Raw genomic sequence first — 56,725 nt, 5'->3', positions numbered from 1 at the left:
ACGAACGACCAAGCACCAACAAAAGACGAGGACTGCCAAACTTCGAGAGCCCCGGCTTCGCCCGGGGCTCTTTTTTGCGTCTGGAAAACGTCAGGCTGACGGACCTTTGCGTGATTCAAATACCACTTTGTCCCGAATAGCGCACGGGAACCCGCGAGGCGGGCGGATTGGCCTCGCAACCCGACAGGCGCGATGTATAGAATCATGCTGGACACTTTCCATTTCTTGCAGCTTTTTCTGGAGCAACACCGATGAAAAAGGTTTTGGTTTTCGCAGGAGTGATGTCCCTTCTGGTCGGCGCGCCCGGCATCGCGACGGCAGCCGACATGGCGGTCAAGGCCGCGCCCGTCGCGGTGTATAACTGGACCGGCTTCTACATCGGCGGGTTTGGCGGATATGGCTGGGGCAATCACGATCGTCTCAACGACGCCGGTTTTGCCAATAGCTACAGCTCAAGCGGGCCCATCGCCGGCGGCCTCGCCGGCTACAACTGGCAGATCAGGAATTTCGTGCTCGGTGTCGAAGGCGATCTCGCCTGGGCGGACATCAAGGGCGACGACAATTTCGTGGGCGGCACCCGCGACGAGACCACGCTGCGCTGGGTCGGCACCATTCGCGGCCGCGCCGGCATTGCGTTCAATAAATGGTTGTTCTTTGCGACGGGCGGCTGGGCCTATGGCGAGCAACGCCACGTGAACACGAATCTCGGCGTCGGCATCGACGCCTTCTCGTCGAACACCAGCGGCTGGACCGCGGGTGCGGGCGTGGAATATGCATTTGCTCCGAACTGGCTCGGCAAGGCCGAGTATCGCTACTACGATTTCGAGCGCTTCTCCCGCGGCGGCGCGCCTCTGGCAACGCCCAACGGCAATGTTCCCTACAGCGTCGCCAGCCAGTACCAGACGGTCACGGTCGGCGTCAGCTACAAGTTCGGCGGCCCCGTGATGGCGAAGTACTGATCGCGCGTAGCAAGAGCGTGCGCGCATGAACGGAGCCCCGGCATCCTTGCCGGGGCTCTTGCTTGCTAAAGCGCGATGAGATTTGGATGAAGCGTCATCGCGCTCTAGGTTGTTGTTTGCGCATGATCCTTCCGGAAAACCGCTTCGCACTTTTCCGGATCATGCTTTAGGCCATCACCGAGAAGCCGCCGTCGACGGGGATCGCGGTGCCCGTGACGAAGTTCGACGCGGGTGATGCCAGGAATACGGCGATGCCGGCGAAGTCGTCGATGTCGCCCCAGCGCCCCGCGGGCGTGCGCGCCAGCACCCGCTCGTGCAATCCCGACACCTGCTGCCGCGCGCCGCGGGTGAGATCGGTGTCGATCCAGCCTGGCAGGATCGCGTTGACCTGGATGTTGTCGGGCGCCCAGGCGTTGGCGCAGGCGCGCGTGTACTGCACGATGCCGCCCTTGCTCGCCGCATAGGCTGTGGCGAAGCTCGCACCGAAGATCGACATCATCGAACCGATGTTGATCACCTTGCCGTTGCCGGACGCCTTCAGGTGAGGATAGGCGAGCTTCGAGCACAGGAAGGCGCTGGTGAGGTTGGTCTCGATCACCTTGTTCCACTCGTCGAGCTCGAGTTCGTGCGGCGGCTTGCGGATGCTCATGCCGGCATTGTTGACGAGGATGTCGATGCGGCCGAGATCCTTCACCACGCGGGCAATCATGGCTTCGATCGCGCTCTTGTCGGTGACGTCGGTCGCGACCGCGAGCGCCTTGACGCCGCGCTGCCTGAGATCTTCGACGGCCGCCTTGGACTTTGCCTCGTTGCGTCCGACCACGGCGATGTCGGCGCCTGCGTCGGCAAGGCCGCGCGCCATGCCGAGGCCGATACCGCCATTGCCTCCCGTGACGATCGCGACCTTGCCGCGGAGATCGAACCGGCTGGATGTCATGCTTGTATGTCCTGGTTTCTTCTATTGGTTGCTCTGCCAGATCAGCACCAGCCCGAAACCGGCCATGGCGGCGCCATAGCCGGCCCATTGCAGCTGGTTGACCATGAAGCTCGATCGCGGCCAGGGAACGGTGCCCGTGCCCTGGCCGATCCAGAGCAGGCCGAGGGCAGTTGCAAACAGGCCTGCGACAAGCAGAAATCTGCGCATGCGTTCCTCCCCATCGGTCCGCTTCCGTCACGGTGCGGCGATGAAGGATCACCGCCGCCGCGAAAGCTTGGGCCCACACTAGAGCGTTTTCGAGCGAAGTGGATACCGGTTCGCGTCAAGAAAACGCGTCAAAGCCAGAATCGAGAGCCCCGTTCCGATTCCATCGGAACGGGGGAGGGGCACATAACGAAAAAGCCCCGGCAATGCCGGGGCTTTGACGTTTGATCGTGAGATCAGATCAGTACTTCGCGACGACCGGACCGGTCCAGTTGAAGCGGTAGACCAGCGAGGTCGAGATCGTCTGGTTCCAGCTGTTGGCGCGGATGTCGCGACCGACCAGCGCGTTGGTGCCGTCGACCAGCTCGTTCTGGGTCTTGGCGTTGTAGAAGGACGAACGATACTCGGTCTTCATGAACCAGCCGGGCGAGGTGATGCCGAAGATGTTCAGGCTGTTCTCGACACCGCCACCGATGAACCAGCCGTTACGGTTGTAGCTGTTCAGGTGAATGCCGGCCGGCGTGCCAACAACGTTGGTGAAGTTGGTCTGGCCGAAGTGGGCGCCAGAGTAACCGCCGTTGACGTAGGAGAGAACGTTCGGAGCGACCAGCCAGCCGAGGCGAGCGCCCGCGGCCCAGGAGGTTTCCAGCTTCTGGTTGCCAGTGAGGCCGCCGATCGGATCCTGGATGGTGGCGCGGATGCTTCCGAACTGACCGTCAGCGAAAATACCGGCGACCCAGGTGCCGCTGAACTGCCAGTCGTAACCGGCGCCGACCGTACCGAACCAACCGGAGCCGCCCTGGCGCTGGTCGATCGTCAGCGCGGTGTTGGTTCCCGTGGTCTGGACATGCTGGTCAGCGTTCGAGAGGCCACCGCCGCCACCGCCGAAGACGTAGAAGCCGGTCCAGTTCGCGACGGGCGCCACGACCGGGGCCTTCACGTAGGGACGGGCAGCGAGATCGGCCGCCGAGGCCGAACCGGTCATCGCGGCAACCGCGGTCAGAGCGAGCAAAACCTTCTTCATGTCAAAATCCCCAACCTTGGTCTGTCGTAGCAGGCGCGAGCGCACTGAAGTTCGTTTCATCTGATGACCGGACTATAGACGTTTCCCGCCGAAATGCTGTTGCCGGGCAGGCACAGTCGCCGGAAAACGCCGGCGGGCGCCCATTTGATGTGCGGCTGCCGGAAACGAGAATAATCAAGTAAAATCAAATGGATGAATGATATTTGAGGGATCCTCTTTCGGGTAAGTTTTCATTAGGAAATACCGCTCTGTCCGGAATGGAGGCATTCCCCCGTCCGGCCGGACGCCGTGAGTCGTTGGCCGAGTCGCGGCAGCGGGCCGGAGAATCGCCGGTCTTGTGGGTGAGAGCAGGCCCCGACGGCCAAGGTAAAACACAAGGCGGCATCGTCAAACAAAAGAGCCTCGGCTCCCCGCCGAGGCTCTCTAACCCGATACGACGGCAGTGGAGACCTTACACGTCCAGCAATTCCTCGCTGGCGAACTCGGCCTTGTCCGAGATGAAAGCGAAGCGCGCCTCCGCCTTCGTACCCATCAGCCGCTCCACGGAATCGGCCGTGGTGTCGCGATCGTCGGGCAGCAGCACCACCTTGAGCAGCGTGCGCTTAGCTGGATCCATCGTGGTTTCCTTGAGCTGCGCCGGCATCATCTCGCCGAGGCCCTTGAAGCGGTTCACCTCGACCTTGGCGTTGGCGTTGAACTCGCTCTTGATCAGCGCCGCCTTGTGCGCGTCGTCGCGGGCGTACACCGACTTGGAGCCGTGGGTCAGCTTGTAGAGCGGCGGCACCGCCAGGAAGAGATGGCCCTGGTCGATCAGCGGCCGCATCTGCTGGTAGAAGAAGGTGATCAGCAGGGAAGCGATGTGGGCGCCGTCGACGTCGGCGTCGGTCATGATGATGATGCGCTGGTAGCGCAGATCCTCTTCGCGATATTGCGCGAGCATGCCGCAGCCGATCGCCTGCACGAGGTCGGAGAGCTGGGCGTTCGCCGCCAGCTTGTCCTTGCCGGCGGAGGCGACGTTGAGGATCTTGCCGCGCAGCGGCAGTACGGCCTGGGTCTTGCGGTCGCGCGCCTGCTTGGCGCTGCCGCCGGCCGAGTCGCCCTCGACGATGAAGAGCTCGGAGCCTTCGGTGCCGGCGTCGCTGCAATCGGCGAGCTTGCCGGGCAGGCGCAGCTTCTTGCCGGCGGTCTTGCGCGCCGTCTCCTTCTCCTGGCGGCGGCGCAGCCGCTCCTCGGCGCGGTCGATCACGAAGTCCAGCAGCCGGTTGGCCATGTTCGGATTGCCCGACAGCCAATGGTCGAACGGATCCTTCATCGCCTGCTCGACGATGCGCTGCGCTTCGGCCGTGGCGAGGCGGTCCTTGGTCTGGCCCTGGAATTCGGGCTCGCGCACGAACACCGAGAGCATCACGGCTGCACCCACCATCACGTCTTCCGAGGTGATGGACGAGGCGCGCTTGCCCTGGCCGACGCGCTCGGCGTGATCCTTCAGGCCGCGGAGCAGCGCGCTGCGCAGGCCGGATTCGTGCGTGCCGCCATCGGGAGTGGGGACGGTGTTGGTGTAGGAGGACAGGAAGCCGTCGGCATCCGCGGTCCAGGCCACCGCCCATTCGCAGGCGCCGTGCGCGCCGTTGCGGCCCGACTTGCCGGAGAAGATGTCGGGATGCACCAGCGTGTCGGCGTGGATTGCGGCGGCGAGATAATCCTTCAATCCGCCGGGGAAGTGGAACGTCGCCTCCGCCGGCACGTCCTCGATGCCCTTGAGCAGCTCCGGCGCGCAGTTCCAGCGGATCTCGACGCCGCCGAACAGATAGGCCTTGGAACGCGTCATCTTGAACAGGCGCTGCGGCTTGAACGCAGCCTTGGCGCCGAAGATGTCGGTATCGGGCTTGAAGCGCACGCGCGTGCCGCGGCGGTTGTTGATCTTGCCGAGATCCTCGAGCTTGCCCTTGGGGTGCCCGCGCTCGAACGTCATGCGGTAGAGCTTCTGGCTGCGCGCGACCTCGACCTCGAGCAGGGAGGAGAGGGCGTTCACCACGGAGATGCCGACGCCGTGCAGACCGCCCGAGGTCTCGTACACCTTGCTGTCGAACTTGCCGCCCGAGTGGAGCGTGCACATGATGACTTCGAGCGCCGACTTCTTCGGGAATTTCGGGTGCGGATCAATCGGAATGCCGCGGCCGTTGTCGGTGACGGTCAGGAACCCGTCCGCGCTCAGCTCGACACCGATGAAGGTCGCGTGGCCCGCCAGCGCCTCGTCCATCGAGTTGTCGATGACTTCGGCGAACAGATGATGCAGCGCCTTCTCGTCGGTGCCGCCGATATACATGCCCGGACGGCGCCGTACCGGTTCCAGGCCTTCGAGGACCTCGATGTCGGCCGCGGTGTAATCGGCTTCTCCGCCGCTGCCGCGCGGTGCCGCCTTGGCGGCGCGGGGCTTCGGCTCGTCGCCACCGAAAAAGTCGTCTTTTGCTTTGGGTTTCAACTGCTTGGACATGTATCTTGATGCGTTCCGAGGGCCGCAGGAGCGGCGAATCGATTGGGCCGACTATGCCACTTCTGACCAGGAAAGGTTATCGCAGGGCGGGCCGGGCGGTGTGGTTGGGAGCCAATCCCGGCGATTTTACGCCGCAGGCCCAGCCATTCCCGGCAATTTGACGTCCCCGCCCGGGTCGTGTCGGATTTTGTGACTTGATGTCACACAACCCCTTGGCTTACCAGTCCTTTTCATCGAGCAGCACCTTGAGACGGGGCGGGAAGGCTATTTTTGATGGAGCAGTTTGCGCACGCCCTGGCCGATTTCGTGCGTGCTCACCAGACTTGGGCGGCTCCGGTCGTGTTCCTGCTCGCTTTCGGGGAATCGCTCGCCTTCATCTCGCTGCTGGTCCCCGCCTGGGGGGCGCTGGTGGCGATCGGTGCGCTGATCGGGGTGAGCGGCATCAGCTTTTATCCGGTCTGGATCGCCGGCGGCCTCGGCGCGGCGCTGGGCGACTGGGTCTCCTACTGGTTCGGCTATCGCTACAAGGAGAAGGTCGCCGAGATGTGGCCGCTCTCGCGCTATCCAGGCCTCTTGCCCCGAGGCGAGGCTTTTGTGCGCAGCTGGGGCATCCCCAGCATCTTCATCGGCCGCTTCTTCGGTCCCTTGCGCGCCTCGGTGCCGCTCGCGGCCGGCATCTTCGAGATGCCCTATTGGAGCTTTCAGGCGGCTAATTTCATCTCCGCCCTGGTGTGGTCCGCCGTGCTCCTGCTGTTCGGCGATGTGCTTGCCAAGATCATGGAATGGATCTGGCGGGTGATCTGACGCTCCAAACCTTGACGAAGACCAGATCCGGCCTTATAGCCCCGCGCCATGATCAACGCCGCGACCATCCTGTTCGCCCGTCGCCGCCGCCGCAGTCTTGCGGTTTGGGCGGTCGATCGCGTTTGAGATCATCGTCTTTGCCGCTGGATCCGATCCGCGGCATTCTCTCTCCTGTCAGCGCGATCTGATCCGGCGGCCCCCTAGGAGGCCCAGCAGGAGACCACGATGTACACGCCACCCCATTTCAAGCAAGACCGCACCGCGAGCCTGAAATTCGCGGAAGAGCGCGGCTTCGGCACCATGTGTGCCTTTGACGGCAACAAACCGGTTGCCTCGCCGCTGCCGTTCTATCTGACCTTTGCCGCCGACGGGACGCCGCAGGCCGCCTTTCACGTCGCCCGTCACAATCCGCTGCTAAGGCTGGCGGGCGGCGATGCGTCCTGGCTGCTCGCGGTCAATGGCCCCGATGCCTACGTCTCGCCGGACTGGTACGTCTCGCCCGATCAGGTTCCGACCTGGCTGTATCAGGCGGTGCATCTGAGCGGACCGGTGCGGTTGTTGTCGGATGCTGAGCTGGCGGTGCAGATCGACACGCTCAGCGACAAGTTCGAGAGCTGGCTGCTGCCGAAGAAGCCGTGGACGTCGGGCAAGATGACCGCCGGCCGGCTCGAAGCCATGAAGAAGGGGATCGTGGGGCTGGTCATGACGGTTGAAGAGGTCGAAGGCAGCTTCAAGCTCAACCAGCACAAATCCGACGCCGATTATATTGCGATCGCCAATGCGCTCGGCGCGCAGCCCGCGGCCGATGCCAGAGCGATTGCGCAGCTGATGCAGGACGTGAGGCCGGAAGCCTTCGCGGCCGAAACCAACAAGCTCGAAAGGAGCGTTCCATGAGCCTCGCGGACACAACCAAAGCCCCGGCCACCAGCGCGGCCAAGAAGCCCGCCACCGTCTTCGTCGACGGCGGCTCCGGCACCACCGGGCTCGGCATCAACGAGCGGCTGAAGCACCAGAACGACGTCGTCGTGAAGACGATCCCTGACGACAAGCGCAAGGATCCCGCCGCAAAGAAGGCGCTCATGGAGGAGGTCGACCTCGTCATCCTCTGCCTGCCCGACGATGCAGCAAAGGAGACGGTCGCGCTCATCGACAGCATGGGCGCCTCGGGCCCCAAGGTGCTCGACGCCTCGACGGCCTACCGGGTCGCGCCCGACTGGGCCTACGGCTTTCCGGAACTGACGCCGGACCAGGCCGGCAAGATCAAGGCCGCGAGAAAGGTCTCCAATCCCGGCTGCTATCCGACCGGCGCGATCGCGCTGCTGCGGCCGATCGTCGATGCCGGCCTGCTGCCGTCCGACTATCCCGTCACCGTCAACGCGGTGAGCGGCTATTCCGGCGGCGGCAAGTCGATGATCGCAAGCTTTGAAGACGGCAGCGCGCCGTCCTTCGAGCTCTACGGTCTCGGCTTCGAGCACAAGCATCTGCCGGAGATGCAGCTCTACTCGAACCTGACGCGGCGGCCGATCTTCATTCCCTCGGTCGGCAACTACCGGCAGGGCATGCTGGTCTCGGTGCCGCTCCAGCTCGACACCCTGCCGGGCAAGCCTGGTGGTGCCGACCTTCAGGCCGCGCTCGCCAAGCGCTACGCCGGCTCGAAATACGTCAAGGTGATGCCGCTCCAGAACGAGGCGACCAAGGGCGGCCGGCTCGAGCCGGAGGCGCTCAACGAGACCAACATGCTCGAGCTCTACGTCTTCGCCAGCGACAAATATCACCAGGCGGTGCTGGTCGCCCGGCTGGACAATCTCGGCAAGGGAGCCTCGGGCGCGGCCGTGCAGAACATGCGGCTGATGCTCGGGCTGGCAGAGGCGTAACCGATCCAGCGCTGAGGGAACGTCTGATGAGCACGAAGAAAATCGGCATTCTCGGCGCCTCCGGCTACACCGGCGCCGACGCGGTGCGCCTGTTGGCGCGGCATCCGAATGCCGAGATCACCGCACTCACTGCCAATACCCATGCCGGCAAAGCCATGAGCGAGGTGTTTCCGCATTTCTTCATGCTGGAGCTGCCTAGGCTCGTGGAATGGGAAAAGGTCGACTGGAGCAAGCTCGATGCGGTGTTCTGCGGACTGCCCCACGGGACCACGCAGGACATCATCGCCGCGGTCCTGAAGGCAAATCCTGATATCAAGGTCCTCGACATGTCCGCCGATTTCAGGCTTCGGGACAAGAACACCTATGCGCAATGGTACGGCCATGAGCATCGGGCGCTCGAATTGCAGGGCGAGGCGGTCTACGGTCTCACCGAATTCTATCGCGAAAAAATCGCGTCGGCGCGGCTCGTCGCCTGTCCCGGCTGCTACCCCACGGCGGCGCTGCTCGCGCTGGTACCGCTTGCGAAGGCCAGACTGATCGACGTCGACGACATCGTCATCGACGCGAAATCGGGCGTCACCGGCGCCGGACGCGGGCTAAAACAGAACACGTTGTTCAGCGAGGCGGGCGAGGGGCTTTCGCCCTATTCGGTCGGCACCCACCGGCATGCGCCCGAGATCGAGCAGGAGATCGGCCTCGCCGCCGGCTCTGCGGTCACGGTGAACTTTACGCCGCATCTGATCCCGATGGCGCGCGGCGAGCTCTGCACGTCCTACGTAAAGCTCAATGGCGCGACGCCCGACGATTTGCGGGCCGCGCTCGAGCAGGCCTACGTCAACGAACCCTTCGTGCATGTCGCCAAAAAGGGCGTGCTGCCGCAGACGCAGAATGTCCGCGGTTCCAACTATGTGCAGATCGGTGTCGTCGCCGACCGCATCAAGAACCGGGCGATCGTCATTTCCACGCTCGATAATCTGGTGAAGGGCTCGGCCGGGCAGGCGATCCAGAACATGAACTTGATGTTCGGGTTGCCCGAGACGTTGGGGCTGGATCAGATCGCGCTGTTCCCGTGATGTGAGGCGACAGTGGACGAAGAGACGCTGCAATTCTACCGCGGCAACGCCGAAGCCTATGCCAGGCGCGAGATCACCTCGCGCCTGGCGCGACTGACTGCGTTTCTCGCTCGGCTCGCGCCGGGTGCTTCCATTCTCGAACTCGGATGCGGCGCCGGCGGCGATACCGCGGAGATGCTGGCGCGCGGCTTCACTGTTCGCGCCACCGACGGATCGCCGGAAATGGCCGAGGTCGCCTCGCGCCGTCTCGGCCATCCCGTCGAGACCCTGCTGTTCGAACAGCTCGACGGGACCGAGGCCTATGACGCCATCTGGGCCAATGCGTGCCTGCTGCATGTGCCGAGACCCGAACTCGCCGGGATTCTTGCGCGAATCTGGCGCGCGCTGAAACCGGCCGGCTTTTTCTACGCCAGCTACAAGGCCGGCGAGGTCGATGGCCGCGACACGCTGAACCGCTATTACAATTATCCCTCGCCGGACTGGCTGCGGGCGACCTACGCCGAGGCGGGCAACTGGAGCGGGCTGACGATCGACACCGGCGAGGTCAAGGGCTTCGACGACAAGGCCGCATCGATGCTGTTCGTCGTCGCGCAGAAGAGCGGCTGAGCGCGGCGCGCGCTCACAGCACCTTGAAGATCGCCAGCGCCAGCTATTCGGCGACCCATTCCAGAAGCGCGTTCTGCGCGTGGAGCAAATAGGCCTTCGCCAACGTGCTCTGACACGTGGGATGGCTCATCGCATCGGCGCTGACCTCTTTGCCTCGGGTCACCGGAGGGCAGGGTAGGAATATAACGTCGGAACGGCATCGGTCGAGGAGGGATGCCGATACCTGATATTCGAAGAGTTGATCAGCAGACCCGCCATCAGGCCAGCAATCCGTGATGATCACATCCGCATCGCGCAGGCTTTCCAGACTGGCGCTCGCGGTGAAGTTCGGGCTCGCGATATCCTTGATATGCCAGTCTTCCTGATAGACCTGCGTCACCTGGATCGGCAGCGAGATCGAGGCTTCGACCCATGACCGCAGGATATTGCCGTCGGGGGCAATGCCAACGGCCTTCAGACCCTCCAGAGATTTGCGCTTGCCAGCGATATAAGCGAGATCGCCGAGTGTCTCGCACGGGTGATTTGACCGCGTTCTCGCATTGATGACGGGGGCCTTAGCGCTCGACGCGAGCTCGCGCAAGGTCGGCAACTCCCGTGTGCGCACGACCAGGATGTCGAACCAATTGTCGAGATATCCTGCGAGATCGGCCGTCCCCTCACGGACATTGAATCTGATCGGGGGCTGAACACAGATGCCGCCCATGGTCCTCACGCCGAGATCGAAGGCCGTTGTATTCCGCCAGCCGCCATCGTCTGCGATGAGGGCGACACGCCTGCCAGCGAGGCTCTGCGGCATGTCGCGGTCAGTCCACGCGGCCGCCAGCAACTGCGCGCGGCCGATAATGGACAGGATCGTCTCTGCGCCGAGGTCGTGGAACTGAACGAAGTCCCGATTGGCTTCGCTACGCATTGGCGCACCTTGGGGGCGAGCTCTCAAACCACCTTGAAAATCGCGAGCGCCAGCACGGCCTGGGCGAGGAAGCCGACGGTGAAGGCCAGCGTGCGGAACACCGGGATGCCGATCGCATAGACGATCAGATGCGCGACGCGGGACCAGAAATAGACGGCGCAGGCGAGCACGGTCCATTTCGAGGAATAGTCGATCGCATTCAGGATCAGCACCAGCGGCGCGAAGATCACGAGGTTCTCGACCGCGTTGTCATGCGCGAACATCAGCCGGTTCGCCCAGTCCGCTTGCGGCTTGTCGTTGCGCGAGGGATTGGCCATGGCGCCGGAAAGGCCACGAACCTGGCAGCGGTTGATGATGTAGGGAATCCAGAGGATCCCGGTCAGGATCACCGTCAGTGTCAACCAGAACAATTCGCGCGTCATGGTGCGGTCCCCTCTGTCGTCGCTGTGATGAGCGGAAGTCTATACGAAAGCACAGCCGATTCCGCTATGCGCGAACCCTGACATAGCTGCCAGGCGCGTCCTCGATCGGCGGGAATGCTTCGTTCCCCGGTACGCGCGCCGGGACCTGCTCCGGATCGAGCTCGCCCAGCCATTGGCGCCAGTCCGGCCACCACGAACCCTTGTGCTCCACCGCGCCCTTCATCCACTGCGCGACGTTGACGTCCTTGATGTTGTCGTTGGTCCAGTACTGATACTTGTTCGAGGCTGGCGGATTGACGACGCCCGCGATATGGCCCGAACCCGACAGCACGTATTTCACGGGGCCGCCGAAGAACTGCGAGCCGTACAACACCGATTCCGCCGGCGCGATATGGTCCTCGCGCGTGGCGAGGTTGTAGACGGGCACCTTGACCTTGGAGAGATCGAGCAGCGTGTTGTCGAGCACCATCGTGCCGGTGGAGAGGCGGTTCTCCAGATAGCAATTGCGCAGATAATAGGAATGGTTCGACGCGGTCATGCGCGTCGCGTCGGAATTCCAGTGCAGCAGGTCGAACGCGCTCGGCTGCTGGCCCTTCAGGTAGTTGCTGACGACGTAGGACCAGATCAGGTCGTTGGAGCGCAGCATGTTGAAGGCCATCGCCATCTTGGAGCCTTCGAGCACGCCGGCCGCCTTCATGTCCTGCTCGAGCGATGCGATCTGGTCCTCGTCGACGAAGACGAGGAGATCACCGGCATGGGTGAAGTCGACCTGCGCCGCAAAGAACGTCGCCGACGACACGCGCTGGCGGCGCTTCTCGGCGAGCCAGGCCAGCGTGGTCGCGAGCATCGTGCCGCCGACGCAATAGCCGGCGGTGTGCACCTTCATCTCGCCGGTCAGCTTCTCGATCACGTCCATCGCCGTGAGCGGGCCTTCCTTCATGTAGTCTTCCCAGCTCTTGTTGCCGAGCCGCTTGTCGGGATTGACCCATGAGATCACGAATACGGTGATGCCCTGGTCGACGCACCACTTGATGTAGGATTTCTCCGGCTTGAGATCGAGGATGTAGAACTTGTTGATCCAGGGCGGCACGATCAGGAGCGGGGTGCGCAGCACCGTCTCCGTGGTCGGCGAATACTGGATCAGCTGCATCATCTCGTTCTGGTAGATCACCTTGCCCGGCGTCGTCGCCATGTTGACGCCGACGACGAGGTTGTCCGGATTGGACTGGCGGATCTTCAGCATGCCCTTTCCGGCTGCGATGTCCTCGGCCAGCATGGTCAGGCCGCGCGCGAGGTTCTCGCCGCTGCTGGCCACGGTCTCGCGCAGCACCTCCGGATTGGTCAGCACGAAATTGGACGGCGACAGCGCGTTGGCGACCTGCTGGACGTAGAACTCGGCCTTGCGGCGGGTGTGCGGATCGAGCTCGGCGTCGCGCACCAGCTCCTGCGCCCATTTGGTCGTGAGCAGATAAAGCTGCATCACGAAATCGAAAAACTGGTTCGACTTCCATTCCGGGTCGGCAAAGCGCTTGTCGCGCGGCGAGGGCGCGATCGCAGGGGGCGCGTCCTGGCCGGCCATGCGACGCGCGGCCGAGCCCCAGAGGTCGAGATAGTCCTTGGCAAGCTTGGTCTGCAGATCGGACGAGCGGGAGGAATCCGACAGCCAGTATTCGGCGACCGAGGTGAAGGTCTTGACCACTTCCGCAAGCTCGGCCGGCGGGCGATCCTGCACCTCACCGCTCTCGCGGGGCTTGAGATAGGCGGCGAGCGCCTTGCCGCCGCTCTCCATCGCCCGCGCGACATTGATCGCGAAGGCTTCCGCATCGAACTTGGTCTCGGGTTTGGGCGTGTCGGTCGTGGCCATACTCATGAGCAGAACAGTAACGACTCATTCCGTATTCGTCACCGCGAAGCTCGCATGTTTGGCGTTAAACCCGCTCCAAGATGTGCTGCACTGCGACAAAGCTTCTTGGTTTTGTCACAATCGCGGTGCAACCCTTCGACCGTGGGCCTTGGATGTATTCTCGCTCGTACCATTTGTGGGCAGCAATGGTTTGAGCTTGGGCAGGTTGTCGGGTTAGTGTGCGACAGCTTGCATTGGGACGAGTAGGGGATTTCCCAAGTGTCGGCATTGAGGGACCTGCAAAAGTCGCTGCTGATCTGCGCCACGCTGTTGAGCGTGGCATTCGCGTTGGGCGGCTGTTCCAGCCAGCTGGCGGACATGACGCCTGCGGATGCGCAGGCGCATCCCCGGGAGCCCGGGAGCTATTTGCCGGTGCACGACCTGCCGCCGGATCGCGATCAAGCCGTCATCTCGCCGGAGCAGCGTGCCAAGATCGAGGCCGAGCTTGCCGCCGCGCGCGATCGTCAGGCCGTCGCGGCCAAGGAGGGGAAATGAGGCGCTGCAAGGTAATCGCTGGCGCCCCCGCCTTGCCGTGCTAAAAGACCTCGGTTCAGCCGACAGTCAGGGCGAACGACTTCAGTTTTCGTTGTCGATCATTGCTCTAAGCATTTGATTTTGAGCGATTTTTGTAGCGAAACTGAGCCCCTTTCCGGGCCGCTGTCCTGTTCTGTCGATTCTGTCCTGACCGGTTGCCCCGGAGCCCAGAGAGCCATGGAAGAATTTTACCGCATCCGCCGCCTTCCGCCTTACGTGTTCGAGCAGGTCAACCGGGCCAAGGCGGCCGCGCGGAATGCCGGCGCCGACATCATCGACCTCGGCATGGGCAACCCGGACCTGCCGGCGCCTGCGCATGTGCTGGAGAAGCTGAAGGAGACGCTGGGCAAGCCGCGCACCGACCGCTACTCGGCCTCCCGCGGCATCCCCGGGCTGCGCCGGGCCCAGGCTGCCTATTACGCCCGCCGCTTCGGCGTGAAGCTCAATCCGGACACCCAGGTCGTGGCGACGCTGGGGTCGAAGGAGGGCTTTGCCAACGTGGCGCAGGCGATCACGGCGCCCGGTGACGTCATCCTCTGTCCGAACCCGAGCTACCCGATTCACGCCTTCGGCTTCCTGATGGCGGGCGGCGTGATCCGCTCGGTGCCCTCCGAGCCGACGCCGCAGTTCTTCGAGGCGGTGGAGCGGGCGATCGTGCATTCGATCCCCAAGCCGCTCGCGCTCGTGGTCTGCTATCCCTCGAACCCGACCGCCTATGTCGCGAGCCTCGATTTCTACAAGGACCTCGTCGCGTTCGCGAAGAAGCACGAGATCCTGATCCTGTCCGATCTCGCCTATGCCGAGGTCTATTTCGACGAGAGCAACCCGCCGCCATCGGTGCTGCAGGTGCCCGGCGCGATGGACTGCACCGTCGAGTTCACCTCGATGTCGAAGACCTATTCGATGGCCGGCTGGCGCATGGGCTTTGCGGTCGGCAATGAGCGCGTGATCGCCGCGCTCGCCCGCGTCAAATCCTACCTCGATTACGGTGCCTTCACACCGGTTCAGGTCGCGGCGACCGCGGCGCTGAACGGTCCGGACGATTGCATCAAGGAGATGCGCGACACCTACCGCAAGCGCCGCGATGCGCTGGTGGAATCGTTCGGTCGTGCGGGGTGGGAGATTCCGCCGCCGGAAGCCTCGATGTTCGCCTGGGTGCCGCTGCCGGAGGCCTTCCGCAGCGTCGGCAGCATGCAGTTCGCGACCCTGATGGTGGAGAAATCCGGCGTTGCGGTCTCGCCCGGCGTCGGCTTCGGCGAGCATGGTGAAGGATATGTCCGCATCGCCATGGTGGAAAACGAGCAACGGATCAGGCAGGCCGCGCGCGGCGTGCGCCGCTTCCTTGAAAGCGGCATCGAAACGTTGCACAACGTCGTTCCGCTCGCCAATCGGCGTTAAGTTCTCTTCGGCAGGTTTTCTAAGACATCATGGTTGCACCCCTGAAAGTGGGCATAGCGGGGCTCGGCACCGTGGGCGCCGAAGTGGTCCGTTTGATCGAAACGCAAGGCCGCGTGCTCGCGGCCCGCAGCGGCCGCGGCATCCGCGTCGTTGCCGTCACCGCACGCTCGAAGGCCAAGAAGCGCGGCATCGATCTGCGCGGCGTCGAATGGGCCAAGGATCCGATGGCGCTGGCGACGCATCCCGGTATCGATTGCTTCGTCGAGCTGATGGGCGGCGCCGGTGATCCCGCGCTCTCGGCCGTGGAAGCCGCGCTGGGCGCCGGCAAGTCGGTGGTCACCGCCAACAAGGCACTGCTGGCCAAGCACGGCCTCAAGCTCGCCAAGGCGGCCGAAAACCACGGCGGCGCGCTGAATTTCGAGGCAGCCGTCGGCGCCGCGATCCCCGTCATCAAGACGTTGCGCGAGGGGCTTGCCGGCACCGGCATCAACCGCGTCTACGGCATCCTCAACGGCACCTGCAATTACATCCTGACGCGGATGGAGCAGGAGGGACTGTCCTTCGCCGAATGCCTCAAGGACGCGCAGCGGCTCGGCTATGCCGAGGCCAACCCGTCCTTCGACGTCGACGGTCACGACACAGCGCAAAAGCTCGCGATCCTCGCCAGCCTCGCTTTCGGCACGAAAGTTGCTCAAAGCGCGGTGTATGTCGAAGGCATCTCATCCATCGCGCCGGAAGATCTGCGCGCGGCGTCCGATCTTGGTTACCGCGTCAAGCTGCTCGGCGTTGCGGTGCGTACCGCCAAGGGCATCGAGCAGCGCGTGCATCCGACCATGGTGCCGAAATCCTCCTCGATCGCGCAGGTGATGGGTGTCACCAATGCGGTCACGATCGACGGCGAGGGCATTCCGCCGATCACGCTGGTCGGCCCCGGCGCCGGCGGCGCGGCGACGGCATCCGCCGTGGTCGCCGACATCGCCGATGTCGCGCGCGGCATCCGCGCCAATCCGTTCGGCCGGCCGATCGCGCAGTTGCGCGACACCAAGAAGGCGCCGATGGAGCGGCATGAAGGCGGCTACTACATCCGCCTCCTGGCCCGCGATTTCCCCGGCACTGCCGCCGCGATCGCGACCCGGCTTGCCGAGCAGAAGATTTCGATCGAGTCGATCGTGCAGCGTCATCCCAACGGCGGCGTTGCCCCCGCAAACGGCAAGGCGGTCCCCGTGCCCGTCATCCTGATCACCTACGCCACGCATGAGGACGCGGTGCGCCGTGCGCTCGCCGCCGTGCAGAAGGACAAGGTGATCAGTGGACGGCCGCAGGTGATCCGGATCGAGAAGAACTGAGCATGCCCGGACCCGGAGGGCCGCGCTAGCGCAAAGTGCGAAGCGGTTTTCCGGAAAGGTCATGTTCCAACAATAAGACACGGTTCGAACGAACTGTGGGTGTCACGAGTTGATGCGGGCGGAAATGCCCGCCCCAAACTGTTTCGAAGGAGTTAGCCGATGTCGACCCATATTTCAGTCCCGCCGCAAGCATTGCTCGAGCGCATCCTGACGCTGGAGATCGTGCGCGTGACGGAGAGGGCAGCGGTGTCGTCGGCGCGGCTGCGCGGGCACGGAAACGAGAAGGCGGCCGACCAGGCTGCGGTGGACGCGATGCGCCGCGAGCTCAACAAGCTCCCGATCGAGGGCACCATCGTGATCGGCGAGGGTGAGCGCGACGAGGCGCCGATGCTCTTCATCGGCGAGAAGGTCGGCATGAACGCGGGCCCGCAGGTCGACATCGCGGTCGATCCGCTCGAAGGCACCACGCTGTGCGCCAAGAACATGCCGGGCTCGATTGCCACCATGGCGATGGCCGACGGCGGCACGCTGCTGCACGCCCCCGACGTCTACATGCAGAAGCTCGCGATCGGCCCCGGCTACGCCAAGGGCGTCGTCGAGCTCGACGCCTCGCCGGCCGAAAACGTCCGCCGTCTCGCCAAGGCCAAGGGTGTGCAGCCCGACGGCATCACGGTTCTCGTGCTCGATCGTCCGCGCCATGCCAGCATCATCGAGAGCGTGCGCTCGACCGGCGCTGCCGTGCGCCTGATCACCGACGGCGACGTCGCCGGCGTGATCCATTGCGCCGATCCTGACAACACCGGCGTCGACATGTATCTCGGCACGGGCGGTGCGCCGGAAGGCGTGCTCGCGGCCGTGGCGCTGCGCTGCATCGGCGGCCAGATGCAGTGCCGGCTGATCCTCGATTCCGGCGAGAAGATCGAGCGCGCCGCCAAGATGGGCGTCAACGATCCCAAGATGATCTACGGCATCGAGGACATGGCGCGCGGCGACTGCCTGTTCGCCGCCACCGGCGTCACGACCGGCTCACTGCTGTCGGGTGTAAAATTCCGCAAGGACGGCGTGATCGAGACCGAAACGGTGGTGATGCGCTCCGTCACCGGCACCGTGCGCTACATCAAGGCCGAGCACCGCGAGCTCGCCAAGTTCCATCTGGACTGAGCGCTGCCAATTTACGCGCGGCCTTGGCGAATTGGACCATCGCCGAGATGCACAGCCGTTCACTCAAAGAGGGCGCTTCGGAAACGATCTGAGGCGTCGGACTTGATATTCTATCAGGTCGGGGAAACGCTCGAACGTCGCTGCTGCGAGGCCGGACGCCTCAGTGAACGCCTCCGCCGACGAACTGGGGCGGAGCGGGAACGAAAAGATGAATGTCGCGCAGGTGAAGCCCCAATTGGCATGCCTGCAACAGCGTATCCACTTTCTTGCCCCAAGGCTCAAGCAGGGACCTGGCAAGTGCCATATCGCGACGCGCCAGTGCGCGGCGTGCGTCGGTGTCAGCCTCGCCATATCCTTCGACCGTCATCATAGTCGTCAGCGCCTTCGTGAGCTCGTCGTCGAGCAGGGCCACCCGGACCTCCGAGATGTAATGATCGGGACGAAGTCGGACCAGATTTTCGGGCTGGGCGGGATCGAAGAGCCCAAGCTGGGCGAGCAGGATGAGGAGCGGGTGATTGCTCGCGATCGATCTTGGGATGATCGGGTAGACTTTGGTTGTCGCCGGATTGAGTGGGGAGGAGAAGGAGATCACGGGCCTGGCGCCAAATCGCGACATGCGGTGCCATAGGATGAAGTTTCCGAGTTCGCCGTGATCGCGGTAGACCTTACCGTCTTCTGTATTCTCGTCGATACCATTCGCGATCAGATAGGATGCAAACGCGTCGACACGTCGGGCGATGGCTTCCTGGTCCAGGCCGTCCACCTCAAACTCTATTTCGCGACCGATGAAGGCGGAGAGCCCTTCCGTGTAGGCGCCCAAACTGTTGCCGCTGCGATAGAAGATGGTTTCGATCCAGAGCTCGAACGGATGGTCGGGAGCCGGGGCGAACGCGCGGCGCGAGGCTTCCTCCCAATGCGCCGAAGATCGTGCGACTTTCCCCTGCCACAACACACCCAGGCAGGCCGGTAGGACCTCGATCAAGCCGCCGACGGCGGCGGTGGTCAGACGCGCGTCTTGCATCACATCGAGCGGCGGCTCGGCCCCTTCCGAGGCCGAGCCCAGCGAAGAAACGACCAAATGGGCCTGATGGGATGTGACGGCCTCCAGGGCTTCTGGCCAATGCCGGGTCGCCCGTTGCCAATCCTGAAGATCGATGGGGATCGGCGCGGGCAGCGACATGACAGCCATCAGACGATCACCGGCGCGAATGAATATTGCCTCGTCAGGGCGCCGGTTTGATTGGGCTGTGCTGCCGGGATCCCAGGAGAGGTCTGGGTGACGGCGTCGCAGGGTGTCGACCAGTACCATTTCGTCCGGCAGAACGGCCTCTTTGAGGATCACGAATGCAGGTGTTGGCATCTGCCGCGCTCCGACTGATTGAAACCGTCATTCTGCTCATCTTGAACGCGCTTCGCCAGTCCGCTCTGCGCTGTTGTTGCATGGGAGCGATCATGCTTTAAAGCCCTCGATCTCGGCCGGAGCCAACCGGGCGCAGGAAAATCCGCGGAGCGAAACATGACGCCAGCATCCGATCTCACCACCGTCAAAGCCCTTGTCTTCGACGTGTTCGGTACTGTCGTGGACTGGCGCACCAGCCTCATCACCGACTTCATGTGGTGGAGCAAGCAGCGCGGCATCAGCGCCGACTGGACCGCTCTGGTCGACGGCTGGCGCGGCATGTACATGGCCTCGATGGACGACGTGCGCAAACATCCCGAGCGCGGCTATGTCATGCTGGATGATCTGCACCGCCGCTCGCTCGAAAAGCTGGTCGCGCAGTTCGCGATCAAGGGCCTCACCGAGGCCGATCTCGACTATCTCACCAAGGGCTGGCATCGGCTCAATCCGTGGCCGGACAGCGTCGCGGGCCTGACGCGGCTGAAGACGAAATTCGTGATCGCGCCGCTCTCCAACGGCAACGTCGCATTGCTCACCAACATGGCGAAGTTCGCGGGGCTGCCCTGGGATCTCATCATGTCGGCCGAGCTGTTCGAGCACTACAAGCCCGATCCCGAGACCTATCTCGGCGCAGCAAAGCTGCTCTGCCTCAAGCCGGACGAGGTGATGATGGTCGCTGCCCACAACGGCGATCTCGCGGCCGCCCAGAAGAACGGTTTGAAGACGGCCTTCGTGGCGCGGCCGACCGAATACGGTCCGTTGCAGAAGGTCGATTTCGAGGCGACCGGCCAGTGGGACATCGTCGCCAAGGATTTTGGCGGGATCGCCGCCAGGCTCGGCTGCTGAGCCGGCTTCTCGATCGGATGTGTGCGGCCGGCAATGAACCGGGCGGCACGCGCGCCGCCCGGGCCCGATTTGCGATGCACTACAGCGTCATCTGCATCGGCTGGGGATAGTAGTGGAAGCCGTCACCGGCCTTGGCGACATGGCCGTAGCCCGGCCAGGCGAAGTGATACGACATCACGGGGATCTTGTTGGCGGCGAGCATCGTCAGCAACTTCACCCGCGATTCCGCCGCCTGCTTCGGATCGGTGTCGTAGGAGAACTCCATGCGCGGCCGCTCCAGCAGCAGCACGGAGTGGTGCGAGAGGTCGCCGAGGAAGGCGAAGGACTTGCCGGCCGACGACACCATGAAGATGGTGTGGCCGACGGTGTGACCGGGCGCCGAGATCGCCTGCACGCCGGGCAGGAATTCCTCACCGTCCTTGAAGAACTTGATCCGCTCGCGGACCGGCAGCAGGTTCTTGCGGGCGTGCACGACGAAGTCCTTGGCCGGGCTGCCGAGCTTGCCTTCGTCGGTCCAGAAATCGAAATCGGTCTGGGAGATGTAGATCTGCGCATTCGGGAATAGCGGCTTGTCGTTGGCATCCACGATGCCGCCGATGTGGTCGATATGGGCATGCGAGCAGACCACGGCGTCGATGTCCTCCGGCTTGATGCCGGCCTCCGCCATGCTCTTCTGCTGCCGTCCGGTGCTGGCGCCGAACATCTTGGATGAGCCCATGCCGGTATCGAACAGGATCAGCTTGTCGCCGGTGTTCACGATCGGCGAGTTCTGCTCGAGCACGACGTTGTCCGGCGACAGGAAATTGTCCGCCAGCATCTTCTTGACCTCTTCCTTGGGAACGCCGGTAAACGTCCCGGAGGGATCGCCGAGCGGCAGCGGTCCGTCGGACACGACGGTCACCTCGGCATCGCCGAGGACGAAGCGGTGCCAGTACGGCGTCTGGGTGCCGAGCTTGGGAGCCCGCGCCATCGCGCTGCTGCCGAGCATGGCGCTGGCACCAAGGCCAGCTCCGAGGCTGGCTCCAAGTGCAAGTAGGGATCGACGGGAGACATCGATTGTCATGCGTTTCCTCCGCTTTTGTCTTTTGTTTTGCGCGATTGTTCGCGCGTTGGCGCCGGCTTGAACGGCCATGCGGCCGCAGGTCGGCAGAGAAGTATGCTGCTCCGGCCGCGACAAGCTAGCAAGTGGAACTAGAGCGTTTTCGAGCGAAGTGGACACCGGTTCGCGTGAAGAAAACGCGTCAAAACAAGAATCTAGAGCTTCGGTTCTGATTCAATCAGAACCGAAAATGCTCTAGCCGAGCCGAAGGTGCTCGGGAAGCTGCGGCTCACGGTCGATGAGGTCGGCGAAGAAGCGGTCGCAATCCTCGCCGTTGAGGGCCGCGCCGAGACCTTCGATCGCATCCGCGATCAGGCGCGCCTCCGCTTCATCGAGCAGCCGGACCGCGGTGTCGATATAGACCAGCACCTTGGCGCCTACCGGAGGATCGGACAGCAGCAGCATGGAGACGCGACGCTGCTCGCCGCGGAATTCGCACAGCGCGGAGACACCATCCGTCTCGACAATCGTCATCGGCAGGCCGAGGCACATCGCGATATTCTCCGGAAGTGGTCAGGCCGGCCGCATCTCGTAGCTGAGATGATCGATGTCGTTGGCGAGCAGGCGCTCGGAGGCGGGCAACGGCTCGCTGCGCGGCGTCACCGCGACGCCCCACCCGGCCAGCACCTCACAGGCGAGCGCGATCGCGGGCGCGATCTGGTCACGCACCGGCTGCGTCAGCGGCCCGCCCCAATCCTCCAGGTCGAGCGGCTGGCAGCCGATCAGTGCCAGATGCCTCGGACAGCGGCCGAGCAGGTCGGCCGCGGAGATCACCTCCTGGAAGCCGGTCTGGTGCAGGCTCATCTTCTTGGCGCCGGTGAATCGCGGCACCTCATCGTCGCGCACGAGCTTCAAGCGCCCCGGCTCGAGCCCGTAATCGATGGCGTCGAACACGATCAGGCAGTCGGCCTCCTCGAGATAGTTCACGAGGTAAAGCCCCTGGGTGCCGCCGTCGAGGATGGTGACGTTGTCGGGCACGGCGTAGCGGCGGTGGAATTCCTCCACCGCGCGCACGCCAAAGCCTTCGTCGGCCCACAGGATGTTGCCGATGCCGAGCACCAGGACGCGGCTTTCTTGCGAGGATGTCGGCATCGATCTCACTTCTCTTTTCAGTCGCGGAACTGCCGCTCGCCCGAGATCATCGAGGAGATGATGCTCTGGCGCGACATGATGTCTTCGCGGATCGCGGCGTAGATGTGCACCAGCACGAACATCACCAACGCCCACATGCCGAGATGATGCCAGGTGTGCACGTCCTGGCTGTTCGGCCAGATCGCGAACACCCAGCCGAACAGCCTGTGCTGCCAGCTGTCGATCCCGGTGCCCTCCGAATAGAGCGCAAAGCCGGTGACGATCATGAACGCCACGAACAGCGTGAAGCCCGTGAACATCGCGGTTTGCGCCAGCGGATTGTGGCCGACATACATCTTCGGCTCGCGCTCAAGGAACGCGTACCAGCGGATCTCGTGCAGGACCTCCTTCCAGAACTGCTTACGATGCACGGGAATGTAGAAGATCTGCCGCGAATGATGGTTGCCGACGAAGGCCCACAGGATGCGGGCGAGGAAGAACACCGCCAGCACCTGGCCCGCCGCGAAATGGGCAAAGCGGATATAGCCCATCACGAAGTTGTCGGAGGCTTCGCCCGCGACCGTCGGCAATGGCGTCCCGATCAGATAGCCGGTCACCATCAGGACAAGAATCGAGACCGCGTTCACCCAGTGGCAGATCCGCACCGGCGCCTCGTAGACGTAGACGGTAGGCCGTCCCACCGCCTGTTCTCCGGCAGCGTCGGCGGCGATCGCCGTCAGGTCCGGCTTGGCTTCGGAGGTCGGAGCAACTGCATCCATCATGGTTTCCCCTCCCTATCTGACCTTGACGGTCGCCATCTCCTGGCCGTCCGGGCTCATCACATGGGTCGAGCAAGCCAGGCACGGATCGAAGGAGTGGATGGTGCGCAGGATCTCGAGCGGCTGCTCCGGATTCGCCATCGGCGTATCCATCAGCGAGGCCTCGAAGGCGCCGATATTGCCCTTGGGATCCCGCGGTGAGCCGTTCCAGGTGGTCGGCACCACACACTGGTAATTGTCGATCTTGGTCTCCTTGATCTTGATCCAGTGCGCGAGCGCGCCGCGCGGCGCCTCGGTGAAGCCGTAGCCCTTGGCTTCCTTCGGCCAGCTCTCCGGCTTCCACTTCTCGACATTGGCGGTGGAGCTGTCGCCGGCCTTGATGCGCGCCACCAGCTTGTCCTGGAAGTAGCGCATCTGGTGCGCGGCCCATTCGCATTCCAGCGCGCGCGCCGCGGTGCGCCCGAGTGTGGAGAACAGGGCGGACACCGGCAGGCCGAGCGTCTTGAGCAGCTTCTCGGTCGGCTCCTTGAACTCGGGCTTGTTCTGGGCGTAGCCGATGATGTAGCGGGCCAGCGGCCCGACCTCGACGGCGTTGCCGCGCCAGCGCGGCGCCTTGATCCAGGAATACTTGCCGCCCTCGTCGAGTTCCTTGATGTCGGTCTTGGTGCCCTTGGCGTTGGGGCCGAGCACGTAGTTCGGCTCGGTGACGCCGTCCCAGGGATGCAGTCCCTTGGACTCGTCGGGGTACTTGTACCAGGAGTGCGTGACGAACTCCTGGATCTGCTCGGGATCGCCGTGATCGATCGGCAGCACCTCGTTGAGATTGCCGTTGAGGATCACGCCGCGCGGAAGCTTCAGGCTCTTCGCCGAATAGTCGTTGGCGGTCTCGGGGATGTCGCCATAGGACATCACGCTCTTGCCGGACAGGCCGCCGCCATAGAGCCAGTCCTTGTAGAACGAGCCGATCGCGACGACATCGGGCAAATACACCTTCTCGGTGAATTCGATGCAGCGATCGATGATCGAGGAGACGAGGTTGAGCCGCTCCATGTTGATGGCGCCGACCGCACCGGTGCCGTCGACATTGATGGCGCAGGGCACGCCACCGACCAGCCAGTTCGGATGCGGGTTCTTGCCGCCGTAGATGGTGTGAACCTTCACGATCTCCTTCTGGAAATCGAGCGCCTCGAGATAGTGCGCGACCGCCATCAGATTGGCTTCCGGCGGCAGCTTATAGGCGGCATGGCCCCAATAGCCGTTCTTGAACGGACCGAGCTGGCCGGACTCGACGAACTTGGTCAGCCGGATCTGCAGGTCCTTGAAATAGCCGGGCGAGGACAAGGGCCAGGACGAGATCGACTGTGCCAGCACCGACGTCGCCTTCGGATCGGCCTTGAGCGCCGAGACGATGTCGACCCAGTCCAGCGCATGCAGGTGGTAGAAGTGCACGAGGTGATCGTGCACCTGCAGGCAGAGCTGCATGATGTTGCGGATCGAGTTGGCGTTGTCCGGAATGGTGATGGAGAGCGCGTTCTCGACCGCACGCACCGAGGTGAGCGCGTGCGTTCCCGTGCAGACGCCGCAGATCCGCTCGGTGAACGCCCAGGCGTCACGCGGATCACGGCCCTTCAGGATGGTCTCGATGCCGCGCCACATCGTGCCGGTGGAGACCGCGTTGCGGATGACGTTGTCGGCGTCGACATTGACCTCGACGCGCAGGTGACCTTCGATCCGGGTGAGCGGATCGACGACCACGCGCTTGCCGGAATTGTCGAGCTTGAATCCGTTAGGTGTCTGGATGCCCATCGTTTGTGCTTCCTGAAATCGATTAATGATCTTGCTTGGCGTCTTCGCGCTTCGACGCGAGCCGCTTTACCGCGGTCACCGCAGCATGCGCGGCCACCGCCGCACCGACGGCGCCGGCCGCCACCATGCCGATCTGATCGGCGTTCTTCTCGATGCCGAACTGCTTGATGTTGGTGAGACGATCGTAGAACGAGCCCTTGTCCCAGAAGCCGTCCTCCGAGCAGCCGATGCAGCCGTGACCCGACTGGATCGGGAACGACACGCCGCCGTTCCAGCGCACGGTCGAGCAGGCGTTGTAGGTGGTCGGGCCCTTGCATCCCATCTTGTAGAGGCAATAGCCCTTGCGCGCGGCCTCGTCGTCCCATTCCTCGACGAATTGGCCGGCGTCGAAATGCGGCCGCCGGTAGCATTTGTCGTGGATGCGCTGCGAGTAGAACATCTTTGGCCGCCCCTGGCGATCGAGCTCGGGCAGCTTGCCGAAGGTGGTGATGAAGGTGACGACGCCGGTCATCACCTCGGCGATCGGGGGGCATCCCGGCACCTTGATGATCGGCTTGTTGGTGATCACCTTGTCGATCGGCGTCGCCTGGGTCGGATTGGGCTTGGCCGCCTGCACGCAGCCCCAGGAGGCGCAGGCGCCCCAGGCGATGATCGCCATCGCGTCCTCGGCCATCATCTTCAGCTTCTCGACGAACGGCTTGCCGCCGTCGATGCAGAACATGCCGCCCTCGTTCAGCGGCGGATTGCCTTCCACTGCGAGGATGTACTGGCCCTTGTACTTGGTGCGAGTCTCCTCGAGAATCGCTTCGGCCTGATGACCGGCGGCCGCCATGATGGTGTCGTCGTAGTCGAGCGAGATCATCGACAGCACGGCATCCTTGACCAGCGGATGCGCGGACCGAATGAAGCTCTCCGAACAGCAGGTGCATTCGAGGCCGTGCATCCAGATCACTGGCACGCGCGGCTTGGTCTCGAGCGCGTTGGCGATGCGGCTCGCTGCCAGCGGGCCGAGACCAAGGCTCGTGGCCGTCAGGCTGCAGAATTTGTGGAAGCTTCGACGCGTGATCCCTTGCCGCCTGATCACGCTGTAAAACGTCTCCGTCGCCGCGCCCATGAATCCTCCCATCCTCGGCTTTGACTTTTCAATGACGCCAAGGACAGCAAGAAGCAGGCCAACGGCCTGGAAGGATTCAAAAGTGGAGAGATTCCAAAATGTTGAGTGTCTGAAGCACTCTTGTGACCGGTATGCGAGGACACTGAATGCACGAGAAGCGGAAACAATTCGATTTGCAGGCGGCAACGAAGTTTCCGGTCAATGCGCGGTGCACACCATGCAGGGATCGAACGAGCGCACGATGTGCTGAATCGCAACCGCGCGCGGGCCGGCATCGCCGACATCGGTGCCGACCAGCGCCTGCTCCAGCGGGCCGCCAACGTCGAAGGAATCGCGAGGTGAGAAATTCCAGGTGGTTGGTGCGATGATCTGGTAGCGCTCGATCCTGCCGTCGCGAACGGCCATCCAGTGCCCGAGGCTGCCGCGTGCCGCCTCGACCAACCCGACATAGTTACCGTCAGGGATGTCGCGCGAATTGATGCAGAACGGCTCCGACAAGCGAAGCGCGCGCGTCCACTGCTCCATGGTCAGCGCGATGCGCGCAGTCTCGATCAGGCGCGCGATCACGCGGCTGCGCACATTGGTGCCGTCACGCGCAACCAGATCGGTGATGAGCGCCTGACCGGCGACCGTCTGACGCGCGATCGCGCCGACCTCGATCGGTTGGCCCGACAGCCGCGGCGCCTTGCACCAGCTGTAAGCGGCAGCCTTGTCGGGATCGGGGACCGTGCTGCTATGGGCCGGATCGGCGGATGAGTCCTGCATCCAGGCGTGCGAGACGTCCTCGGTGATCTGTGGCAGCGGCAGCGGCTCGACCATCGCGCGCGGGCCGAACAGACCGCGCGGAAACAACGCGCCGTCGACGCCATGATAGGCGCCATAGCTCATCAACAGGCCGGTGCCTCGGCCGAGCCCGGTCAATGCCAGACTGTCGGCAAGCCGCAGGAAATGCGCGAAATCGCCACCGCGGCCGTCGCGCCAATTGTCGAGCTCGTCAGCGGTCGCGATCGCCAGCACGTTCTCCAGCGAATCCGCGAACACGACGCGTTCGAGGAAGCCTCGAAACGACGTCGCGATCGACAGCAGCCGGACGCGCTCGCCAAGATCGATGGCGCGCGTCGTGCCACCGGGCTGGAACGCCAGGCTGTGCGGCCATTTTCCGGCGACGATGCCCATGGTCTCCAACAGGCGCGCCCGCGCGGGCAAGGCCTCGCGCGCTGCTGTGCCTCTCGTCGCCGCAAAGCGCTCGCGCGCTTCCTCGTGCCAGCCATGCGCGGCATAGGCTTCGCGGGCGAAGTCCGGCATGAAGAAGATGTAGAAATGGGTTAGATGGTCGGCGGCGTTCTCCGCGGCATGGGCGATGTTCGTGGCGAGCAGACCGTTTAGCGCCACTTCGATCGACATGGCATCGCGCAGGGCCGCGGCAGCGGCAACCGACTGCGAGACCGAACAGATGCCGCAGATTCGAGGCGCCAGCGCCAGCGCATCCAGCGGCGGCCTTCCTTCGAGGATCTGCTCGAAGCCGCGGTAGAGCGGCGCCGTCACTTCGGCGCGCATGACCCGGCCGCTCTCGACGTCGAGGCGGACTTCGAGATCGCCTTCAACGCGGTTGAACGGACCGATCGTGATCCGCGTCATGGCTTGCTCTTGTTGGTCGCGCGGCCCGGCGGCACGACCACGTGGTCGGCGGTCGCGTTCAGCCGCACGCGACGCGGCGTCGCCGACTTCGACAGGGCGGCGAGCGCGACGAACCAGGCCTTTGGCATGTCAGTCGGAAGCCCGACCGGGATGCCGGCAAGCTTGGCGGTCTCCAGAAAATTCTGCGCGCCCTCGAAGCCTGGCGAGGTGCAGGCGATGCAAGCATAGCCGCCCTTGGTGCAGGAACCACCGCCGTTCCAGGAGCGCTGGTTACAGTCGCCGACCGCCTGCGTCGCCTTGCAGCCGAGATGCTCCATAAGGCAGCCACGCTCCGACATCGTCTCCGCGCTGGCCTTGAACTCGTAGAACTCGTTGCGCGAGCAACCGTGATGGGCAAGGTGATTGGCGACGAATTTCGGCCGTCCATAGGCATCGAGGTCGGTGGCGGCAATATCCTTTGTCGTCAGTGCCAGGATGGTTTCCATCATCCAGCCCGGATGCGGCGCGCACCCCGCGACGTTGATGACCGGCAAGCCGAGCCGTGAGCGGAAGCCGGTGCCGAGGGCGCCACCGCTGTCGGCCCCTTCGAACTGCAGGCCGACGGCATCGGTCGGGTTCGATCCGGCAGCGGGCACGCCGCCATAGGCGGCGCAGCTTCCGACCGCGACCACAAAATCGGCGAGCGGCGAGAGATCGAGCATCCAGCGATAGACCGAACGGTTGGTACCCGCGAGCATGTTAAAGCGGCCGGTGTCGTTCGGCCCCCGGGCGACGGAACCTTCCAGCAACAGCAAGTCGAGCCGCACCTTGCCGTCGAGCACGGATTGAAGCACCTCGACCGCCTCGTCGCCGGTCTCCTCGCTGACCGACGGATGCCACAGCAGGTTGATGCCGAATTGCCTGAGCTCGTCGAACCAGCCGGAAGCGCCGCTTTCCAGGATCGACATGGTGCAGCCGCCGCAGCTTGCGCCCTGCAGCCAAAGCATGTTGGTCCCATCCGATCGGCTCATGGCTCCTCCCTCAGCCCTCAAGCATCAGCCGCTCCTAGCACAAGAGCAAAGCCCTGGCTTGAGGGAACTCAATCATGCGCGGCGGAAGTCCCGCCATCGTGCTTCAAATGGCGTTGGCGAATCCGGTGCGTGACGATCCAGGTGACGCCAATGGCCACCGGAACGAACAGCGCGGTCGCCAGCGATGGCTCGACATGCAGCCCGCCGTCATGCGCGCCCTTGGCGAGATAGCCGAACAAACTGACGACATAATAGCCGATCGCCGCCACCGACAGGCCCTCGACCGTACTCTGCAACCGCAATTGCAGCTTGGTACGCTCGTTCATCGAGCGCAAGAGGTCGCGGTTCTGCTCCTCCAATTCGACATCGACGCGGGTGCGCAGGAGGTCGGCGGCGCGCGCAAGCTTGATCGACAGATTGGCCTGGCGATCCGCCAGGGCAGCGCAGGTCCGCATCGCCGGCGCCATCCGGCGGGCGAGAAACGACGACCAGGTCGGATAGCCCGCGATCTCGCCGCCTTCGATCACCGCAAGGCGTGCCTGCACGATGTCATAATAAGCCCGGCTGGCGCCGAACCGGAACAGGCTGCCGGCTGCGCCGCGCTCGAGCGAGGCGGCGAGCGCGGTTAGCTCGGTCAGAAGATGATTGTTCAGCGTGAGGTCCGCCGCACCCTGCATTTCCTCGAGCACCTCGACCAGTCGATGCCCGATGCGATCGACCGACGGGCCAAGCTCGAGCGCGGCCGGCAGGCCGAGCAGCGCCAGCGTGCGATAGGTCTCGATCTCCAGTACGCGCTGCACCAGCGCGCCCAAACGGCCCGGCGACAAGCCGTCGTTGCAGACCAGGAGACGCACAAAGCCCTGCTCGTCGACACGGAAGTCGGAAGCGACGACGGCTGGGCCGCTCCGGACAGTTGCCATGGCGAGGCTGCCCTTCTCGAACAGCTGCTCGGCGCGCTCGACCGCCGCCGACGTCTGCTCGACCTCGAGCTTCAGCGCGACCAGCAATTGCCCGACTTGCGGCAGCGTGCCGATCAGCGCGGCAAGCTCCTCGTCCATCGCCCCAAATGAACCGGAAGAGCCCTCATGGCTCGATATCCAGGTGAACGTCGTGAACTCGGAATGCTGCTCCCAGCGCAGCATGGTGGCACCGATCGTCACCTGATGGTGTTTTGCCGAGGCCTCCGGCACGGACAGTCCATGCGCCGCGCAAAATGCGGCAAAGCTTTGCCGGTCGGCGGCGGCGGCATCGCCCTGGCTGAGAAACGCAAAGCGCACCACACTGAGCGGAGCGGTCAGCCGCGTAAACGGGCGGGCATGGACCTCACTCAACACCGCGCCGCGCTGCGGATGCAGCCGGAAGCCGGCGAGATCAGGACCGGGGTTCATCGGCAAATCCTCGATTTCTGGCTGCATCACATACCGCTCCTTGAATGTTCCGGCTACGATCACGCGAAACGTCGGCGGCTCGACCGGGTACAGCACGTAGTCCTCCACGCCGTTCTGGCACACTGCGGTCGGCGCCGCGGCCGAGGTGCAGAGATTATAGAGCGCGTCAATTTTCAGCAGAGAACCATAGGCATAGGTGATCTGGTTTGCCCCGGCGTCGAAGAGATTGAGCACGTCGGGCTGGATACGCCAGCCATTGCTGGCGCGATAGCCGAGACGGCCGTTGAAGATGCTGGTTGTGGACGATCGGAATGCGTTGTCTTCCGTCAGCGGGCTCGAAGCAAGATAGCGCCAGCGCAAGGCCCCGAACCAGCCGGTCTTCTCGCCGAGCGTGAGGCCAACGGAGGCCACCATCGGCGATGCGTCCGGAATGAGCACTCCCTTGTGTGATTTTTTTATAGAAACATCACACCCGGAGCAACATTTGGGCCAGATAGCCATGGCGCTGCGGGGGCGTCTTGCATCTCAGCGCAAGTCTCTGCCTTCAGGGGCGAATTGGTCTTGGCGGTCCTCTTCAGACTGTGGGCTATGATGCGCGGCTGTGGAAACCAACTAACCAAAATCGCAAACATGGTCTGACTTCCGTCGCGGCGGTACAGGCGCGTGCGAAGTTCGCAATCGGCACACGCGGCCTTCCAAGGCATTGAGCCAGTTTCAGCCAGCAACGGTCAAAACGCGGCCGCCGAATACCTCCCCGCCCGCGGGTGCGTTGCCCGGGTGACGATCTCTGTCCATGACATGGAGGCTGTTGGAACAACCGGCGATAACGCCCGTCGGTCAGGACCGGCCAACAGCGGATTCGGGTCCTGCCTCAGCCGAATTGGTCACCCCGACCGCGTGATAGGCACGACCGAAATAGATCAGATTGTCGGTACAGCCGGATCTTTGCAGCGCGACGATCTGGCAGAACAGTACATCATGCGTGCCGACATTGACGACATCCGCAATCCGGCAGTCGAACGCGGCGGCACAGTCGGTCAGCACCGGTGCACCGGTCGCGAGGGTGGACCACGCCGCGGCGGCAAAGCGCTCTTCGGCAGGCACCTTGCCGCCGAACAAGCGGGACAGTTGCTCGTGCCGCGCCGAGAGCACGTTGACACACACCACCTTGTTGCGCGTGACGCTGGCATAGGCCGAGGAGCCGCGGTTGATGCAGACCAGCAGCGTCGGCGGATCGTCGGTGACGCTGCAGATCGCGGATGCGGTGAATCCCGCACGGCCCGCGCTGCCGTCGGTCGTGACGATGCTGACGGCAGCACCAAGACAGGCCATCGCGTCGCGGTAGTCCCGAGGGGCCACATCCTGCATCGATGTCCTCACGCCTCGACGTCAGGCGCGAGTGCGAATTCGCGCAGCACCTGCGCCAGCACCGACGCTCCCGCAGCGACATGATCGGGCTCGGCCCATTCATGCTCGACATGGCTCACCCCGTCGCGGCACGGGATGAAGATCATCGCGGCTGGACAGACTTTTGCGAGATGACGGGCATCGTGACCGGCGGCGGAGAGAATTGCCATGGCGGAATGCCCCTGCTCACGCGTGGCCTCCGCGATGCTCGCCCGCAAGTGCTCGTCAAAAGCGTTCGACGGCGCATCGACAAGCGGCGTCAACATGGCCGTGCACGGCGGAACGTGCTCGCGGCAGAGAGCCTCGATGCGCGCCCCGGCTGCATCGAGCACCGCATTGTCGGGATGGCGCAGATCGATGCTGAAGCTGACGCGCGACGGCACTACCGATGGCGCGTTCGGCAAGACCGTCACCCGGCCGATGGTGAACTTGATGTCGGCGTCGATGGTGCCGATCTCCGCATGAAGCGCGGTCGCCATCCGCGCAAAAGCCGCGAGCGCATCCCGCCTTTCCGACTGCGCCAGCGTGCCAGCGTGGCCCTCGGCCCCCTCGACCACCACCTGAAAGGTCTTCTTGCCCTGGATGCCGGTGACGACGCCGATCGTGCACGCAGCTGCTTCCAGCAACGGTCCCTGCTCGATATGCAATTCGAGGTAGGCCCGGGCCGCAAAGCCGAGCCGCATGTGCGGTACATCGGGAAACGCCTGGTGCAGCCGATCGAGCGCATCGCCGACACTGATGCCGTCCGCATCGCGCGCGGCGCGGATCGCCGCCAGATCGCGCTGGCCGGTGAAAGCCTCCGAGCCCATCATGCCCGGCGCAAAGCGCGAGCCCTCCTCGTTCATCCAGGCGACGACGATGAGGTCGCGCGCGGGCTTGTGACCTTGCTCGGCCAGTGAGACGACGGCCTCCAATGCCGCCATTACACCGGCTGCGCCGTCAAACTTGCCACCGGTCGGCTGGCTGTCGAGATGACTGCCGAGCAGCAGCGGCGGCGCTGTGCGGTCGCGGCCGGCCAGCGTCAGGAACAGGTTTGCCGCAGCATCCGTCGATGGCGTCAAGCCCGCCTCGCGGGCCCAGCCGATGACGCGTCGCCATGCGGCGATCTCGCCGTCACTCAGCGCCTGGCGGTTGACCCCGCCGGCCGGCGTCGCGCCGATCTCGGCGAGCGCCATCAGCCGGGCCCAGAGCCGATCGGCGTTGATCAAAGGCTGGCTCGCCATCGACTACTTCGTGCGCATGATCTGGCCCGGCAGCGCACGCGGATCGCGCGGCAGCCAGCGCCCGGCCTCGACCTGGGCGATGAACTCGGCGAGCAGCGCGTTGAACGCCGCCGGCTCCTCGAGATTGAGCGTGTGGCCGGTCTTGGGGAAGACCGAGAGACCGCAGGCCGGAATGGTCTTCTTCAGGAAGATGCCGGGCTGGAGGCAGTGATCGTCCTCATCGCCGACGACGACCAGCGTCGGCACCATCATTGTCTTCAAGGGGTCTTCGAGATCATAGAACGACGGCCGTCGCGCCTGTACGCCGCGCATGGTGTTGGCGGCGCCGCGGTCGGAATGGGTCGCGAGGCGATCGGCAAATTCCTGCCAACCGCGCGGATCCTTGTTCTGGAACTGCACGCGGCTCGCGCCGAGAGCGTAGATCTTGGCGAATTCCTTGGCGCCCTGCTTCTCGAAATTATCGGCAACTTCCAGCGAGACACCGCGAAAATACTCCTCGAGCTCCTTCTCGCAGCCATAGCCAGCACCGGCCACTGTCAGCGACAAAGCGCGCTCCGGCGTACGCAGGCCGAAATGCACCGTGCAGAAGCCGCCCATGGAAAGGCCGACGATGTGCGCCTTGTCGATTCCGAGCGCGTCGAGCACCGCGACCGCATCGTCCGCCGCGATCGCCTGCGAATAGGCCTCCACGCTGTCAGGCACATCCGACGGCGGATAGCCGCGCGCGGCGTAGCTGATGCAGCGGTGGCGCCGGCTGAAATAGCGCAGTTGCGGCTCCCAGCTGTCGTGATTACCGCCGAATTCGTGGATGAAGAGGATCGGCGTGCCCTCGCCCGCCTCTTCCACGTAGAGCTTCACGCCGTCCTTTGCTGTGATCATCGTCATCGGCATCGTCCCTAGAATTGCGGCGGCAGGTCGTTGAGCGTGCGCGCCTGCGCGACCATCTCCGGCAGCAGCGTGCAAAACTTCTCGGCCCAGGGCTGCGGCACCGAAGTGCTGATCTTGACGAAGCGGTCGCCGAAGCGCTGGGTGTGATAGGTGCCCTGGCGGATCATGATGCCCTGGCGGCGATAGCACTCGACCAGCGCCTCCGGGCGAATGCCCGCCGCGATGGTCTCCAGCACCAGGAAGTTGCCGTGCGAGGGCATGATCGGCAGCGCCAATCCTTCGATCCCGGCCGCCGCCTCCTGGATCATCGCCTTGTTGGCGCGGTCGGTGCTGCGGACCTTCTTCATCCATTCGGCCTTGACCGACAGCCCTGCCTGCGCCGCTCGCTGCGCGATGACGCTGGCACCGAGCACGCTCGCGGAGGTCTGCGCGAACTCCTCGAACAGATCAGGCGCGGCAACGAGCGCGCCGATGCGCAGGCCGGCGAGCCCAAGCCATTTCGAAAAGCTGGTCGAGACCACCGAGCCTTGCGGCGCCACGTGGAGCGCCGGCGTGTGGCCGTCGGCGAAATCGCGGTAGGTGCAGTCGTGCACCAGCAGGGCCCCGCAATCGCGCGCGATCGCGGCAAAGCTCTCGATCTCCTCGCGGGTGTAGCGGATGCCGAGCGGATTGTTGGGATCGACCAGATAGATGATCGCGGTGCGTTCATCGACATTCGCCTTCAAGGCCTGAGCCGTCAGGCGATAGTTGCAGGCGGGATCGTAGATCGGAATCTCGATCACCTCGGCGCCCTGCTGGCGCGCGAACAGGCACGGCCATTTCCAGGTCGGATCGGTCGTCACCAGCGTGGTGCCGGGCTTGCAGCGCGCCCGGCAGATCATCGCCAGCGCATTGACGCCGCCCTCGGTCACCAGCGCTTCTGCGCCCGGCACACCGAGATCGGCGACGATCGCAGCACGCAGCGCCTCGAAGCCGAGCGGCGGGGCATAGGCATTGAACTCGCCAGCCTCGATCGAGCGCAGCATCGCCTCGCGCACGGCGGGATGGCTCTCGATATGGTTGGTGTTCTGGCCGAGCCAGTACAGCCCCGGCGTCGCCGAGAGCTCGTCGAAATAGCGGTTGCGGACCAGCGCCGCGGATTGAGATCCCGACATCGACGCCTCAGATCACCGAGCCGCGCGCGGCAATGCCGCCGTCTATCGTCACCACGGTGCCGGTGATGTAGCCAGAGCGGGGCGAGGAGAGGAAGGCGACGAGATCGGCGACCTCTTCCGACGTCGCCGGCCGTTTGCCGGGATATTTGTCGAACAACTCCTCCCAGCGGCTCTCGTCGCCGAGCATGTCGATCGCCTTGCGCTTCATGATCTTGAGCATGCGGTCCGTGGCAACCGGGCCCGGATTGACCGCGACGACGCGGACGCCGTGATCGAGGCTGCGGCCGCCAAGCGCCTTGGTGAAGGACATCAGCGCCGCATTGCCGGTCGAGCCCGCGATGTAGCTGGCGTCCCAGTTCTCCCCGGAATTGCCGATGATGTTGATGATGACGCCGTCCTTGCCCTTCATGCGCGGATAATAGAGACGCGACAGCGTGATGTAGCCGAACACCTTGAGATCGAAGCCGCGCCGCCAGGCGGCGTCGTCGAGGATTTCCAGCGAACCGGCCGGGATGTCGCCGGCATTGTTGACGAGGATGTCGATGTCGCCGACTTCGGCGGCGAGCTTCTCCATCGCTGAAGTGCTCGACAGGTCGAGTGCGTGAATGGAGATCTTCACGCCGTGGCGAGCTTCGAGCTGCTTCTTGGCCGCGAGCATCGCCTCGCCATTGCGGGCGGCGAGATGCAGATGACAGCCCTCCGCGGCAAAGAGCTCGGCCACCGCAAGTCCAATTCCTTTCGACGCGCCGGTAATCAGCGCGGTCTTGTTCGTCAGCTTCAGGTCCACAGGGGTCTCCAGGATGCAAGCTAGATATACAAGGTCTAGCAATTTGCATACCAAGAGACTGAACCGGTCATTCGAAGGCGGCGAGGAAGTCCAGCAGGTTGTCGCCGAGCAGGTTGACGTGGTCCCGCATGGCGCTGTGCGCCCGCTCCGGATCGTGGGCGAGGATTGCCTGCATGATCGCCTCGTGCTCCCTAACGGTATCGGCAATCCGGTTCGGCATCCGCGTCACCCGGCGGCGATAGGCGGCCACTTGGTTGCGCAGCTTGCGGGTCTGGTCGGCGAGGAAAGTGTTGCGCGAGGCCTCGTAGATCGCTTCGTGGAATTCCTGGTTGATGTCGTAGAAGACGTCGATGTCACCAGTCTCTCCCGCCGCAACAAGCCGCTGGTGAATCTTGCCAATTTCAGCGCCCCAGGCCTGCGAGACACGCCGCGCGGCAAGCCGGGCGCAGAGCCCTTCCAGCTCCGCCATGACCTGGAACATCTCGATCAGCGCCTGCGCCTTGATGCTGCGGACCGTAGCCCCCTGCCGACCGCGCAGCTCGACCAGATTGTTGGCGGCCATCAGGCGGAACGCCTCCCGCACCGGCGTGCGCGAGACGCCGAAACGCTGGGCGATCTCCTGCTCGTCGAGCCGGCTGCCGGGCTCGAGATGCCCCGCCGCGATCGCCCCCTCGAGCTTCTGGCGCAGGCTCTCGGCGAGCGTCATGCCGGGACTTGGCGCCAGGGACGTCTGCCCGTTTTTCACGCGTTTGCCTCCGACAAGTGCACCAGTATCCACCATCATGTTTCTCCAATACAAATATAAGTATACAAATTGGCACCCATCTTCCAGCAAAACGACCGACTTCCCTTCGAAGACACGCGCGACTCCGACCTATTCGCCGTCCACCTCGCAAGTCTTATGCCTGATTTGCCCGGAAATCGCACTGGCACACGAGTTGCTAAGAGATTTTGACGCGGCCCGCTTTCGTATGCGAATGGCCGCCGCCATTATACAAGGACATGCCGGTGCAGGCCGCCCGCCTCCCCGATCCCGGACCGACCATCGAAGCCCCCCAGGCTCACCCGAAGCCTGAGCCGCTGCTCGAGTTGCGCGCGATCAACAAGACTTTCGGCGCCGTCGCGGCGCTGTCAGGACTTCAGGCGAGCGTCGCTCCCGGCGAGTTTGTCACCGTCGTCGGCCCCAGCGGCTGCGGCAAGAGCACCCTCTTCAACATCGTCGCCGGCCTCGAAGAGCCCGACGCCGGCGGCATCCTGCGCTTCGAGGGCAACAGCTGCCACGCGAGCGACCTGCTCGGCCGCGTCTCCTTCATGCCGCAGCGCGATTTGCTATTCCCTTGGCGCAACGTGGTGGACAACGCCATCCTCGCGCTCGAGGTCGAGGGCATGCCGCGCGAGCAGGCGCGCGCCAAGGCGCTGAAGATGCTGCCCGAGTTCGGGCTCGCCGGCTTCGAGAAGCAATATCCCAACCAATTGTCCGGCGGCATGCGCCAGCGCGTCGCCTTGATGCGCACCTTCCTGTTCGAGCGCGACCTGATGCTGCTCGACGAGCCGTTCGGCGCGCTCGATGCGCTGACGCGGGCGATGATGCAGCGCTGGCTGCTCGATGTCTGGCAGAAATACCGCCGCACCATTCTCTTCATCACCCATGACGTCGACGAGGCGATCTTCCTTGGCGATCGCGTGCTGGTGATGACCGCACGTCCGGGCTCGGTGAAGCTCGAACAGATCGTCGACCTCCCGCGCCCGCGCCGACCCGAGATCGTCACCTCCCCCGAATTCGTGCGCCTCAAGCGTACCCTGCTCGATGCAATCGAAGAGGAAAGCATGAAGTCGTTTCAATCCTCCATCGCGCAGGAGAAGATGCCATGAACGCGATGTCAGCGAGAGAACCGCAAGCCGCGCCGCGCGGCATCGATCCGGCCGAGTGGGATGCCCGCGTCAAGCTCGCCGCCTGCTACCGCATGGTCGCCAAGCTCGGCATGGACGATCTGATCTACAACCACATCTCCATGCGCGTGCCCGGCCATGACGATCAGTTCCTGATCAATCCCTACGGCCTGCTGTTCGACGAGATCACCGCGTCGAGCCTGGTCAAGATCGACACCAAGGGCAACAAGCTCGACGACACGCCGCAGGCCGTCAACGTCGCGGCCTTCGTGATCCACGCCGCGATCCACACCTCGAACCACGACGCGGCCTGTGTGCTGCACACCCATTCCGACGCGAGCGTCGCGGTCTCAGGGCAGGAGAAGGGCCTGCTGCCGCTCAGCCAGTTCGCGATGCGCTTCTACGACCGCCAGGCCTTCCACGATTACGAAGGCGTCGCTATCGATCTCGACGAGCAGGCGCGCCTCGTGCGCGACCTCGGCCCGCACAAGGTGATGCTGATGCGCAACCACGGCATCCTCACCGTCGGCCGTACGCCGGGCGAGGCCTTCATGCTGCTCTATTATTTCGAGCGCGCCGCGCGGATCCAGCTGCAGATGCAGGCGGCGGCCGCGGCCGGCGCCAGGCTGGTGATGCCCCCGCACGAGGTCTGCGAGAAGGCAGCGCGCCAGTTCTGGGAATTGCAGGGCGACATCCTCGTGCCCGGCGAACGCGAATGGCCGGCGCTGATGCGCCAGCTCGACCGCACCGATCCATCCTATCGCAATTGATTTTCACCGCCTGGAGTATGATCATGTTGAGCCGACGCCACGCCTTCACCGTCCTCTCCGCCATCGCACTGGCGACCGGCTCGCTCGTCACGGCCGCGCCCGCCGCCGAATTGCAGAAGGCGAGCCTGCGTCTGAAATGGCTGCCGCAGGCGCAGTTCGCCGGCTTCTACGTCGCGGCGGCCAAGGGCTATTACAAGACCGAGGGGATCGACCTCACCATCAACCCCGGCGGGCCCAATCTCCTCACCGAGAATCTGGTCGCGACCGGCGCCGACACGTTCGGCCTCTCCGGCGGCACCGACAGCGTGTTTGCGGCACGCGACAAGGGGCTGCCGATCGTCTGTATCGGCGTCTCGCACCAGATCACGCCGTTCATCTTCGTCACCCGAAAGGACGGGCCGGTGAAGACGATCCAGGACTTCAAGGGCAAGACCGTCACCACCTGGTTCACGGGTGCCAATCACGTGCTCAACGGCATGCTGGCCAAGGAAGGCATCAAGCCGGATGAGCTGAAGATCCAGCCGCAGCAGGTTTCGGTGACGCCGTTCGTCGACGGCAACGTCGATGTGGTCACGGCGACCTATTACAACGAGTTCTACACCATCCAGTCCCGGATGCCGAAGGACAGTCTGAAGACCTTCGTCGCCGAGGACTACGGCATCACCTTCCCCCGCGACACGCTGATCGTGGCCGAGGCGACCGCCAAGGAGAAGCCGGAGCTCGTCAAGGCCTTCCTTCGCGCGTCGCTCAAGGGCTGGAAGGACGCATTTTCCGATCCCAAGGGTGCCGTCGACACCGTGATGGCCGCCGCCCCGACGCTCGACCGCGCGCAGCAGGAATTCATGCTCACCGAGGTGAAGCGCCTGATGACCGCAGGCGCGGCCGCCAAGAACGGGATGTTCTGGATCGATGCCGATGCGGTGAAGACCGCCCACGACTTCTTCCTGAAATACGGCGTCATCTCCAAGCCGGTGGATCTCGCCGCCGCCTATGACGCCAGCTTCATCCAGAGCATCCCAGCGGCGGACCGGCTGCCGTGAGCAGCCCTGCGGCGACATCGCTAAGCGAAGGCCGCGCAACCGCGCGGTCGATGGCAATACCGGATTCGCTGCGCAAGCTGATCCGGCTGCTGCTCGGCCTCGCCATCGCGGCGGTGATCTGGGAAGGCGCGGTGCTGCTGTTCGGCATCCGGCCCTATTACCTGCCGCGCCTCAGCACCATCCTGATGGCGATGGCGGCGACGCCTCGCGCCTATGTCGACGGCTTCCTGCGGACCCTGGCCGAGACGCTGATCGGCTTTGCCTCCGGCGGCGCGTTCGGCGTGCTCATGGGCGTCGTGTTCTTCCGCGTCCGTGCGCTGCGCGAGATGATCTTTCCGATCTTCGTGGTGTCGCAGACCATTCCGGTCATCGCCTTCGGTGCGCTGGTGGTGCTGTGGTTCGGCAATACCCTGCTCGCCAAGGCGATCATTGCATTTTACCTGACCTTCTTTCCGGTCACGGTGAACACGCTGCTGGGCCTCGAGGCCGTCGATCCCAAGCAGGTCGCGCTGATGCGCAGCTTTGGCGCCTCCAGCCGCCAACTCCTGCTGCGCTTGCAGCTTCCGACCGCGCTGCCGCAGATCTTCGTGGCGTTGCGGCTCGCGGCATCGCTGAGCCTGGTCGGCGCCATCGTCGGCGAATGGTTCGGCGACACCACCGGGCTCGGGGTGCTGCTGCTCCAGGCCATGTTCACCGAGAATGTCGTTGCGATCTGGGCCGCCCTGCTTGCCGCCGCCCTGCTCGGCACCGGCTTCTATGCGGCGGTCGCCGCGGTCGAGCGCAGGCTCGTGTTCTGGAACGCCGAGCAATGAGCCGCGCCCTTGCCTCCCCTTCGCTCGCGGTCCAGCGCGGCATCCTGGGCGCCGTGCTCCTGGTCGCGTGCTGGGAAGGCGCGGCGCGCGGGCTGCATCTGCCGGCCTACGTTCTCCCGGCCGTCAGCGACATCCTCGTGGGCCTCTGGTCCAAGCGCGCAATCCTTGTCGACGCGGCCGGCTATACGCTGCTCGAAGCGCTGGTCGGCTACGGGCTCGGCTGCCTCATCGGCATCGGCCTTGCCGTTGCCATCGCGCTGGTGCCCGCGTTGCGCAGCGCGATCCTGCCGCTTGCGACCGCGATCAATTCCGTGCCGGTTGTCGGCTATTCGCCGCTGATCCTGCTCTGGTTCGGCATCGGCGTCAGCTCGAAGATCGTGATGGTGGCGATGGCGGTGAGCTTTACCGTCCTGCTGTCGATGCTGGCCGGGCTCGACCGTGTCGATCGCCGCGCCGTCGATCTCATGAAGAGTTTTGGCGCCAGCCGTTTTGGCGTGCTGTGGCGCCTGCGGCTGCCGACTGCGCTGCCGCTGCTGCTGGCCGGCATGCGCGTCTCCACGGTGCGCAGCGTGATCGTGGCGATCGTCACCGAAATGCTAGGGGCCCATGGCGGGCTCGGCTGGGTGATCTACCAGGCCGTGCTCCAGATCGATTTCGTCCAGGTCTGGGCAGCGATCTTCGTCGCGTCCGCGGCGAGCCTCGCCTTCTTCGGCCTGATCGGTTTCCTCGAACGCAAGATCCTGTTCTGGACGTGACGCCAGGAAACACACCATGAAACGACAGATGCATCTCGGCCTGTTCATCCTTGGCACCGGCAGCCACGTTGCAGGCTGGCGCTATCCGGGCGCGGTCGACAGCTTCCAGGACTTTGCGGCGATCCAGGAGATCGGCCGCACCGCCGAGCGCGGCAAGTTCGACCTGATCTTCATGGGCGACAATCTCTATGCCGATGCCGCAGCCCATCCCTCCTACACGCTGCGGCTGGAGCCGCTGACGATGCTGGCCGCGCTGTCGACCTCGACCAGCCATATCGGCCTCGGCGCCACTGTCTCGACCACCTACAGCGATCCGTTCTCGGTCGCACGGGTCTTCGCCTCGCTCGATCACATTTCCGGGGGACGCGCGGCGTGGAACGCGGTGACGACGGCCAATCCGGCGACGGCGGCGAATTTCGGCACCACCCATCCCGACCACGCCCGCCGCTACGAAATGGCCGGCGAATTCCTCGATGTCGTCAAGGGTCTGTGGGACGGCTGGGCCGATGATGCCATCGTCGCCGACCGCACGAGCGGTCTCTACATCGATCCGGCAAAGCTCCGCCCGATCGACCATGACGGCGCGTTCTTCAAGGTGAAGGGCCCGCTCAACATCGGCCGCAGCCCGCAAGGCCGCCCCGTCGTGCTGCAGGCCGGCGGCTCCGAGGCCGGACAAGCGCTCGCCGCGCGCACCGCCGACATCGTCTTCTCCGTGGTGCAGGACATCGACGAAGCCAAGGCCGGCTATGCCTCGCTGAAGACGCGCCTGCCGGCATTCGGCCGCAGGCCCCAGGACGTCACCGTGCTGCCGGGCGTGATGCCGGTGGTCGGCCGCACCGACAAGGAGGCGTTCGAGAAGCTCAACACGCTGCAGAGCTTCGTCAGCGGCAGCAACGCGCTCGCCATCCTGTCCGACCGCTTCGGCCGCGACATGTCGGCCTACGACCTCGACGGGCCGATCCCGGATATCGCACCGTCCGACAACTATCACAGCTTCGCCAGCGTCATGCTCGCCAAGGGTCGCCGCGAGAACATGACGCTACGCGATCTCTACAACCTCACCGCAGCCGCCCGCGGCCATTGGGTGCTGTGCGGCTCGGCCGAGCGCATCGCCGACACGCTCCAGCAATGGTTCGAGGAGCACGCCGCCGACGGCTTCAACGTGATGCCGCCTTACTTCCACGAGGGCTTCGAGGACTTCGTTGAGCTCGTCGTGCCGATCCTGCAGGAGCGCGGGCTGTTCCGTGCGGATTATGAGGGCACGACGTTGCGCGATCATCTCGGCCTCGCACGGCCCGCAAATCCGTTCTTCGCAGCTTAGAGCGCGGGTGATCCGTAGTGCCACGGAAAACCGCGACAATGACGCGGACAAGAGACAGTAATGATCCCGCATGGCATAGTCCGAGGCAGCCTTGTCCAATCGGACACGGCTGGTCCAACGCCGCAATTGTCCGGAGTGATGATGATTGAGAATACTCATTCGGCCGGTCGACCGCTCGATCCGCGTTCCGCATGGTCCGGGCTGTCCCAGGCAGAACGCGACGCCGCCTATGACAACAACGCGGCCGTCAAGAATAGCGCGGCCCTGATCGCCGAACGAAACGCAGCCTCCAGCCGGCTGCGAGGCTCGCTGAGATCCCATCTCGATCTGGCCTACGGTCAGCGGGCGAACAACAAGATCGATCTCTACCCCGCCGCCAGGCCTGAGGCGCCCTGCCTGGTGTTCCTGCATGGCGGCTATTGGCAGCGCAATTCGCGCGAATTGTTCGCCATGCTCGTCGAAGGCATCGCCGCCCACGGCTGGTCGGTCGCGATTCCCGGCTATTCGCTGGCGCCGGAGGTATCCCTCACCGACATCGTCGCCGAAGTCCCTCGCGCGCTCGACTGGCTTGCCGCAAATGGCCCATCCTATGGCGTTGCCGGACCGGTCGTCTTGTCGGGCTGGTCCGCCGGAGCCCATCTCGCAGCGATGGCGCTGAACCATCCGAGTGTTCATGCGGGACTGGCCATCTCGGGCGTGTACGAGCTCGCCCCCATCCGCGATACCGGCCTCAACAATGCGCTGAAGCTGACGGATGAGGAAATCGCCGCGCTTTCGCCGCTGCGCCTGCCCGTCACATCGAAGCGGCTCGACATCGCCTATGGCAGCAACGAACTGCCGGCGCTCGTGTGCGATTCCATCAATCTCCACGACAAGCGCGTGATGGCGATGGCGCCCGGCAAGCTCATTCCGGTCGACGGTGCCGACCATTTCACCATTCTCGAGGCCCTGCGGCGACCAGACGGGGTCCTCGTCGACGCCGTCCGCGGGCTGCTGGACTAAATACGCGAAAACAACCCCATGCACAGTAGAGATGCCGTTGTTTTTCAAGGACAAATTCTGCAGGCAGGTCGGCATCTTCGATCATGTTGACCGGTCGGGCAAAACAGGGGCCTAACGCCGCGCCTGCTGCTCCCGCGCTTCCACGCAGATATGTTCGCCCGTGATCCATGTCGGGTAGAGCCGCAACGGCGGGCTCGGCCATCCCGGATTGATCGCCCCGTTGCGCAAATCGAACGATGCCGCGTGACGCGGACAGAACAGCCGGCCGGCCCTCACCTCTCCGAGAGCCAGATCCGCCTGTTCATGCGGACATGCGCGGTCACATGCGACGACATCGCCGTCGTTCCAGATCACCAACAGGTCGAGGCCTGCAACATGTACGCGAACGACCGTCTCCGCTCTCAGGCGGTCCAGCTTGCAGACCGGCGTCCAGCCCAGGCCAGCTGAATCGGGGCCATCGTCATCCACCGAGATAGGCCTTCCGCACATGCTCGTTCTCGATCAGCTCGGAACCTGCGCCCGACAGCACGATGCGGCCGTTCTCGAGCAGATAGGCGTGGTCGCACATCTCGAGCGCGGCGAACGCGTTCTGCTCGACCAGCAGCACCGTGGTGCCGGCATCGCGGATGCCACGGATGATCGCAAAGGTGCGCTCGACGATGTTGGGGGCAAGACCGAGCGAGGGCTCGTCGAACATGACCAGCCGCGGCCGCGACATCAGCGCGCGACCGATCGCCAGCATCTGCTGCTCGCCGCCCGACAGCGTGCCCGCGGCCTGCCGGCGCCGTTCGGCCAGCCGCGGAAATTCCGCATAGATGCGGTCGCGATCGGCCGCGATTTCGCCAAAACCACGGCGGAGGTAAGCCCCCATGTCGAGATTTTCCTCGACGCTCATATGCGGAAACACGCGCCTTCCTTCCGGACAATGCGCGATTCCGCTCGCCAGCACGCGCGGCGGCTTCGCGCCGGTGATGTCGACGCCCTCGAACCGCATCTGCCCCGCGCGCGGCGGCACGAGGCCGGAAATCGCACGCAGCGTCGTGCTCTTGCCGGCGCCGTTGGCGCCGATCAGGGCGACGAGCTGCCCGGCCTTCACGTCCAGCGAGATACCGCGCAGCGCAGTGACGCCGCCATAGCCGCACACCATGTCGCGGATCTCAAGCACGCGCCGCTCCATGTCCGAGATAGGCCTCGATCACGGCCGGATCGTTGCGGATCACATCCGGTGTCCCCTCGGCAATGATGCGGCCGTAGTTCAGCACCACGATACGGTCCGAGACCGTCATCACCATCGGCATGTCGTGCTCGACCAGCAAAATCGTGATGCCGCGGTCGCGAATGCTGCGAATCAGCTCGACGAAGCGGTGGGTTTCCGAGGCGTTCATGCCCGAGACGGGCTCGTCGAGCAGCAGCATCGAGGGCTCTGCCGCCAGCGCCAGCGCGACGCCGACGAGGCGCTGCTCGCCGTAGGACAGCGAGCCGGCCGTATCGTACGCGCGGCGCTCGAGCCCCACCCACTCGATCAACTCGCTCGCGCGTTGCCGCAGCCTGCGTTCCGAGGCGCGCGCGCCCGGCAGCCCGAGGATGGCATCGAGCAGCCGGACCCGCCCCTGACGATGCAGGCCGATCAGGAGATTGTCGTAGACGGTGTCGTTGGGAAACACGGAGGTTCGCTGAAAGGTGCGGATCAGGCCGAGATCGGCGATCTCGTGCGGCTTCAACCCGGTCAGCGTCGTACCCTGATAGGTGACGCGGCCCGCGCTCGGCGTCAGGAATCCGGTCATGACGTTGAAGGCGGTGGTCTTGCCCGCACCGTTCGGCCCGATCAAGCTGACGATCTCGCCCTCGCCGACGGTGAAGCTCATGTCGGAGATCGCGACCAACCCGCCGAAGCGGACGGCGACCTGATCGATGGTCATGGCCACGCTGCGCGCCGTCATCACGCTGGCTCCTTGGCGCCGGTGTCGGTGAGCGCGGCCGTCGCCAGCGCCGCGGCCCCGCTCCGCCGCCTGGCGAAGCGCTGCGCGAGCGACGGCACGATGCCGCGCGGCAGCACGAACAGGATGGCGATCAGCACGCCGCCATAGGCGATCCACTGCGCCTCCGGCGCCATGACCGGCCGCAGCGCAACCGGCAACAGCCCGAAGATCAGGCCGCCAACGACGGGACCAGCCAGCGAGCCCTTGCCGCCTGAGATCACCATAATGACCATGGTGACGGTGTTGATGAAGGCAAACACCTCGGGGTCGATGATCCTGATGTAGTGCGCATAGAGGCTGCCGGCAGCACCGGCAATGGCTGCCGAGATCACGGCCGCCAGCGTCAGCGTCCTGGTGACATCGATGCCGACGGAAACCGCCAGCGTCTCGTTCTCCATCAGCCCGCGCATGGCGCGGCCGAAATGGGAATGAACGAGACGCGCGATCAGGAGATAGGCGATCAGCGCGACCACCAGCACGAGATAGTAGTTGTGAAACTTGGTGCGCAGCGTCAGCTCGCCGAAGCCGGGCAAGGGCAGCGCAATCGAGGGAATGTTGGTGAGTGCCAGCGGACCCTGCGTCAGCTCGACCCAGTTCAGCGCGACCAGCCGGACGACCTCGGCAAAAGAGATGGTCACGATGACGAAATAGGCGCCGCGGACGCGGAAGGAGAGCAACCCGACGAAATAGCCGCACGATCCGGCGACCAGGATTGCCAGCACGAAGCCTGCAATCGGCGGCCAGGACGTGTGAACCAGACGGAAGCCTCCGGGCAGGCCGGCGTCGAAGCCAAGCGACGTCAGCGCGCTGACATAGGCACCGATACCGAAGAAAGCGATGTGGCCGAGGCTGAGCTGGCCGGTGAAGCCGAGCAACAGATTGAGGCTCATCGCGCCGATGACGAAGATGCCGGTCGTGATCAGCGCATTCAGCAGATAGGGATCGCGCAGCCAGAGCGGTACCGAGGCAAGCGCAGCGACCACGAGGATGGTGACGGCGGCTCTCATCCAACCCGCTCCGCGCGCGCAAACAGGCCCGTCGGCCGGAAGATCAGGACCGCGATGATGATCACGAAACCCATGGCATCGCGGTAGCCTGACGAGACGTAACCCGCCCCCAATTCCTCGGCCAGCGCCAGGATGAAGCCACCGATCACTGCGCCCGTGATGTTGCCGAGGCCCCCAAGGATGACGATGGCGAACGCCTTGACGGCGGCCAGATCGCCCATCTGCGGGAAAATCACGTAGACCGGTCCGAGCAGCGCGCCGGCGGCGGCGGCAAGGCTGGAGCCGATCGCGAAGGTCGAGGTGTAGATCATGTCGACATTGACGCCCATCAGCGAAGCCGTGTCGTGGTCCTGAAACGTCGCCCGCATCGCACGTCCCAGGCTGGTCTTGTTGATCAGGAGGTAAGTCACCAGGATCAACATCGCGGCCGCAGCGAGCACGAACAGGCGCAACCAGGAGACAGACACCGGCCCGAGCACCAGCGGCGCCTCAGGGAATGGCGTTGCCACCGATTTGGCGACGCCGCCCCAGATCCACAGCGCGCCCGACTGCATCGCGATCCAGGCGCCGATCATGACCAGCATCGTGGTGTCGATGTCGGAGCCGCGCAGCGGTCGCAGCAATGTCAGCTCGATCGCTGCCCCGAGCAGCCACCCGGCAAGCACCGCGACGGGCAACGCCACGAAGAAATTCAGCCCGAGCTGCTGCACCACGATGAACATGATGTAGGCGCCAAATGTGTAGAGCACGCCGTGCGTGAAGTTCACGACGTTCATGATGCCGAAGATCAAGGTCAGCCCGATGCCCAGCAGCGCATAGGTGCCGCCGAGCACGAGCATGTTGACCAGATGCTGGAGAAATTCGCTCAAAGCCGTTCCTGGATGAATCGTAGTAAATTTGGGCTATCGCATATGACGGTGGGCGGCTGCCGGATGAGGTCGGCCTCGATGGTTCGAGACGCCCGCTTTGGCGGGCTCCTCACCATGAGGATCCAATATCTCGCTGCAAAGCCCGACCTCATCCTGAGGGCCCGCCGCAGGCGGGAGTCTCGAAGGATGGGCCGCAGGCGAGCTGCCCGCCACGCTTCCCTTCATATGCGATAGCCCTGTGTAGTGAGGCGAGAGCGGCGATGCACCGCCCTCGCCCGCGACTACGAGTGTTAGAGCGTCTTCATCTCGACCTTGCCGTCGTTGATCTCGATGAGATAGACGTTCGGCTGGCTCTGGCCGCTCTCCTTGCCTTCGGGGCCGGACTTGCGGAACACGATGTCGCCGTTCAGCCCCTTGATGTTGATGTTCCAGAGCGCCGCCTTGATCGCGGCCGGCTCGGCCTTGCCCGCTTTCTCGATCGCGGCTGCCGCCGTGCGAATGCCGTCATAGCCGCGGAAACTCTCGGTGCAGCCGGCGAACTCGAAGCCGCGCTTCTTCCATTCCGTGATGAAATAATTGGTGGCTTCCGGGTTCGGCGTCTTGTCCGGGAACCAGGGCAGGAAGGTGGTCAGATGCATGGTGCCGTTGGCCGCGGCGCCCGCCTGGGCGATGATCTGGTCCGGGTTCTGCGAGCCGCCGGTGGTGATGATGCGCTTCTTCAGGCCGAGTGCGGCCGCCTGCTTGAAGATCAGGGTGAGCTGATCCACCGCGGTGGTGACGATCACCGTCTCGGAATCCGAGCTCTTGATCTTGGAAAGCTGCGCGCTCATGTCCTGCGCACCCTGGTCCATGGTCTCGACAAGGCCGATGGTGATGCCCTTGTCCTTCATCATCTTGCTGAAGTCCTCGGCGGTGCCGCGGCCCCAGTCGTTGTTGATGACGAGGAAGTCGACCTTCTTCAGCGCGAGCTTGTCGACGATGCCCTTGAACGCGGCGGCCTCGACCGCTGACGGCGGCGATATCCGGAAGATGAAGGGATTGCCCGTCGTCGTGATCTTGCCGGAGGACGAGGTCTCCACCACCATGGGTGTCTCGTATTCGATCAGCTTCGGCATCACCGCGAGCGTCAGGCTCGAGCCCCAGGCGCCCATCAGCACCGGCACCTTGTCACTGGTGATGAGCTTCTCGGCGACGGCGGCAGCTTCCGTCGGGTTACTCTTGTTGTCTTCAATGACGAGCTCGATCTTCTTGCCCAAGATGCCACCCTTGGCGTTGATCTCGTCGGCGGCGATCTTCGCGCCGTTGACGACGTAGGTGCCGGAGGCCGCGAACGCGCCGGTGAGCGGCTCATTGACGCCGATCTTGATGGTCTGCGCCCCTGCGGGGCCGCCGAACAAGGCCGTCGCCAGCGCGATTGTCCCAACCAGTCCGAGTGCTCGTGTCATGTTGTCTCTCCAAATCCCACGCTGTTGATATCCAGGGTCGTCCGAGGCTTCGTCACTCCACGGCGCCGGCACGCCGATCATTCCGCACCATCTTTTCCAGTGAAGACGCGGCCAAACATGCGCACCAGCCGGGCGTGCAGAACTTCCGAGATCATTGACCAGAAGCTGAGCTCGGCCGCGGTCGCCTGCCCCGGCGCTGTGCCGGACAGGTGGCGGTCGAGATTGCCCGCGAACTCCGCAACCAGGCGCTTGGCTAGATCGCGCACGAGGCCGGGCCGGCCGACCTGGGCCAACATTCCCGAGAGCGTGTAGCCGATCGACAGCTCCACGGCAGTCGCCGCGCCGCCTTCCAGCGGAAGCAGGCGGTAGCGAATCTCTCCTTGCGTCGCCGAACGGCTGCGCTGGTCGGTGCCGATGCCGATGATGCGGCCGGAGAATGTTGCGGGATCGCGTTCGACACGCGCGGCGCCCTCAAAGGACGCCGCGATCGGCCCGAGCCGGACGCGGATCGCACCTTCCACGCGCTCCGGCGTTGGCGGCGCCTTCAGCGATACGCCGGGAAGGCAGGATGCAACACCAGCGACATCATCGAACATCGCGAACACCTTTGCGGGTGCGTGCGGCAGCGTGAAGCGCTGGTTCAGAACGGTCGCCGGAGTGAAATCGGGAATGGCACCCGGCGCGACACTGTCTGATGCCGCGGCCAACGCCTGCGTCGCAGGCTGCGGCCCATTTTGACCAGATGTGGCACGCCCTGAACCGGCAGGACCAAGTATGGTCCGGCCGCCATCGGCAAGCGGCGCGATGTTGCGCGCACGCCTTGCTTCGATCACGGACTGAACGGCCCGCACAATTCCGACATAGCCGGTACAGCGGCAGAGATTGCCGCTGAGGCCGACACGAATGCGCCGCTCATCGGCGTCGGGCAGACGCAGCACCAGATCGCGCGCCGAGACCAGCATCCCCGGGGTGCAATAGCCGCACTGAAGGGCATGCTCGCGGGTGAAGGCGGCGCGCAACTCGGTCGTGACCTCGTCCTCATCGAGCCCTTCGATGGTGGTGATGTCGGCGCCCGCGCAGGCCACCGCATAGGTGATGCAGGAGCGCGCCGGCACGCCGTCGAGCAGCACGGTGCAGGCGCCGCACACGCCGTGCTCGCAACCGAGATGGGTGCCGGTCAAGTCCAGCCCATCGCGGACGAAATCGGCCAGGCTGGTCCGCGGCTCGGCCGAGATCTCGACCGCACGGCGATTGACCTGAAGCGCGATCGTGGTCATGCCGCGGCCTCCAGGAGGGCGCGCTTCAACACGCTGACATGGATGTGACGCTGCGCGGCGTCGTCGATGCCGGCCTTGGCGAGAAGCGCATCGGCGACCCTGATGTCGAAGCACTGCTTGTAGTCGCCCGCGATCCGCCCGCCGAACAGCTCGGCGGCGTCGGTGACGACGATCGGCGTCGTATCGATCGCACCGATCACGACGCGCGCCGAGGCAGCGGTCGGATCGATCAGTACCGCGGCGATGGCGTGGGCGAACTCGCCGGTCTTGCGGCAGCTCTTGGCATAGCCCCAATGGGCCGAGGCCGCCCGTGACGGGACGTGAATCGCCTCGACGATTTCGCCCGCACGCAGCGCCGATTCCAGGGCGCCGACGACGAAGGCCTCGATCGCCATCGTGCGAGCGCCGGCAAGGCTGCGCAGCGTCACGCGCGCGCCCAAGGCGGCGAGCGCCGAAATCCAGTCCGCAGCGGGATCGGCATGACTGAGCGAGCCGCCGATCGTGCCGCGGTTGCGCACCGCACGGTAAGCGATGTTGGCGGCGACGCCGCGCATGGCGCCGCGGGTCACGTCGGCGGTGCGCCCGTCCTCGATGTCGGCATGGGTGACCAAGGCGCCGAGCACGAGTTCGCCGCGGGAAACCTCGGCCCGCTTGAGCTCAGCCAGGCCGGAAATGTCCACGATCAGCTCCGGCTGCACCAGCCGCAGATTGAGCATCGGTCCGAGCGACTGGCCGCCGGCGATGACCTTTGCCGAACCGCCGCTTGCGGCCAGCATCGACAGCGCGGCGTCGAGATCGCGCGGGCGCTCGTAGGCGAAGGGCGCCGGTTTCATGCCGCGCTCCTCTCAGTCGCGCGGGCGGCCAGTACCGCTTCGACGACGCGATGCGGCGTGATCGGCGACTGCATCAGCTCGACGCCGAGCGGACGCAGCGCGTCGTTGACCGCGTTGGCGATAGCGGCCGGCGGCGCAATCGCACCACCCTCACCGATGCCCTTCACGCCGAACTGCGTATAGGGCGACGGCGTTTCCATGTGATCGAGCCGCGCGGCCGGAACCTCGGTCGGGCCCGGCAGCAGATAATCGGCGAGCGTCGTCGCGAGCGGCTGGCCGGAGGCATCGAACGGCATCTCCTCGTAGAGTGCGGTGCCGATGCCTTGCGCGAGACCGCCATAGATCTGCCCGTCGACCACCTGCGGATTGACCAGCACGCCGCCGTCCTCGACGATCACATAGTCGAGGATCTCGACCTCGCCGACATCAGGATCGACCGCGACCACGGCCGCGTGCGCGGCATAGCTGAAGGTCCCGCTGTCGCGGACGGGCTTGTAGCCCTGGGTCACTTCGAGCCCGCCAGGATCGACATCGGCCGGGAGATCCTGCGGGCGACGATACCAGGTGTGGGCGATGGTCTGGATGTTGACGCTGCCGTTGACGCCGCGCACTTCGCCGTTCTGCAACACCACGGCGGCCGGATCGTGCTGCAACAGCTTGGCGCCGATGCGCCTTGCGCGTTCGCCGAGCTCACGGCAAGCAGTCGCCACCGCGCCGCCGGCCATCACCATCGAGCGTGAGCCCCAGGTTCCCGTCGAATAGGGCGTCATCGCGGTGTCGCCGAGGATGATGCGGATCTTTGCAACGTCGACGCCAAGGATCTCGTGCGCGACCTGGGCGAGCGTCGTTTCCATGCCCTGCCCGTGCGAATGCACACCGACGCGCAATTCGAGGCCGCCGTCCGGCGTCAAGCGTGCCGAGGCCTGCTCATGACCCGGCACCATGGGGATGCCCCAGCCGGAATAGACCGAGGTGCCGTGCGCCGCCTGTTCGCAGTAGATGGAGACGCCGACGCCGATGCGACGACCGTCAACCTCGCCCAGCCTCTGCTTGGCACGAATGGAATCGACATCGATGGCGGCGAGCGCGCGCCGCATCGCTTCCGGGTAATCGCCGCTGTCGAAATGCTTCCTGGTGATGTTGTCGAACGGCATCTGCTCCGGCAGCACCAAATTGCGCAGCCGCACCTCGCCGGGCTCGAGCCCTGCTTCGGCCGCCACGAGGTCGAGCATCAGCTCCAGCGCGAAACAGACGCCGGTGCGCGCGACGCCGCGATACGGCAGGATCGGGCATTTGTTGGTGGCGACCGAGAAGGTGCGGCAGCGATAGGCCGGCATCTTGTAAGGGCCGGGCAAAATGCTCGCGATCTGCGCGGCCTCGAGACAGGCCGAGAACGGATAAGACGAGTAGGCCCCGGAATCCACGGTCGCCTCGCAATCGATTCCGCGCAGCGTGCCGTCGCGGTCTGCATAGACCGTGATCTTGTAGTGATGCTCGCGGCAATTCGAGCTGGCGACGAGATGCTCGCGGCGATCCTCCAGCCAGCGCACGGGATGGCCGCGCTGCATGGCCAGCCAGGACAGGCAGACCTCCTCCGGCAGCAGAATGCCCTTGTGGCCGAAGCCGCCGCCGACATCGGGCGAGATGACGCGGATCTGGCCCTCCTCCATGCCGAGGCATTCGGCAAGGCCGCTGCGGGTGATGTGCGGCATCTGCGCCGCCGAATGCAGCGTGAGCTGATCAAGCCGCCGGTCGAAGGTCGCAACCACGCCGCGACCCTCCAGCGGCGACATGCATTGCCGTGCCGTCGAGATCTCGCGCGTGACCTTGATCGGTGCGTCGAGCGCGACGGAGATGTCGACCTCGTAATTGGTCTCGAGGAAGACGTTGTCGCCCCAATGCTCATGCACCAGCGCCGAGCCGGGCTCGCGCGCCTTCAACATGTCGTAGACCGCGGGCAGCTCCTCCAGATCGAGCGTCACGGAGGCAGCGATATCCTCTGCCTCGGCGCGCGTCGGCGCAAGGCACATCGCGACGAGCTCGCCGACCTGGCGCACCTTGCCGGTGGCCAGCACCGGCTGCTCGGAGATCTTGAAGCCCGGCAGCCCCGACACCGCGCGGATCGGCTTGATCCCGCCGAGATCGGCGGCCGTAAACACGCTGCCGCGATAACGCTCGGGCACATGGATGCCGCGAATGCGCGCATGCGCCAGCGGGCTGCGCACGAAGGCGACGTCCTGAAGGCCCGCGAGCCTGATGTCAGCGACATATTGGCCGCGGCCGCGCATCAGGCGGTCGTCCTCCTTCCGCGGCAGTCGTGCGCCAACGCCCTGCCCGGATTTGCCAGAAGGAAACTCTCGCTCGTTGCGCAACCCCGCGCCCTCCTTCACCGCGCGGCCTTACGCCGCGACAGCCTGCGGCAGGATCGGCGCGACTGCGTCGAAGCGCGTGCCAGCGCGCAGGCAGAAGGCCGGCTGCAGCAGGCGCTCGGCGATGACCTCGTTCTTCTCGTTGTCGGTGAGGACGAAGCGGCCGTTCTGCTCGGTGAGCACGGAGACGTCGGCGTCCATTCCGACCTTGAGGGCTCCGATCTCCCCACTACGGCCGAGCATCTTGGCGGGATTGGAGGTGACCATCGGCACCACCTGCTCCAGCGACAGGCCGAGCGCCATCATCGAGCTCATCGCCTGCACCAGGCTGAACTTGGCCTGCCCTGCGAACGGATGGTTCTCCTCGTCCTCGTGCTGGTCGGGCGTTCCGGCCGGCGCGGGCACATGCGTGTTGTAGCCGTGAATGTCGGCACCGAGCGTGGTCGGAATGATGCCGGCGGCGATCGCCTTCCTGGCGAGCCGGTAAGAGAAGTGGCTGCCGTGGCCGACGTCGACCTTGAGGCCGCGCTCGAGCGCGGCCTGGATCACCGGATGCACCTCGCCCTCGCGGTTGACGAAGCCGCCGGGATGGCGCGTGAACGGATGAGCGAGAACATCGCCTTCACGCAAGAGCGGGATCACGCGCGTAAGAATGGTGTCGGCATCCTCGCCATTGGCGCCACTCTCGGGCAGGCCCCAGAGCTGGCCGAAATGCACGTAGACCGGAAGATCGGCGCGCTTGCCGATCTCGGCCGCCATCTCGATGACGCGGATGCCCCAGCGCGCAAAGCCGCCGATCTCGGCGTGGGCCTTGATGCCGCGCACGATATCGAGATTGGCCGTCGCCGCCTTCACGGTCGCATCGATGTCGACGCCGTCGGGGCTGTAGAGCTGCGGATAGAAGTGCCCTTCGAGGCCGCCGACGAGATAGGCGGACAGAAAGGCATAGACTCGTGAGGCCGCGGGCTCCGCGATGAAGTGACGAAAGCCGGGCAGCGTCATGCAGGACGGGCCGCCCTGATCGACCAGCGTCGTCACGCCCGACTGCACGCCGACCATGTCGGGATTCATGCCGAAGCGGCCGGAGACATACTGATAGACATGTGCATGGGTGTCGATCAGCCCGGGCAGCACCAGCTTGCCGCTGACGTCGACGATCTCCTTGGCGCTGCTCGGCAGAATGTCGGACGCGACGGCTGCGATCTTGCCGTTGCGGATGGCGACGTCCTTGATGCCATCAACGCCGGAGGCCGGACAGATCACGCGGCCGCCTCGCAGCAGAAGGTCGAAGCTGGCAGTGACGGACATGGCGTCCTCCTCTATCTCATCCATCTCGCGCAGGCGGATGCCCGCGAATTACGAAGCATGCTTCGTATTCTGCAAAAGCAAGCCTCGTGCCATGATCTGGCGGTGGCGGGCGCGTTCGAATCGAGCTAATCGCAGGGGGTTCCGGGTTGGGAGAGCGTGCATTGCGGCAAGCAAAGAAGGGTCGTAGCCGGGCCAAGCACCGCCCCTGGCCATTGTCGCAGCGGCCCGGCTATCTGATCCGTCGACTGCATCAGATTCACGTGGCGCTGTTTCAGGAAGCCTGCGGGCAGTTCGAGGTCACGCCACTGCAATACAGCTTGCTTTCGGCGCTGGCGGTGCGCGAAACCGCCGATCAGACCACTTTGGCGGCCGATATTGCGCTCGATCGGACTACGACGACCGGCGCGCTGAAGCGGCTCGCCGCGCGGCATCTGGTCGAGCGCGCCGTCAACAAGGACGATCGCCGTGCGCGCTTGTGCCGATTGACCCCGGCCGGCGCAGCACTGCTGGTCAAGATCGAAGGCGCGGCGCGGCAGGCGCATCGCGCCACGCTCGGCGATCTCAGCGAAAAGGAACAGGGGCTCTTCATTGAAATGATGCAGCGCATCGTCGCCGGCAATCCCACTCGCGACAGCGCTGCTGCCATATTCGACTAGACGCTGCTGCTGCCGTTTTGGGTTTGGCTGCTTAATTTATCATCGTACCGCTGCCCGGCCGTGCAACGTCCTCCACGTCCTGCCGGCACGTTCGGACGGCGGAGCGACGGCTCGAACGCGGCGCAACGAGCCCGCGCGTGACGGCGGCGTGCGCTTGAAATTCCAGTAGCAATCGAGCCCGTACCCGATTGCATTGGGCCTCGGCGCACGCCCTGTTCCGACCGCCCCATAACCCATGGCACGATTTATGCTGCCACGATGCGAAGCGTGCTTCGTATTGGGGGATGTCATGACGGATTCCGAACTTCGCGCTGATCTTCACAGCATCGAGCCAATTCCCGACGCGGACCGGGACTCGACCGGGCCGCAGCAGATGTGGATCTGGGCCGGCGCCAACATCGCGCCGGTCAACTGGGCGCTCGGCGCGCTCGGCATCATTCTGAAGCTCGGCCTGATGGAAACGATCGCGGTCATCGTGCTCGGCAACATCGTGGGATGCGCGATCTTCGCGACCTTCACGGTGATGGGGCACAAGACCGGCGTCAACCAGATGGTGCTGAGCCGCTCCGCCTTCGGCGTCCGCGGCGCCTACCTGCCGAGCATCCTGATGTTCCTGATGACGCTGGGCTGGATCGGGGTCAACACCTACTTCCCGGTCAAGGTCTCGATGGGCATCCTCGGGCAGTTCGGCGTTCCCGACACCTGGCCGATCGAGATCGTCGTCATCACGCTGGTGATGGCCGTGCAGGTGCTGATCGGAATCTACGGCTTCTATGCGATACGCACCTTCGAGAAGTACACGGTGCCGCCAACCATCGCCATCATGGTGCTGATGAGCGTTTTGGCATGGACGCGCCCGGGTGTCGTCAACTGGAACCTGACGACATCGCTGCCTCCGGGGGCACATCTGGCGATGCTGACGCTGCTGACCACCGCGATCGGGGTCGGCTGGGGCATTTCCTGGGTGACCTGGGCCTCCGACTATTCGCGCTTCGTGCCGAAGAGCGTGCCGTCGAAATCCGTGTTCTGGTACAGCTATGTCGGCATGTTCGTGCCCACGGTCTGGCTCGGCATTCTCGGCGCGACCATCGCCTCGACGACGCTGGATACCGATCCCGCCAAGATGGTGAGCGCGGTATTTGGCGGGCCTGTCAGCATCCTGGTCCTCCTGATGGTGTTGCACGGCCCGATCGCCACCAACATCCTCAACGTCTATTCGGCGACGTTGGCGGCGCTCAGCGCGGGGCTGAAATTCTCCCGTTTCTGGCTCACCGTCATCGTCGGCGTCGCCGGCTATCTGGTCACGCTGTACTTCATCTTCGCGCCGTCTTTCGCGAAAGCGTTCGACAACTGGATGATCAGCCTGCTCTTGTGGATGAGCCCGTGGGCCGGTGTGGTGCTGGCCGACTTCTTCATCAAGCGTAAGGGCAAGATCGACATCGCCGAGCTCTATCGCTCGCCGGAGACCAGCGCCTATGGCGACATCAACTGGGCCGGCATGATCGCCTTCTTTGCGGGCCTCGTCGCCGGCTGGCTGGTCGAAGACGGCCTCGTCGGCGCGCTGCAGGGGCCGATCTCGACCAATCTACTCGGCGGTGCCGACCTGAGCTGGCTGTTCGGCATCGGGGTTGCGGGCCTCGTCTATCTCGGGCTCGGCAAGCTCGTGACTTCGCCCTCCTCGATCGTCGCGAGCAGCGCAGGCAGCTAGCGGCAGGCAGTGACGGTAGACTGATGGACTACGTTCTGCGATCCATTCCCGGAAACGTCCAGTGGGGACTCTGGGACGGACGATTGAAGCCGGCGCTCCGGATCGCATCCGGAGACCGGGTGACCATCGAGACGCTATCGGGCGAACCGGACGATCTGCCTGATCCATCGCTCGGTTTTGAGGTGGTGCCTGGACATGCGGAGGTGCTGGCAAGCGCCTTCCGCGGTCCGGGCCCGCATCTTCTCACGGGGCCGATCCATGTCGAGGGCACTGAACCCGGCGACGTGCTTGAAGTGCGCGTGCTGAATATCGAACTACGCTGCAATTGGGGCTGGAACCTCCAGGTGCCGACGCTCGGCACGCTGCCCGAGGATTTTCCCGAGTTTCGTCGCATCTACATTCCGCTTGACCGCGCGCGTAACGTGG

Annotated in this window: 54 protein-coding genes (1 of these 54 only partly in view); 21 read left to right on the top strand and 33 right to left on the bottom strand. The window is 64.6% G+C overall.

The genetic code is table 11. The features are described 5' to 3' along the window. The first annotated feature begins 251 nt into the window (after positions 1 to 251). Positions 252 to 959 carry an outer membrane protein gene (locus TSA1_RS35680; protein WP_100180403.1) on the top strand — a complete coding sequence of 236 codons (708 nt, stop codon included), beginning with the start codon at positions 252 to 254 and terminating at the stop codon, positions 957 to 959. 166 nt (positions 960 to 1,125) lie between these two features. Here the strand turns inward: TSA1_RS35680 and TSA1_RS35675 are convergent, their stop codons facing one another. The 4 genes from TSA1_RS35675 to parE all read right to left on the bottom strand — a co-directional run bounded on the left by TSA1_RS35675 (position 1,126) and on the right by parE (position 5,618). Then, a complete protein-coding gene (locus TSA1_RS35675) occupies positions 1,126 to 1,896 on the bottom strand; it encodes an SDR family NAD(P)-dependent oxidoreductase (RefSeq protein WP_100180402.1) in 771 nt (256 codons plus the stop codon). Between the two features lie 21 nt (positions 1,897 to 1,917). Next, positions 1,918 to 2,103 carry a hypothetical protein gene (locus TSA1_RS35670; protein ID WP_025036050.1) on the bottom strand — a complete coding sequence of 62 codons (186 nt, stop codon included), beginning with the start codon at positions 2,101 to 2,103 and terminating at the stop codon, positions 1,918 to 1,920. A 238-nt stretch (positions 2,104 to 2,341) separates the two neighbouring features. After that, on the bottom strand, positions 2,342 to 3,124 hold the full coding sequence (locus TSA1_RS35665; protein WP_174719227.1) for an outer membrane protein: 783 nt from the start codon (positions 3,122 to 3,124) through the stop codon (positions 2,342 to 2,344). Positions 3,125 to 3,575: 451 nt separating this feature from the next. After that, positions 3,576 to 5,618, bottom strand: a complete 2,043-nt coding sequence (gene parE, locus TSA1_RS35660) for a DNA topoisomerase IV subunit B (protein WP_100180400.1) — start codon at positions 5,616 to 5,618, stop codon at positions 3,576 to 3,578. A gap of 273 nt (positions 5,619 to 5,891) precedes the next feature. Here parE and TSA1_RS35655 point away from each other — a divergent pair, with 273 nt between their 5' ends. The 5 genes from TSA1_RS35655 (at position 5,892) to TSA1_RS35635 (ending at position 9,975) form a co-directional block, all read left to right on the top strand. Next, positions 5,892 to 6,422 (top strand): DedA family protein, encoded by a 531-nt coding sequence (locus TSA1_RS35655; RefSeq protein WP_100180399.1) that lies wholly within the window; start codon positions 5,892 to 5,894, stop codon positions 6,420 to 6,422. Positions 6,423 to 6,647: 225 nt separating this feature from the next. Then, on the top strand, positions 6,648 to 7,316 hold the full coding sequence (locus tag TSA1_RS35650) for an FMN-binding negative transcriptional regulator (RefSeq protein WP_100180398.1): 669 nt from the start codon (positions 6,648 to 6,650) through the stop codon (positions 7,314 to 7,316). Continuing rightward, positions 7,313 to 8,296 (top strand): N-acetyl-gamma-glutamyl-phosphate reductase, encoded by a 984-nt coding sequence (gene argC / locus TSA1_RS35645; RefSeq protein WP_100180397.1) that lies wholly within the window; start codon positions 7,313 to 7,315, stop codon positions 8,294 to 8,296. Before TSA1_RS35650 ends, argC (TSA1_RS35645) begins: the two co-directional genes overlap by 4 nt. A 26-nt stretch (positions 8,297 to 8,322) precedes the next feature. Beyond that, on the top strand, positions 8,323 to 9,369 hold the full coding sequence (argC, locus tag TSA1_RS35640; RefSeq protein ID WP_100180396.1) for an N-acetyl-gamma-glutamyl-phosphate reductase: 1,047 nt from the start codon (positions 8,323 to 8,325) through the stop codon (positions 9,367 to 9,369). A 12-nt stretch (positions 9,370 to 9,381) separates the two neighbouring features. Further along, positions 9,382 to 9,975 (top strand): class I SAM-dependent methyltransferase, encoded by a 594-nt coding sequence (locus TSA1_RS35635; RefSeq protein ID WP_100180395.1) that lies wholly within the window; start codon positions 9,382 to 9,384, stop codon positions 9,973 to 9,975. 43 nt (positions 9,976 to 10,018) lie between these two features. On the opposite strand, the gene TSA1_RS35630 is transcribed toward TSA1_RS35635, so the two are convergent. The 3 genes from TSA1_RS35630 to TSA1_RS35620 all read right to left on the bottom strand — a co-directional run bounded on the left by TSA1_RS35630 (position 10,019) and on the right by TSA1_RS35620 (position 13,177). After that, positions 10,019 to 10,885: a Rossmann-fold NAD(P)-binding domain-containing protein gene (locus tag TSA1_RS35630; RefSeq protein WP_100180394.1), complete on the bottom strand. Its 867-nt coding sequence runs from the start codon at positions 10,883 to 10,885 to the stop codon at positions 10,019 to 10,021. Between the two features lie 23 nt (positions 10,886 to 10,908). Continuing rightward, complete coding sequence (locus tag TSA1_RS35625; RefSeq protein ID WP_100180393.1) at positions 10,909 to 11,307, bottom strand: MAPEG family protein; 399 nt, start codon at positions 11,305 to 11,307, stop codon at positions 10,909 to 10,911. Between the two features lie 64 nt (positions 11,308 to 11,371). Next, entirely contained in the window at positions 11,372 to 13,177 is a 1,806-nt protein-coding gene (locus TSA1_RS35620; protein WP_174719226.1) for a PHA/PHB synthase family protein, read from the bottom strand. 252 nt (positions 13,178 to 13,429) lie between these two features. Between TSA1_RS35620 and TSA1_RS35615 the strand changes: the two genes are divergently transcribed. From TSA1_RS35615 to glpX, 4 genes are all read left to right on the top strand, one after another. Then, positions 13,430 to 13,705, top strand: a complete 276-nt coding sequence (locus TSA1_RS35615) for a hypothetical protein (RefSeq protein ID WP_100180391.1) — start codon at positions 13,430 to 13,432, stop codon at positions 13,703 to 13,705. A 216-nt stretch (positions 13,706 to 13,921) separates the two neighbouring features. Continuing rightward, on the top strand, positions 13,922 to 15,142 hold the full coding sequence (locus TSA1_RS35610; RefSeq protein WP_100180390.1) for an LL-diaminopimelate aminotransferase: 1,221 nt from the start codon (positions 13,922 to 13,924) through the stop codon (positions 15,140 to 15,142). A 29-nt stretch (positions 15,143 to 15,171) separates the two neighbouring features. Then, complete coding sequence (locus tag TSA1_RS35605; RefSeq protein WP_100180389.1) at positions 15,172 to 16,488, top strand: homoserine dehydrogenase; 1,317 nt, start codon at positions 15,172 to 15,174, stop codon at positions 16,486 to 16,488. A gap of 159 nt (positions 16,489 to 16,647) precedes the next feature. After that, the gene (glpX, locus tag TSA1_RS35600; protein ID WP_100180388.1) at positions 16,648 to 17,649 is read left to right on the top strand and encodes a class II fructose-bisphosphatase; all 1,002 of its coding nucleotides are present in this window, start codon (positions 16,648 to 16,650) and stop codon (positions 17,647 to 17,649) included. A gap of 160 nt (positions 17,650 to 17,809) precedes the next feature. Here the strand turns inward: glpX and TSA1_RS35595 are convergent, their stop codons facing one another. Continuing rightward, on the bottom strand, positions 17,810 to 19,009 hold the full coding sequence (locus TSA1_RS35595; RefSeq protein ID WP_100180387.1) for a hypothetical protein: 1,200 nt from the start codon (positions 19,007 to 19,009) through the stop codon (positions 17,810 to 17,812). Positions 19,010 to 19,165: 156 nt separating this feature from the next. Between TSA1_RS35595 and TSA1_RS35590 the strand changes: the two genes are divergently transcribed. After that, complete coding sequence (locus TSA1_RS35590) at positions 19,166 to 19,894, top strand: haloacid dehalogenase type II (RefSeq protein WP_100180386.1); 729 nt, start codon at positions 19,166 to 19,168, stop codon at positions 19,892 to 19,894. Between the two features lie 79 nt (positions 19,895 to 19,973). On the opposite strand, the gene TSA1_RS35585 is transcribed toward TSA1_RS35590, so the two are convergent. From TSA1_RS35585 to TSA1_RS35515, 15 genes are all read right to left on the bottom strand, one after another. Next, positions 19,974 to 20,957 (bottom strand): MBL fold metallo-hydrolase, encoded by a 984-nt coding sequence (locus TSA1_RS35585; protein WP_100180385.1) that lies wholly within the window; start codon positions 20,955 to 20,957, stop codon positions 19,974 to 19,976. Between the two features lie 231 nt (positions 20,958 to 21,188). Then, entirely contained in the window at positions 21,189 to 21,485 is a 297-nt protein-coding gene (locus TSA1_RS35580) for a HypC/HybG/HupF family hydrogenase formation chaperone (protein ID WP_100180384.1), read from the bottom strand. Between the two features lie 21 nt (positions 21,486 to 21,506). Next, complete coding sequence (locus TSA1_RS35575) at positions 21,507 to 22,085, bottom strand: HyaD/HybD family hydrogenase maturation endopeptidase (protein ID WP_100181527.1); 579 nt, start codon at positions 22,083 to 22,085, stop codon at positions 21,507 to 21,509. A gap of 17 nt (positions 22,086 to 22,102) precedes the next feature. Further along, positions 22,103 to 22,846, bottom strand: coding sequence for a Ni/Fe-hydrogenase, b-type cytochrome subunit (gene cybH / locus TSA1_RS35570; RefSeq protein WP_100180383.1), 744 nt, complete (start codon positions 22,844 to 22,846; stop codon positions 22,103 to 22,105). 12 nt (positions 22,847 to 22,858) lie between these two features. Further along, positions 22,859 to 24,649, bottom strand: a complete 1,791-nt coding sequence (locus TSA1_RS35565) for a nickel-dependent hydrogenase large subunit (RefSeq protein WP_100180382.1) — start codon at positions 24,647 to 24,649, stop codon at positions 22,859 to 22,861. Positions 24,650 to 24,671: 22 nt separating this feature from the next. Continuing rightward, positions 24,672 to 25,763: a hydrogenase small subunit gene (locus TSA1_RS35560; protein ID WP_100180381.1), complete on the bottom strand. Its 1,092-nt coding sequence runs from the start codon at positions 25,761 to 25,763 to the stop codon at positions 24,672 to 24,674. A gap of 198 nt (positions 25,764 to 25,961) precedes the next feature. Next, a complete protein-coding gene (locus TSA1_RS35555) occupies positions 25,962 to 27,401 on the bottom strand; it encodes a nickel-dependent hydrogenase large subunit (RefSeq protein ID WP_100180380.1) in 1,440 nt (479 codons plus the stop codon). Then, positions 27,398 to 28,411, bottom strand: a complete 1,014-nt coding sequence (locus TSA1_RS35550; RefSeq protein WP_100180379.1) for an NADH-quinone oxidoreductase subunit B family protein — start codon at positions 28,409 to 28,411, stop codon at positions 27,398 to 27,400. Before TSA1_RS35550 ends, TSA1_RS35555 begins: the two co-directional genes overlap by 4 nt. A 68-nt stretch (positions 28,412 to 28,479) precedes the next feature. After that, on the bottom strand, positions 28,480 to 29,799 hold the full coding sequence (locus TSA1_RS35545; RefSeq protein WP_100181526.1) for a DUF3422 family protein: 1,320 nt from the start codon (positions 29,797 to 29,799) through the stop codon (positions 28,480 to 28,482). Between the two features lie 837 nt (positions 29,800 to 30,636). Next, the gene (locus tag TSA1_RS35540) at positions 30,637 to 31,167 is read right to left on the bottom strand and encodes a flavin reductase (protein WP_174719225.1); all 531 of its coding nucleotides are present in this window, start codon (positions 31,165 to 31,167) and stop codon (positions 30,637 to 30,639) included. Positions 31,168 to 31,175: 8 nt separating this feature from the next. Further along, the gene (locus TSA1_RS35535) at positions 31,176 to 32,429 is read right to left on the bottom strand and encodes a Zn-dependent hydrolase (RefSeq protein ID WP_100180377.1); all 1,254 of its coding nucleotides are present in this window, start codon (positions 32,427 to 32,429) and stop codon (positions 31,176 to 31,178) included. A 3-nt stretch (positions 32,430 to 32,432) separates the two neighbouring features. Continuing rightward, positions 32,433 to 33,314 (bottom strand): alpha/beta fold hydrolase, encoded by an 882-nt coding sequence (locus tag TSA1_RS35530; protein ID WP_174719224.1) that lies wholly within the window; start codon positions 33,312 to 33,314, stop codon positions 32,433 to 32,435. An 11-nt stretch (positions 33,315 to 33,325) separates the two neighbouring features. Beyond that, positions 33,326 to 34,471, bottom strand: coding sequence for a pyridoxal phosphate-dependent aminotransferase (locus tag TSA1_RS35525; protein WP_100180376.1), 1,146 nt, complete (start codon positions 34,469 to 34,471; stop codon positions 33,326 to 33,328). Positions 34,472 to 34,478: 7 nt separating this feature from the next. Then, positions 34,479 to 35,258 carry an SDR family oxidoreductase gene (locus tag TSA1_RS35520; protein ID WP_100180375.1) on the bottom strand — a complete coding sequence of 260 codons (780 nt, stop codon included), beginning with the start codon at positions 35,256 to 35,258 and terminating at the stop codon, positions 34,479 to 34,481. Between the two features lie 67 nt (positions 35,259 to 35,325). Beyond that, positions 35,326 to 36,003, bottom strand: coding sequence for a GntR family transcriptional regulator (locus TSA1_RS35515; RefSeq protein ID WP_210421917.1), 678 nt, complete (start codon positions 36,001 to 36,003; stop codon positions 35,326 to 35,328). Between the two features lie 263 nt (positions 36,004 to 36,266). Between TSA1_RS35515 and TSA1_RS35510 the strand changes: the two genes are divergently transcribed. The 7 genes from TSA1_RS35510 (at position 36,267) to TSA1_RS35480 (ending at position 42,848) form a co-directional block, all read left to right on the top strand. After that, positions 36,267 to 37,130 carry an ABC transporter ATP-binding protein gene (locus TSA1_RS35510; protein WP_100181524.1) on the top strand — a complete coding sequence of 288 codons (864 nt, stop codon included), beginning with the start codon at positions 36,267 to 36,269 and terminating at the stop codon, positions 37,128 to 37,130. Beyond that, positions 37,127 to 37,918: a class II aldolase/adducin family protein gene (locus tag TSA1_RS35505; protein ID WP_100180374.1), complete on the top strand. Its 792-nt coding sequence runs from the start codon at positions 37,127 to 37,129 to the stop codon at positions 37,916 to 37,918. Before TSA1_RS35510 ends, TSA1_RS35505 begins: the two co-directional genes overlap by 4 nt. A 23-nt stretch (positions 37,919 to 37,941) precedes the next feature. After that, the gene (locus TSA1_RS35500) at positions 37,942 to 38,958 is read left to right on the top strand and encodes an ABC transporter substrate-binding protein (protein ID WP_100181523.1); all 1,017 of its coding nucleotides are present in this window, start codon (positions 37,942 to 37,944) and stop codon (positions 38,956 to 38,958) included. A gap of 50 nt (positions 38,959 to 39,008) precedes the next feature. Then, entirely contained in the window at positions 39,009 to 39,770 is a 762-nt protein-coding gene (locus TSA1_RS35495) for an ABC transporter permease (protein ID WP_245448495.1), read from the top strand. Next, the gene (locus TSA1_RS35490) at positions 39,767 to 40,525 is read left to right on the top strand and encodes an ABC transporter permease (protein ID WP_100180372.1); all 759 of its coding nucleotides are present in this window, start codon (positions 39,767 to 39,769) and stop codon (positions 40,523 to 40,525) included. The genes TSA1_RS35495 and TSA1_RS35490 overlap by 4 nt, the downstream gene beginning before the upstream one ends. A 16-nt stretch (positions 40,526 to 40,541) precedes the next feature. Then, positions 40,542 to 41,846 (top strand): LLM class flavin-dependent oxidoreductase, encoded by a 1,305-nt coding sequence (locus tag TSA1_RS35485; RefSeq protein ID WP_100180371.1) that lies wholly within the window; start codon positions 40,542 to 40,544, stop codon positions 41,844 to 41,846. A gap of 141 nt (positions 41,847 to 41,987) precedes the next feature. Next, complete coding sequence (locus tag TSA1_RS35480) at positions 41,988 to 42,848, top strand: alpha/beta hydrolase (RefSeq protein WP_100181522.1); 861 nt, start codon at positions 41,988 to 41,990, stop codon at positions 42,846 to 42,848. A gap of 111 nt (positions 42,849 to 42,959) precedes the next feature. Here TSA1_RS35480 and TSA1_RS35475 read toward each other — a convergent pair whose 3' ends face one another. The 10 genes from TSA1_RS35475 to TSA1_RS35425 form a co-directional block, all read right to left on the bottom strand. Then, the gene (locus TSA1_RS35475; protein WP_347338562.1) at positions 42,960 to 43,316 is read right to left on the bottom strand and encodes a Rieske (2Fe-2S) protein; all 357 of its coding nucleotides are present in this window, start codon (positions 43,314 to 43,316) and stop codon (positions 42,960 to 42,962) included. Next, entirely contained in the window at positions 43,309 to 44,013 is a 705-nt protein-coding gene (locus TSA1_RS35470) for an ABC transporter ATP-binding protein (protein ID WP_174719222.1), read from the bottom strand. Before TSA1_RS35470 ends, TSA1_RS35475 begins: the two co-directional genes overlap by 8 nt. Continuing rightward, positions 44,006 to 44,788, bottom strand: a complete 783-nt coding sequence (locus TSA1_RS35465) for an ABC transporter ATP-binding protein (RefSeq protein WP_174719221.1) — start codon at positions 44,786 to 44,788, stop codon at positions 44,006 to 44,008. The genes TSA1_RS35470 and TSA1_RS35465 overlap by 8 nt, the downstream gene beginning before the upstream one ends. Beyond that, positions 44,788 to 45,834: a branched-chain amino acid ABC transporter permease gene (locus TSA1_RS35460; protein ID WP_100180367.1), complete on the bottom strand. Its 1,047-nt coding sequence runs from the start codon at positions 45,832 to 45,834 to the stop codon at positions 44,788 to 44,790. Before TSA1_RS35460 ends, TSA1_RS35465 begins: the two co-directional genes overlap by 1 nt. Beyond that, positions 45,831 to 46,703: a branched-chain amino acid ABC transporter permease gene (locus TSA1_RS35455; RefSeq protein WP_174719220.1), complete on the bottom strand. Its 873-nt coding sequence runs from the start codon at positions 46,701 to 46,703 to the stop codon at positions 45,831 to 45,833. The genes TSA1_RS35460 and TSA1_RS35455 overlap by 4 nt, the downstream gene beginning before the upstream one ends. 290 nt (positions 46,704 to 46,993) lie before the next feature. After that, positions 46,994 to 48,148 (bottom strand): ABC transporter substrate-binding protein, encoded by a 1,155-nt coding sequence (locus TSA1_RS35445; RefSeq protein WP_174719219.1) that lies wholly within the window; start codon positions 48,146 to 48,148, stop codon positions 46,994 to 46,996. A gap of 77 nt (positions 48,149 to 48,225) precedes the next feature. Then, complete coding sequence (locus tag TSA1_RS35440) at positions 48,226 to 49,425, bottom strand: xanthine dehydrogenase family Fe-S subunit (protein WP_100180364.1); 1,200 nt, start codon at positions 49,423 to 49,425, stop codon at positions 48,226 to 48,228. Then, the gene (locus TSA1_RS35435; protein ID WP_100180363.1) at positions 49,422 to 50,258 is read right to left on the bottom strand and encodes an FAD binding domain-containing protein; all 837 of its coding nucleotides are present in this window, start codon (positions 50,256 to 50,258) and stop codon (positions 49,422 to 49,424) included. The genes TSA1_RS35440 and TSA1_RS35435 overlap by 4 nt, the downstream gene beginning before the upstream one ends. Next, the gene (locus tag TSA1_RS35430) at positions 50,255 to 52,546 is read right to left on the bottom strand and encodes a xanthine dehydrogenase family protein molybdopterin-binding subunit (protein WP_245448494.1); all 2,292 of its coding nucleotides are present in this window, start codon (positions 52,544 to 52,546) and stop codon (positions 50,255 to 50,257) included. The genes TSA1_RS35435 and TSA1_RS35430 overlap by 4 nt, the downstream gene beginning before the upstream one ends. A gap of 111 nt (positions 52,547 to 52,657) precedes the next feature. Beyond that, positions 52,658 to 53,935: an amidohydrolase/deacetylase family metallohydrolase gene (locus tag TSA1_RS35425; protein WP_100181520.1), complete on the bottom strand. Its 1,278-nt coding sequence runs from the start codon at positions 53,933 to 53,935 to the stop codon at positions 52,658 to 52,660. 161 nt (positions 53,936 to 54,096) lie between these two features. Between TSA1_RS35425 and TSA1_RS35420 the strand changes: the two genes are divergently transcribed. The 3 genes from TSA1_RS35420 to TSA1_RS35410 form a co-directional block, all read left to right on the top strand. Further along, the gene (locus tag TSA1_RS35420) at positions 54,097 to 54,591 is read left to right on the top strand and encodes a MarR family winged helix-turn-helix transcriptional regulator (protein ID WP_245448493.1); all 495 of its coding nucleotides are present in this window, start codon (positions 54,097 to 54,099) and stop codon (positions 54,589 to 54,591) included. 289 nt (positions 54,592 to 54,880) lie between these two features. Continuing rightward, positions 54,881 to 56,299, top strand: coding sequence for a cytosine permease (locus TSA1_RS35415; protein ID WP_174719218.1), 1,419 nt, complete (start codon positions 54,881 to 54,883; stop codon positions 56,297 to 56,299). 20 nt (positions 56,300 to 56,319) lie between these two features. Next, positions 56,320 to 56,725, top strand: the beginning of a protein-coding gene (locus TSA1_RS35410; RefSeq protein WP_430649807.1) for an acetamidase/formamidase family protein. The gene runs 536 nt beyond the window's last position; 406 of the gene's 942 nt are visible here — the first part of the coding sequence; it begins with the start codon at positions 56,320 to 56,322; its stop codon lies off the right edge, out of view.

This window comes from Bradyrhizobium nitroreducens (assembly GCF_002776695.1).
GTDB classification, from domain to species: domain Bacteria; phylum Pseudomonadota; class Alphaproteobacteria; order Rhizobiales; family Xanthobacteraceae; genus Bradyrhizobium; species Bradyrhizobium nitroreducens.
This window is presented reverse-complemented; position numbering and strand designations above follow the sequence as displayed.

Coding starts and splice junctions, on each gene's coding strand:
- TSA1_RS35680 (WP_100180403.1), top strand. CDS start 252: ATGAAAAAGGTTTTGGTTTTCGCAGGAGTGATGTCCCTTCTGGTCGGC.
- TSA1_RS35535 (WP_100180377.1), bottom strand. CDS start 32,429: ATGGCGAGCCAGCCTTTGATCAACGCCGATCGGCTCTGGGCCCGGCTG.
- TSA1_RS35675 (WP_100180402.1), bottom strand. CDS start 1,896: ATGACATCCAGCCGGTTCGATCTCCGCGGCAAGGTCGCGATCGTCACG.
- TSA1_RS35560 (WP_100180381.1), bottom strand. CDS start 25,763: ATGGGCGCGGCGACGGAGACGTTTTACAGCGTGATCAGGCGGCAAGGG.
- TSA1_RS35530 (WP_174719224.1), bottom strand. CDS start 33,314: ATGACGATGATCACAGCAAAGGACGGCGTGAAGCTCTACGTGGAAGAG.
- argC (WP_100180397.1), top strand. CDS start 7,313: ATGAGCCTCGCGGACACAACCAAAGCCCCGGCCACCAGCGCGGCCAAG.
- TSA1_RS35590 (WP_100180386.1), top strand. CDS start 19,166: ATGACGCCAGCATCCGATCTCACCACCGTCAAAGCCCTTGTCTTCGAC.
- TSA1_RS35575 (WP_100181527.1), bottom strand. CDS start 22,085: ATGCCGACATCCTCGCAAGAAAGCCGCGTCCTGGTGCTCGGCATCGGC.
- TSA1_RS35490 (WP_100180372.1), top strand. CDS start 39,767: ATGAGCCGCGCCCTTGCCTCCCCTTCGCTCGCGGTCCAGCGCGGCATC.
- TSA1_RS35415 (WP_174719218.1), top strand. CDS start 54,881: ATGACGGATTCCGAACTTCGCGCTGATCTTCACAGCATCGAGCCAATT.
- TSA1_RS35580 (WP_100180384.1), bottom strand. CDS start 21,485: ATGTGCCTCGGCCTGCCGATGACGATTGTCGAGACGGATGGTGTCTCC.
- TSA1_RS35460 (WP_100180367.1), bottom strand. CDS start 45,834: ATGAGAGCCGCCGTCACCATCCTCGTGGTCGCTGCGCTTGCCTCGGTA.
- TSA1_RS35500 (WP_100181523.1), top strand. CDS start 37,942: ATGTTGAGCCGACGCCACGCCTTCACCGTCCTCTCCGCCATCGCACTG.
- TSA1_RS35655 (WP_100180399.1), top strand. CDS start 5,892: ATGGAGCAGTTTGCGCACGCCCTGGCCGATTTCGTGCGTGCTCACCAG.
- TSA1_RS35445 (WP_174719219.1), bottom strand. CDS start 48,148: ATGACACGAGCACTCGGACTGGTTGGGACAATCGCGCTGGCGACGGCC.
- TSA1_RS35650 (WP_100180398.1), top strand. CDS start 6,648: ATGTACACGCCACCCCATTTCAAGCAAGACCGCACCGCGAGCCTGAAA.
- parE (WP_100180400.1), bottom strand. CDS start 5,618: ATGTCCAAGCAGTTGAAACCCAAAGCAAAAGACGACTTTTTCGGTGGC.
- TSA1_RS35440 (WP_100180364.1), bottom strand. CDS start 49,425: ATGACCACGATCGCGCTTCAGGTCAATCGCCGTGCGGTCGAGATCTCG.
- TSA1_RS35485 (WP_100180371.1), top strand. CDS start 40,542: ATGAAACGACAGATGCATCTCGGCCTGTTCATCCTTGGCACCGGCAGC.
- TSA1_RS35545 (WP_100181526.1), bottom strand. CDS start 29,799: ATGAACCCCGGTCCTGATCTCGCCGGCTTCCGGCTGCATCCGCAGCGC.
- TSA1_RS35595 (WP_100180387.1), bottom strand. CDS start 19,009: ATGCCAACACCTGCATTCGTGATCCTCAAAGAGGCCGTTCTGCCGGAC.
- TSA1_RS35670 (WP_025036050.1), bottom strand. CDS start 2,103: ATGCGCAGATTTCTGCTTGTCGCAGGCCTGTTTGCAACTGCCCTCGGC.
- TSA1_RS35620 (WP_174719226.1), bottom strand. CDS start 13,177: ATGAGTATGGCCACGACCGACACGCCCAAACCCGAGACCAAGTTCGAT.
- TSA1_RS35550 (WP_100180379.1), bottom strand. CDS start 28,411: ATGAGCCGATCGGATGGGACCAACATGCTTTGGCTGCAGGGCGCAAGC.
- TSA1_RS35555 (WP_100180380.1), bottom strand. CDS start 27,401: ATGACGCGGATCACGATCGGTCCGTTCAACCGCGTTGAAGGCGATCTC.
- TSA1_RS35430 (WP_245448494.1), bottom strand. CDS start 52,546: ATGCGCGGCCGCGGCCAATATGTCGCTGACATCAGGCTCGCGGGCCTT.
- TSA1_RS35565 (WP_100180382.1), bottom strand. CDS start 24,649: ATGGGCATCCAGACACCTAACGGATTCAAGCTCGACAATTCCGGCAAG.
- cybH (WP_100180383.1), bottom strand. CDS start 22,846: ATGATGGATGCAGTTGCTCCGACCTCCGAAGCCAAGCCGGACCTGACG.
- TSA1_RS35425 (WP_100181520.1), bottom strand. CDS start 53,935: ATGTCCGTCACTGCCAGCTTCGACCTTCTGCTGCGAGGCGGCCGCGTG.
- TSA1_RS35505 (WP_100180374.1), top strand. CDS start 37,127: ATGAACGCGATGTCAGCGAGAGAACCGCAAGCCGCGCCGCGCGGCATC.
- TSA1_RS35585 (WP_100180385.1), bottom strand. CDS start 20,957: ATGACAATCGATGTCTCCCGTCGATCCCTACTTGCACTTGGAGCCAGC.
- TSA1_RS35630 (WP_100180394.1), bottom strand. CDS start 10,885: ATGCGTAGCGAAGCCAATCGGGACTTCGTTCAGTTCCACGACCTCGGC.
- TSA1_RS35435 (WP_100180363.1), bottom strand. CDS start 50,258: ATGAAACCGGCGCCCTTCGCCTACGAGCGCCCGCGCGATCTCGACGCC.
- TSA1_RS35480 (WP_100181522.1), top strand. CDS start 41,988: ATGATTGAGAATACTCATTCGGCCGGTCGACCGCTCGATCCGCGTTCC.
- TSA1_RS35610 (WP_100180390.1), top strand. CDS start 13,922: ATGGAAGAATTTTACCGCATCCGCCGCCTTCCGCCTTACGTGTTCGAG.
- TSA1_RS35495 (WP_245448495.1), top strand. CDS start 39,009: ATGGCAATACCGGATTCGCTGCGCAAGCTGATCCGGCTGCTGCTCGGC.
- TSA1_RS35665 (WP_174719227.1), bottom strand. CDS start 3,124: ATGAAGAAGGTTTTGCTCGCTCTGACCGCGGTTGCCGCGATGACCGGT.
- TSA1_RS35605 (WP_100180389.1), top strand. CDS start 15,172: ATGGTTGCACCCCTGAAAGTGGGCATAGCGGGGCTCGGCACCGTGGGC.
- argC (WP_100180396.1), top strand. CDS start 8,323: ATGAGCACGAAGAAAATCGGCATTCTCGGCGCCTCCGGCTACACCGGC.
- glpX (WP_100180388.1), top strand. CDS start 16,648: ATGTCGACCCATATTTCAGTCCCGCCGCAAGCATTGCTCGAGCGCATC.
- TSA1_RS35540 (WP_174719225.1), bottom strand. CDS start 31,167: ATGCAGGATGTGGCCCCTCGGGACTACCGCGACGCGATGGCCTGTCTT.
- TSA1_RS35625 (WP_100180393.1), bottom strand. CDS start 11,307: ATGACGCGCGAATTGTTCTGGTTGACACTGACGGTGATCCTGACCGGG.
- TSA1_RS35465 (WP_174719221.1), bottom strand. CDS start 44,788: ATGACGGCGCGCAGCGTGGCCATGACCATCGATCAGGTCGCCGTCCGC.
- TSA1_RS35525 (WP_100180376.1), bottom strand. CDS start 34,471: ATGTCGGGATCTCAATCCGCGGCGCTGGTCCGCAACCGCTATTTCGAC.